The following is a 55,395-nucleotide window of genomic DNA, read 5'->3' as shown; positions in this document are numbered from 1 at the left end:
ACGTCCACGAGGTGGCGCAGGCCGTCGCGCCGGACGCCACCGTCGTCTACGTGGACAACGACCCGATCGTCTCCGCGCACGCCCGCGCGCTGCTCCCGGCCGGCGCCACGACCGCGATCATCGAGGCGGACCTGCGCGACCCGGACGCGATCCTGGACGACCCCAAGTTCCGCGCGCTCGTGGACTTCTCGCGTCCGGTGGCGGTGCTGATGGTCGCGATCCTGCACCACCTGCCGAACGAGGCGGACCCGGCCGGGATCGTCGGCCGCTTCCTCGGCCCGGCCGCGCCCGGCAGCCTGCTCGCGATCTCCCACCTCGGCGCCGACCTCGCGCCGGAGAAGGCCGTCGGCGTCTCGACGGCGGCGGCGCAGGGCGGCATCACGCTGCTGCCCCGCGACCGCGCGGACATCCTGCGCTTCTTCACCGGCCTGGACCTGCTCGACCCCGGCCTGGTCCCGCTCCCGCTCTGGCGCCCGGACGGCCCCGACGCGGGCGACGTCACGAAGGTCTGGTCCTACGGCGGCCTGGCCCGCAAGCCCTGACCGCGCCCGGCGCGATCCGTGGACGTCCGGCCCGCGCGGGATCAGGTCCGTCGCCGTCCTGTCCGGAGGTCACGTTCGTGGTGTGAACGTCACCGGGAGGGCGTGCAGGCCGCGGACGACGAAGCTCGGCTGCCGGGGCAGGTCCGCGACGGGCGCGGCGAGCGCCAGGTCGGGCAGGCGCAGCAGCGTCGCGAGCCCGATCGCGCCCTCCAGCCGGGCCAGGCGCGCGCCGGTGCAGTAGTGGACGCCCCGGCCGAACCCGAGATGGGGCGCGTCGTCGCGGGTGATGCGGAACGCGTCCGGGTCGGGGTAGCGGGCGGGGTCGCGGTGCGCGGCGGCGAGCGAGATCACGACCGGCTCCCCGGCCGGGACGACCGTGCCGCCGATCTCCACGTCCTCGGTCGCGAACCGCCACGCCGCGACCTCCATCGGGCCGTCGTAGCGCAGGACCTCCTCGATCGCCGCGTCCACGAGCGACGGGTCGGCGCGGACGAGGTCGAGCTGGTCGGGGTGGGTGAGCAACGCGATGAGCGCGTTGCCGAGCAGCGCCACGCTGCCCTCGTGCCCCGCGATCACGAGCAGGAAGATCATCGACAGCAGCTCGGCCTCGTCGGCGTCGCTGCGGGCGAGCGCGCTGATCAGGTCGTCGCCGGGGGTGCGGCGCTTGGCGTGCAGCAGGTCGCGCAGGTAGTCGCCGGGCGCGGGCGCGGGCGCGCCGGGGACGGCGTTGGACGTCCACTGCCGGAACAGCCCCAGGTCACCGGCCGGAACGCCGAGGATCTCGCCGATCACCGCCGCCGCGAGCGGATAGGCGAACTCGCCGACGACGTCGGCCGTGCCGCGCGCGGCGAACGCGTCCACCAGCGCGTCGGCGATCTCCTGGACGCGCGGGCGCAGCGCGTCCACCCGCCGGGTCGAGAACGCGCCGGAGATCAGGCCGCGCAGCCGGGTGTGCTCGGGCGGTTCCCGGGTCAGCAGGTGGACGTCGAGCGCGGCCTCGTCCTCCAGCCGCCGGCCGCGGTCCGCGGCGCGCCAGGCCGCCACGGCGACGCGGGGGTCGCGGCTCAGCCGGGGGTCGGCCAGCGCGGCGCGCGCGTCGTCGTACCGGGAGATCCACCAGCAGGACAGGCCGTCCCGGATCCGCACCCGGTGGACGGGGGCCTCCGCGCGGAGGCGGTGATAGGCGGGATAGGGATCGACGTCGAAGTCCGGACCGAGCAATTCCCGTTTCAGGTGCCGCACGATCCGCATCCTATGACGCGCGAGCCGGATTCGAACCGGCGATCTCGGGCTTATGAGACCCGCGGGGACGGCCGAACTCCCCTATCGCGCGCTCGGCATTTCCGCCGGTACCCCAACCAGGAGTCGAACCTGGATCCCCGGTTCCGTAGACCGGTACTCTGTCCATTGAGCTATTAGGGCGACGGGCGCGGGTACGCCCTGCTCGCGCCGCCCGGAATTGCTCCGGGCCGCGCAGGAAGAGGATGCGTCACGCGACGTTCCCGAGGCAACGCATTTTCCGGGGCGCCCGAGCCTTTGCCGTTTGCTGGCGGCCGTCGGAACATGACGCGAACCCCGTCCGGGCAGAAGCCGGAAGATCATCGCCTAGAAGGGGGTTCCCCATGCTCAGCGCGCTGCGCAAGTCAGGTCTGTCCTCGCAGATGATGTACACGGCCGGGTTCGGTTCCATCGGCGTGTCCGTGATTTCGTGGCTGGTGTCCCGCGCCCGGCAGGACGTCAACCGCGCCGACCACTGGGGCCTGTTCGTCGGCCAGTGGGCGCCCACGTTCTTCGCGCTCGGCGCCGCGCTGCGCCTGGAGGAGCAGTGGGGCGACGAGGCGCCGTACCGCAAGTCGTCCGAGGCGGCCGAGCAGCTGCGGGAGACCATGCCCGTCGGCTGACCGCGTCCGGCACGCACGCCCGCGGGCGTGCGTGCCGGTGGGTTGCTCACTTCCGGCGGGAGAGCAGCAGCGCCGGGACCAGCGCGGCCAGGATCAGCCCGGCCGCCGGTAGATAGGTGCGCTGGAACGCGTCCGCCAGCGCGGGCGCCAGCGCCGCGTGCGCGTCGGCGCTCAGCCGGTGGACGGCCTGGAGCCCGCCCGCGACCGGGAGTCGCGCCGCGAGGACGACCGACGACACCGCCGTCCCGGCCGCGCCCATCGTCGTGATGACGAGGTTGACCAGCGTGCTGCCGCTCGGCGTCTGCTCGCGCGCCAGGTCGCGGGTCGCGACGGTGACCAGGGGCATCATCGTCCCGCCGCCGCCCGCCCCCATCAGCAGCATCGTCGCGCACAGCGCCCAGTAGGGCGCGTCGGCGCTGAGCTGGAGCGTGAACAGACCGAAGCCGGTGAACGCCACGAGGATCGAGCACGGCAGGTACCGGCCGGGCGGGACGCGGTCGATGATCCGTCCCGCGACCTGCATCGTCAGCCCGGACGCGAGCGCGAACGGGATCCCGAGCAGCCCGGCCCGCGTCGCGCTCTCCCCCCGGACGACCTGCAGATACAGCGGCAGCAGCAGCATCGAGCCGAAGTAGCCCGCGGAGAACAGCGTCAGCGTCCCGGTGGCGGCGGCGAACGACCGGTGGCGCAGCAGCCGCAGGTCGACGAGCGGATGCGGCGTCCGCAGCGCCCGCCGGACGAACCCGGCGACCAGCGCCGCGCCCGCGAGCAGCGGGACGAGCACCTTCGCCGCCGCGAACCCGCCCTCCTCGCCCGCCGCCGTCACGCCGTAGATCAGCGCGGCGAGGCCGGGCGACAGCAGGAGCAGGCCGGGGACGTCCAGCGGACGGCGCTCCTCCCGGACGTCGGCGGGGAAGATCCGTCCGGCCAGCGCGAGGACGGCCAGCCCGATCGGCGCGTTGAGGAAGAACATCCAGCGCCAGGACACGTCGTCCACGAGGTAGCCGCCGAGCACCGGCCCGCCGAGCGGCCCGACGAGGATCGCGAGCCCGAGCAGGCTCATCAGCCGGCCGAGCCGGTCGGGCCCGGCGGCGCGCAGCAGGATCGTCATGCCGACCGGCATGATCAGCCCGCCGCCGAGGCCCTGGAGCACGCGGAACGCGATCAGGGACTGGATGTTCCACGCGGAACCGGCGAGCAGCGAGCCCAGCGTGAACGCGACGATGGCGAGGAGATAGAGGCGTTTGGCCCCGAAACGTCCGGCCGCCCAGGCCGAGACGGGGACGACCGCGCCGAGCGCCAGCGAGTACCCCGTCGCGACCCACTGGAGCGTGGCGAGCGGCGCGTCGAACGTGACGGACAGATGGTTCAGCGCGACGTTCACGACGGTCTGGTCCAGGGCGACCATGACGGAGCCCAGCACCAGCACGAGCGCGATCGTCACCGGGTTGCGCGTCGCGGCGCGCGCCGGAGCGGTGGTGGCGGTGGTCACGGCGCTCACCCCGCGTACGGACGGACGGTCCGGGCGTCGCGCAGGGCCGTCCCCCACCAGGTCAGCCGGTCGAGCAGCACGGACGCGGCGACGTCGGCCCCCGGCGGACCGGTCAGCGCGCCGGTGCCGTCAACGTGGCCCCAGGGGTTGTGGAAACTGACGGTGTCGCGGATCCCGACGGCGTGCAGCTCGGCGAACACGGCCCGCAGGTGCTCCACGGCCCGCAGTCCGCCCGACACGCCCCCGTACGACACGAAACCGACCGGCTTGGCCTGCCACTGCTCGTAGTGGGAGTCGATCAGGTTCTTCAACGTGCCGGGGTAGCTGTGGTTGTACTCGGGCGTGACGACGACGAACGCGTCGGACTCGGCCAGCGTCGCGGTCGCCTCGGCGGCGCTCGGATGCGTCGCGGGCGCGCCGAGCGTCGCGGGCAGCCGGGTCTCGGCGGTGTCGACCACGTGGACGGCCAGTTCGGCGCGCTCGCGCGCCTTCGCCTCGAACCATTGGGCGATCGTCGGGCCGAAGCGGCCCTCGCGGCTGCTGCCGACGATGATCGAAAGGTTGAGCGGTCGGTCGGTCATGGGAACTCCAAGATCGTGCGGTCATCGCGGCCGGTTCCCCGGCCGCTGCGACCCACGATGAGACCTCAACTAATCTTGAGGTCAAGCTCCTGTGACGCCCGACACGACGAAGCCCCGCTCCCGGTGCGGGAACGGGGCGTCCGGTTCGTCCCAGTTACTGGGGGCTGCGCAGGTACTTGACGCAGGCGAGCGTCGCGGCGCGCAGCTTGTTCTGGTCGGCCGTCGGGGGAGCCGTCTGGCGCGGCGAGACGTTGATGCCGTGCCGCTTCATGCAGGCCGTGAACTGCGAGACCGCCTTCGGGGTCGGGATCGAGGGCAGGCCGCTCGGCGTCCCGCCCGCGCGCGGCGTGCCGGTGGGCCGGCCGTCCGGCGCCCCGCCGGTGCCGGGAGCGGCGCCGTCCGGCGTCCCGGTGGACCCGCCCGGCGACGGCGCGCCCGACACGGGGGGCAGGGACGCCCCGGCCGAGGGCTTGCCGTCCTTGTCGTCGCCGCCACACGCGGTGAGCCCGAGCGCCAGCGCCGAGACCAGCGCCAGCGCGGCGATCCGGCCGCGGTCGATTCTCATCGGTGATCCTCTCCGGGGGTGGTCGGCCCACGCTATGCGCTCCTTCGGGCGGTGCGCCAGACGTGCGCGGAGCAGAAGATCGGTGGTCGTTTTCGCGGTGGGGAACAATCCCGGGGGCCGTACCTGTTACAACTGGTGTCGATGCGTTCGGTGTCCCCGGGCCTCACCTACCGCCTTCGCGGAATACCGCGGGCGGCGCGATCCGCGTCCGTCCGGCAGGAGCCGCGTTGAGCTTTTCGCCGAGAGGCGACCCGGCGCATCGGCGGCGGACCCCGTCCGGGCCTCGGCTCGGACGGGGTTCGACCTATTTTGGGGGCATGAGTCTTGCCGCCCGTCTGGAGGAACTCGGCCGTCCGCTGGTCGAGGAGCAACTGCGCCACCCCACCGTCGCCGGGATCGCCCGGGGCGCGATCTGGACGCGGCGGTCTTCCGCTCCTGGCTCGAACAGGACTACCTGTTCCTGCTGGACTACGTGCGCGTGTTCTCCCGGCTCGCCTGGCGGGCGCCGTCCGCGCACCTCGGCGACCTGGTGGACCTCGCGCACGCGACGTTCCACGACGAACTGGCCCTGCACCGCTCGCTGTCCGGCGCGTTCGGCGCCGACTTGGACGGCGCGCGCCCCGGACCCGCCTGCGCCGCCTACACGACGTTCCTGCTGGACGCCGCCGCCGACTACGGCGACGGGCTGGCCGCGCTGTATCCGTGCATGTGGGGATATTCCCGGCTCGGTGCGCTGCTGGCCGCTCACCCGCCGGCGGAGCCGCGCTTCCGCCGCTGGGTCGACACCTACGCCGATCCGGCGTTCGCCGCGCTGGCCCGGCGGATCGGGCAGATGATCGACGAGGCCGCGCCCGACCCCGTCCGGGCCGAGCGGCTGTTCCTGGACGGGATGCGCCACGAACTGGCCTTCTGGGACGTTCCAACCTGACCCGCCGCCGGGTAGGGGGCGTCCGTGATCACCCGGATGGGCCTGCCGGAGTCCGCGCGCACCGACGCCGCGCGGCTCTACTGGGCGGGCTTCAGGCGCAAGCTCGCGCCCGTCGTCGGCGGCGGGCGGACGGTCGGCGTGCTCGCGGACGCGCTGGTCCCCGCCCAGGTCATGGGCGCGTGGGACGGCGACCGGCTCGTCGGCATCGCCTGCCTCCAGGACGGCCCCGAACCGCCGCTGCGCCTGGACCGCACCGGGTTCCGGCGCGAGTTCGGGCTGCTGCGCGGGGCCTGGCGGCGGCTGCTCAGCTACTTCGTGACGTCCCGGCCGCCGGGCGCGGACGAGCTGCTGCTCGACGTCCTCGCGGTGTCCCCGGACGCGCGCGGGCTCGGCGTCGGTACGACGCTGCTCAGTGCGGTCGCGGACGAAGCGCGCACCCGCGGACGGCACCGCGTGAAACTGGAGGTCGTGGATACGAATCCGCGCGCCAAGGCCCTGTACGAGCGGTTCGGGTTCCGGACCGTCGACACCGTCCGCACGCCCTACCTACGCCGCCTGCTGGGGTTCGGCGCGGTGGACACCATGCGCTACGACGTCCGCTGACTCGGCAGGGACGCGTACGGCACCAGGTCGATGAGTTCGGTGCTGACCGCGCGGGCGGTCCGGTGGAAGTCGGTGATGAGGTCGGCGTCGTCGTCGCGGCGGCTGACGACGGCCACCGCGCACGGCTCCGCGCCGACGATCGGCAGGTAGACCAGCCCGCCGATGTTCAGGGTGCGCTGGATCGACGCGGCGACGGAGAGGCAGCCGTCCGGCGCGGTCAGCGCGAAGTGCAGCGCCTCGTTGACGGTCTCCAGCCGTTCCCCGAGGAAACGCGCCGGCTCGCCGTTGCGGTGGTCGTTCATGAGCCAGAAGTTCTGGAAGTGACGCGGCATTTCCTCGGGAATGGTGGGGGCGGGCAGGTCCAGATAGGACGGGATCGTGATCTCGCCGTCGTCGGCGAAACGATGCCGCCGCGCGACCGCCAGCACGCGCGGTTCCTCGAACAAGGTCGTCGCGCGCAGGAATTCGAGGTCGACGGGCAGCCGGAGAAGAGCCACGTCGACCCGGCCGCTCCGCACGGCGGGCTCGGCGCGGTGCGGCGGGAGATCGGCCAGCGCGATCCGGACGGCCGGGTGCCGCGCCGCGAACGCCTCCAGGATCGGCGCCGTCAGCTCGGCCGCGCCGCCGGCGAACAGCCCGACCCGCAGCGTCCCCTGCTCGCCGCCCGCGGCGGCCCGCGCCAGGTCGAGGGCCCGCGCCGCCGACCGCAGCACCTCCCGGGCCGGCTGTTCGAGGGCCTCGCCGGCGGCGGTCGGGACGACGCGGCGGCTGTCGCGGACGAACAGCGGCCCGCCGACCTCGCGCTCCAGCGCCCGGATGTGCTGGCTGAGGGCGGGCTGGGTGAGGTGCAGCGACCGCGCGGCCCGAGTGAAGTTCCGTTCCCCCATGACGGCGAGAAACGAACGGAGATGCCGGAGTTCCATAATGAGGGTTCCTTATCCCAGCGATAAGACATCGCTTTCCCCGCAGCCCGGCGCGTGAACTTAGGGTGGGCGGTACGGCCATTTCCGGCCGCATCGCTCTCGCGGAAGGCGCACCGATGCCGGCACCTCTCGTCCTGAACTCGATCACGCGCGCGGACCTCATCGCCCTCTTCGCCCGGCTCGCCGCCGACCCCGCACGGGAGGCCCGCTTCCTCGACGACCCGGCCGCCGTCCTCGCCGCCGAACTCGGCTGGGACCGGGCGCAGCGGACGTCCACCGGCAACGCGCGGTTCGTCGCCGCGCTGCGGTCCCCGGGGCGGCGGGCCGACCTGCGGACCGCCGACGTCCCCGAGGCGACGACGGTCCACTCCGTCACGACGGGCTCGACCAGCCGGATCTCGTCCAGCACCGGCATCACCGCCACCTTCAGCACGCGCGGCGTGGACTGCGGCGACGGGCCGCGCATCGACCCCGCCGGGCTCCGGCTCGGTGCGCGATGACCGCCGCGAGCCTCGTCGGCGCGCGCAAGACGCTGTCGATCATGCCGACGTTCACCTGCACGGCGGCCTGCGCCGACTGCGGGACGCTCAGCAGCCCGCGCGTCCGGGAGCGCATCTCCCTCGACGTGATCCTGTCGGCGATCACGCAGGCGCACCGGCTCGGGTTCGCGAACGTCGTGTTCACCGGCGGCGAGGCGACGCTGCGGTGGCGCGACCTGCTCGCCGGGCTGTCCCACGCCCGTGCGCTCGGGCTGCCGACGCGGCTCGTCACCAACGCGCACTGGGCCGCGACGCCGGAGCGTGCGCGCGACCGGCTGCGTCTCCTCCGGGACGCGGGCCTGGACGAGATCAACTACAGCACCGGCGACGAGCACGTCCGGTTCGTCCCGGTCGAGCGGGTCGTCAACGCGTCGGTCGAAGCGGTCCGGCTCGGTCTGCCGGTCGTCGTCATGGTCGAGTTGCGGCGGGAGCGCGCGGTGACGGCCGCGACGATCCGGGAGCACCCGCTCGTCAGGGCGCTCGGCGCGGACGCCGCGCTCGTCCGGACGCACGAGAGCGCCTGGATGCCCCTGGACCCGGACGAAACGGCCGACTACCCCGCCGGGTCCACCGCCGACGCCGCCACGCTGCCCGCCCGGCGCGGCTGCGACCACGTCCTCCAGACCTACACGGTCCAGGCGGACGGACGGGTCGGCGTCTGCTGCGGCCTCGGCCTGCGGACGATCCCCGAGCTGAACACCGCGACGGCCGACGGCGGCGACTTCCTCGACCGCGCCGTCACCGCCGGCGAGGAGGACTTCCTCAAGCTGTGGCTGCACTACTTCGGGCCCGAGCGCGTGCTCGCGTGGGCGGCGGAGAAGGACCCGTCCATCGACTGGGAGGGCCGGTACGCGCATCCGTGCCAGGCGTGCGGGCGCCTCTACAAGGACGAGCGCGTACGGACGGTGATCCGCGAGCATTATGCGGAGATGGTGGCGATCGTCCTGCAGAGCGCCTGGCTGGACGACCACTACACGCCCCGGATGCTCGCGGACTGACCGGCGGGGCAGGGAAACGGAACTGTCGCAGCACCCGCTTTTCTCACTCATCGTCATTATTCGGCGACGGAGTGTGAGGTAAGTTCCGTGGCATGCGCGCCCGGGCCGTCCTCGCCCGCCGCCGTCTCCGCACGGCGGCCGGGGCGCTGCTGCTCGTCCTGGCCCTGGCGCTGCCGGGCGTCCCGTTCGTCCAGGAGGCGGACGGGCCGTCCGACGGCCCCGTCGCCACGGCCGCCGCCGGCCCGGCCACCGCCCGCGCCGAGTCCGCGCCGGACCGGCAGCGCGTCCGCCGGCCGCTCCTGCCGCGCGCCCCGTTCGACGGCGCGGCGCTCGTCCGCCGGCTGGTGGCCGGGCTCGCCACGCATCCGGCCTACGCGCTGGACCACGCCGCCCGCCGGGGCGACCGTGCGCCCGGCGCGCGGCTGCTCATCACACTCCGGGTGTCCCGGATCTAGAGCGTCCCGCGGAGTCCGCTTTCTCGCGGTTCCGACTGTCTCTTTCGGTTTTCTCTTGAAGAACAGGGATGCTCATGTCCATCCGGGACGTCCATGTCAGTACGGAGACGTGGCGGTTTCACTGCGTCACGTGCTCCCACCAGTGGGAACAGGACTTCGAGGCCCGGCACAGCGACGGGCCGGCGGGATCGTCGGTCGCGTGGAGCCTGGACGGCGTCGCCAGCCAGCCGCCGTGGGTCGACCGGACCTGCCCCGAGTGCCGGAGCGTGCAGGTCAGGGCACTGCCGCCCGACACGCCGATTCCCCGTCCCCGCTGACGGGCCGCGGCTGCGGGAGGGCCGCGCCGCCCTCCCGCAGCCGGATCACAGCGCCTTGAAGTTGCGCAGGCGCAGGCTGTTGCTCACCACGAACACCGACGAGAACGCCATCGCGCCGCCCGCGATCATCGGCGTGAGCAGGCCCGTCGCGGCCAGCGGCAGCGCGGCGACGTTGTAGGCGAACGCCCAGAACAGGTTGCCCCGGATCGTCCGCAGTGTCCGGCGGGAGAGGCGGATCGCGTCCGCCGCCGCCCGCAGGTCCCCCCGGACGAGCGTGAGGTCGGACGCCTCGATCGCCACGTCCGTCCCGGTGCCCATCGCGAGCCCGAGGTCGGCCTGGGCGAGCGCGGCGGCGTCGTTCACGCCGTCCCCGACCATCGCGACGCGGCGGCCCTCGGCCTGGAGGCGCTTCACGACGTCCACCTTGTCCTGCGGCAGGACCTCGGCGATCACCTCGTCGATGCCGACCGCGTCCGCGACGGCCCGCGCCACGGCCGCGTCGTCGCCGGTGAGCAGCACCGGCCGCAGCCCGAGGTCCCGCAGCCGCGCGACGGCCTCCGCCGACGTCGGCTTGACCTGGTCGGCGACGGTCAGGACCGCGCGCGCCGCGCCGTCCCAGCCGACCGCGACGGCCGTGCGGCCCTGCTCGCGGGCCTCGTTCATCGCCTTCTCCAGGTCCGGCGGGAGGTGCTGCGCCCACTCGGCGAGCAGCCGGGGCCGTCCGACGAGCACCGCGTGGCCGTCCACCACGCCCTGGACGCCGAGGCCGTCGAGCGCGGTGAAGTCGGCGACGTCCGCGAGCGGGCCGGTGCGCTCGGCGGCGGCGCGCGCGACGGCCCGGGCGATCGGGTGCTCGGACGCGTTCTCCAGCGCCCCCGCGAGCCGGAGCGCGTCGTGCTCGGTGACGCCGTCGGCGGTGATCACGTCGACCAGCGCCATCCGGCCCGTCGTGACCGTGCCCGTCTTGTCCAGGACGACCGTGTCGATCGCGTGCGTGGACTCCAGCGCCTCCGGGCCCTTGATCAGGATGCCGAGGCGGGCGCCCCGGCCCGTCCCGACCAGCAGCGCGGTCGGCGTCGCGAGGCCCAGCGCGCACGGGCACGCGATGATCAGGACGGCGACGGCGGCGGTGAACGCGGCGGTGGCCGAGCCGCCCGTCCCGAGCCAGAACCCGAGCGTGGCGACGGCCAGCGCGATCACGACCGGGACGAACACGCCCGAGATCCGGTCGGCGAGCCGCTGCACGCGCGCCTTGCCGGTCTGCGCCTCCTCGACCAGCCGCGCCATCTGCGCGAGCTGGGTGTCGGCGCCGACCTTCGTCGCGCGGACGAGCAGCCGCCCGCCCGCGTTGACCGTCGCGCCCGCGACCGTGTCGCCCGGCCCGACCTCGACCGGGACGGACTCGCCGGTCAGCAGCGACGCGTCCACCGCCGACGAGCCCTCCTCGACCACGCCGTCGGTCGCGATCTTCTCGCCGGGGCGGACGACGAACACGTCGCCGGCCTTGAGCGCGTCCACCGGGATGCGCTCCTCGCGGCCGTCCCGCAGGACCGCCACGTCCTTCGCGCCCAGCTCCAGCAGCGCCCGCAGCGCCGCGCCCGCCCGGCGCTTGGACCTCGCCTCGAAGTAGCGGCCGGCGAGGATGAAGGCGACGACGCCCGCCGCCGCCTCCAGGTAGAGGTTGGACGAGCCGTCCGAGCGGGACGCGCTGAACTCGAAGCCGTGCCGCATGCCCGGTTCGCCCGCGTCGCCGATGAACAGCGCCCACAGCGACCAGCCGAACGCCGCGAGCGTCCCGAGCGAGACGAGCGTGTCCATCGTGGCGGCGCCGTGGCGCAGGTTCGTCCAGGCGGCGCGGTGGAACGGCCAGCCCGCGTAGACGACGACGGGCGCGGCCAGCGTCAGCGACAGCCACTGCCAGTTCCGGAACTGCAGCGCCGGGACCATCGCCAGCACGATCACCGGGACGGCCAGCACCACCGCCGTGACGAGGCGCTGCCGGAGCGGGGCCAGCTCGTCCTTCGGCTCGTCCTCGGTCCGCGGGGGCGCGGGGGGCGCGGCGGTGTATCCGGCCTGCTCGACGGTGGCGATGAGGTCGTCCATGGACACCCCGTCGGGGTATTCGACCCGGGCCTTCTCGGTCGCGTAGTTGACCGTCGCGGTGACGCCTTCGAGCTTGTTGAGCTTTCGCTCAACCCGGTTCGCGCAGGACGCGCACGTCATCCCGCCGATCGACAGCTCCGTCGTGGACATCGGTCGCCTCCTCTCAGCGGGCCGTGACGGTGAACTCGGCGGTGCGGACCTTGCCCGCGTGCTGGAAGTCCAAGAACAGGCGGTACGTTCCGCCGCCGGGGACCTCCGCGTGGAACTCGATGTTCGGTCCCGGCCTGGTCGTTCCGTCGCCCGGCTCGCCCATCGGGTGGACGTGCAGGTAGGCGAGGTCGCCCGCGCGGATCGCCACGAGGTGCCCGTACGCCTCCAGATACGGTTCCAGGTCGGTGATGGGACGGCCGTCCTTCTCGACGGTCAGCGTCAGCGGGCTGGCCTGGCCGGGGACGAGGTCGCCGGCCAGCGTGACGCGGTAGCCGTCCACCTCGGCGACGCGCTCGGCCGGCGGCAGCGGACGTGGCCCGAAATCGCCCGGAACGTTGAGGTCGGTGCCCAGCGTGACCTGCTCCTTCGCGGTCGCGGGCCGGACGTCGGTGAAGATCCGGTAGGTGCCCGGGTCGCCCGCCGTCAGCGGGACGGACCAGACGCCTTTCGCGTCCCGCACCGGGTGCAGGTGCTGGTAGCCCGACAGGTCGCGGCGGACGACGATGAAGTGCAGGTCCTTGCCGTGCAGCGGGGTGTAGCGGGTGACGGGGGCGCCGTCCGGGCCGGTCACGGTGAACCGGAAGTCGGTGGTGCGACGGGCCGGGACGCTCGTCGTCTCGGGGCGGAGGGTGTAGCCGTCCTGCTCGGCCTGAAGCCCGCCGGGGAGGGCGTCGTGGCCTTGCTCGTGGCCGGTCTCGTGGGTCGTTTCGTGCCGCATGTGGCTTGCGCCGCCCTTCTCATCGGTCGCGCCCACGGGCCCGGTGAGGGCACCGATCCCGAGGGCGGCGGCGAAGACGGCGGCCAGCCCGGCGCCATAGGCGCCGAGCCTGGTCGCGGTGTTCATCTCACGCCTTCAGTTCGTATCCGGCCTCCTCGACGGCGGCCCGGACCTGGGCCTCGTCGAGGGGGGCCTCGCTGGTGACGGTGACGGCTCCGGACGAGAGTTCGACGTCCACGGCCGTGACGCCGGGGATCTGGCCGACCTCCTCCCGGACGGAGCTGACGCAGTGGCCGCAGGTCATTCCGGCGACGGTGTAGGTCGTGGCGCTCATCGCTCGTTCCTCCTGGTCTCTGTACCCCTGGGGGGTATGTCGTGGGCCTCATGGTGGCACAACCCGACAGGGGCGGCAACCCCTACCCCCTAGGGGTTATTTCGTGACGTCGCTCATGTTCGGGTCGTGCCGATGTCGTCGTGAGTTATCCACAGGCTGGGGACAGGTCCCCCGTTTCTGGCCCTCAACCTTTGTCGTGGTTTGTCGAGGTTATGCGGCCGTCCCGTGCCGCTCCGCTGGCGGGCTCTTGGTTATCCACAGGATCGTCCACAGGTGTCCACAGGGGTGTGGATCGCTGATACTGGACGTATGCCAGAGCTTCCCGAGGTGGAGTCGCTGGCCGCCTTCCTGCGGGAACGCGCGGTCGGCCACGCGATCGCGCGCGTTGATGTTCTCGCGATCTCCGCCCTCAAGACCTACGACCCGCCGATCACCGCGCTCGGCGGCCTGACGGTCACCGCCGTGACCCGGCACGGCAAGTTCCTCGATCTGGACGTCGACGGGCTGCACCTCGTCGTCCACCTGGCCCGCGCCGGCTGGCTGCGCTGGCGCGACGAACTCCCGGCCCGCGCGGGCCGCCCCGGCGGGCGCAACCCGCTCGCCGTGCGCGTCCACCTGGACGACGGCTCGGGCTTCGACCTCACCGAGGCCGGAACGAAGAAGGGCCTGGCGGTCTACGTCGTCCGCGACCCGTCCGAGGTCCCCGGCGTGGCGACCCTGGGCCCGGACCCCCTGGCAGAGACCTTCACCCCAGAGGCCCTGGCCGACATCCTCAAAGACCGCCGAACGCAGATCAAGGGCGTCCTGCGCGACCAGAAGATCATCGCGGGCATCGGCAACGCCTACTCCGACGAGGTCCTGCACGCGGCCAAGATGTCGCCCTTCAAGATCGCCGCCACCCTGACCGCCGACGACATCACGACCCTCCACACCGCGATCCGCACCACCCTCACCGAAGCCGTCACCCGAGCCGAGGGCGTCGCCGCCCAGGACCTCAAGGGCGAGAAGAAGTCGGGCCTGCGCGTCCACGGCCGCACCGGCGAGAAATGCCCCGTCTGCGGCGACACGATCCGCGAGGTCTCCTTCGCCGACTCGTCCCTCCAGTACTGCCCCACCTGTCAGACGGGAGGAAAACCCCTGGCCGACCGGAGAATGTCCCGCCTCCTGAAATGACACCGGCCCGGCCGCGCCCCGCCGTGTTCGGGCGGGTGAGCTGGGGGTTGCGTTGACGTTGGTGTGAAGGTTTAGCGTCATTGACATGCGCATCGGTGAGCTTGCGGAGCGTGCGGGGGTCAGTGCCCGCACGTTGCGGTACTACGAGTCGCGCGGGCTGTTGCCGGCTCGGCGGGCCGTCAACGGGTACCGCGTGTACGGCGATGAGGATCTGCGGCTGGTCGAGCAGATCCGGACGTTGCAGGACTTCGGGTTCGGGCTGGAGGAGACGCGGCCGTTCGTGGAGTGCCTGCGGGCCGGGCATCCGTCGGGGGACGCGTGTCCCGCGTCGCTGGACGTGTACCGGGCCAAGCTCGCCGAGATGGACGCGTTGATCGAGCGGCTGCGGACGGTCCGGGACGAGGTCGCCGGGCATCTGATGCGGGCTGAGGCCGAGCTGTCGGGCGGGCCGGAGCCGCGTTGCGAACTGGAGGCTGGAACATGATGGGGACTACCGGCGTCGTCGAGGTCTCGGACGGCAGTTTCGCCGAGGAGGTGCTGGGCGCCGACCGGGCCGTGCTGGTGGAGTTCACCGCCGACTGGTGCCCGCCGTGCCGGCAGCTCGCGCCCGTGCTCGCCGCCGTGGCGGACGAGTATCGCGACCGGCTCAAGGTCGTCGCGCTCGACGTGGACGCCAATCCGCGAACGACTGCCGCTTACAACGTCCACTCGATGCCCACGCTCATCGCCTTCCGCGACGGCGAGCCGGTGAAGGCGGTCGTCGGGGCGCGGTCCAAGTCGCGGCTGCTCAAGGACTTCGCCGAGGTGCTCTGAGGCTGGGGCCGCCCTGCGCCGGTCGTCGGTGCGGGGCGGTTCTAGGATTCCCGGGTGGCTCAGGTCAAGGTTTTCGGGCGGCGGGACGTCTGGGCGGGGCGGCAGCGGGAGATCTCGGATCTTCTGCAGGCGTGTCTGGTCGAGGCGTGGGGGCTGCCGGAGGACAAGCGCTTTCACCGCTTCCTCCTGTTGGACGAAGCGGACTGGATCGTTCCGGGCCGGAGTTCGCGCTACCTCGTCCTGGAGATCATTTGCTTCGAGGGGCGCGGGGACGCCGGCAAGCGCGCCCTCATCCGGTCCCTCTACGATCGCGTCGTTCCGGCGCTCGGGATCACGCCCGACGATCTGGAGCTGACGATCATCGAGACGCCCCGGCAGAACTGGGGCATCCGGGGCATGCCGGGCGACGAGCTGGCGCTCACCTACTCCGTGACCCCGCCGGACAGCGCGGGCTGAGCCGGGACGCGGACGGCCGGGCGGGACGGCCCGGACGGCCACAGCCACACCGTCCCCGGCGGCGCCTCGCCGCGCAGGTAGGCCACGATCGGGTCGCGGCGCGGACGGAACCGATGCGCGGACAAGCGGGCCACCGCCTCGTCCGCGGGGACCCAGGCCGCTTCGAGGACGATCCCGTCCGGGTCGGCGGCGCCGAGGACGCCGGTCGGCGGGCCGGTGGTGAAGGCGAACACCGTCCACTCGCCGTTCCAGCCGGGCTCCCCGCCGATCGTGTACTGGGCGACGAACGCCAGTTCGGCGGGTCCGGCGACGATCAGCCCGGTCTCCTCGCGCACCTCGCGGACCAGCGCGTCGTGGACGAGTTCGCCCGCCTCGGCCATCCCGCCGGGCAGCACCCACTGCGGGTCGCGGCCGGGATGCCGTTCGTGGACCATGAGCACGTCGTCGTCCCGCCGGACGATCGCGGACACGAGGATCGCGGACGTCATTCGCGTGGCGCTGCTCATCGGAGCAGACCGTAACATCCCGGCCGCCCTCCGCGCCCGAGGATCGGCGCGTCAGAGGGCGGCGCGGACGGCCGGGACGATCTCCTGTGCCCACCGGGCGAGTGCCATGTCGGGGTCGCCCACTGGGTGGTAGATGAAACCGGCTGCGCCGTGGTCCAGGACGGCGCCGGTCAGTTCTTCGACCCATTGGTCCACCGAGCCGCCGCGCCATCGTCCGTCGGCGTCGCGTGGCGAGCGGACGGGCGCGTCGGTGATGGTGCCGGGGAGGTTGTAGATCGTGGCGATGTCGGCGGGGGAGCGCCCGGCGGCGACGGCCGCCTCGTCCACCAGCGGCCGGGACGTGCGGTAGCGCTCGCTCAGCCAGTCCGCCGCGTGCCCCGGGATCCACCCGTCGGCGAGGCGGCCGGTGACGGCGAGCGACTTCGGCCCGACCGAGCCCGTCCAGATCGGCGGTGCCGCGACGGCCGCCGGCTGCAGCTCGGTGACCTGGTAGAACTCCCCGGAGAAGGTGACCGGTTCTCCGCCGCCCGACAGGGAGCGGATGAGCGTGATCGCCTCCGCGAACGCCCGGACGGCCGCGCCCGGCGTGAGTTTCGGGACGCCGAGCCGGGCGATGTCGTCCCAGAGGCCGCCGACGCCGAGGCCGAGCACGATCCGTCCGCCGGTCAGCGTGGACAGGGACGTGACGGTCCGCGCCAGCATCGGCGCCGGACGGCTCGGCAGGTTCGTGACGTTCACCAGCCCGGTCAGCCGCCGAGTCCCGCCGAGGATCGTCCCGATCGCGGCGTACGCGTCGAGCCGGTCGCCGAAGTAGGGGTGGTCGGAGAGCGAGAAGAGGTCGAGGCCGTCGGCGTCGGCGCGGGCGGCGTGCCGCAGGGTGTCCGCCGCGTCGGCGACGGCGGCGCCGCCGCCGAAACCGAAGAGTGCCATCGTCGGGCTCCTTTTAGTTCGTAAAGCGAATTAAGGTATCGTGGCGGGCATGGACAAGCCCGCGGACGAGCACATGAACGTCGTCACGGCCCTCGTGCGCTCGTCGTTCCTGGTGGACGCCGTGTACGTCGCGTCGGCGCGCGACTACGGCCTTACCCAGCAGCAGGGGCAACTGCTGTGCGTCCTCATGGCGCAGCCGTACGGGATGGGCGAGCTGGGCGCGCTGCTCGGCCTGGCGAAGTCCAGCCTGTCGGGCCTGGTGGACCGGACGTCCGCGCGCGGGCTCGTCCGCCGCGAGCCCGACCCCCGCGACGGCCGCGCGCTGCGGGTCGCGCTGACCCGCGAGGGCCGGGCGCTGGCGGACCGGTTCTACGCCGAGACGTGCCGCCGCATCGACCGCCTCCCGTCCGGGCTGGACGAGCGCGAGCGCGCCCAGCTCGCCGACCTGCTCGGCCGCCTCGTCCGGGCGAACGAGGTGCCGGTCGTGTTCATGGAGCTGGAGGACGGAGCCCCGGCCTAGCCGTCGTCCCGCCCGAACAGCTCGACGAAGCGGCCGATCATGAGGTCGCGCCCCTTGTACTCGGCGACGGTCGCGGCCGGCAGCACCATCGGCCCGTCGCCGGACGGCGCGGGGATCTGCCCGACCCCGCCGGACGGCCCGAGCGGCACCAGCGCGAACGGGAACGGCGCGGGCCGGTGGACGGCCGTCGGCTCCTCCCCCGCGAGCCGCGCCCGGATGTTGGCCGCGACGACCTCGGCGTGCCGCATCGCGTTCCCGGCCATCTTCGCCTCGGCGACGTCGGTGAGGTCCCCGAGCGCGAACACGTGGTCGTGCCCCTCGACGTTCAGGCCGGGCGTCACACGGACGTGCCCGCCCGCCGTCCGGGGCGCGACGGCCGGGTCGAGCCAGGCGCCGTTCACGTCCACGCCGTAGCAGCGGAACCACAGGTCGGCCGTGACCTCGCCCCCGTCGGTGGTCGCGACGGTGAACGCCTTCTCCCGGCCGGGCGAAACGGGCGGGGCCTCGGCGAGCGCGACGCCGAGCCGCAGGTCCACGCCGAGGTCGTCCAACTGCCGGTGCAAGTCGGCGCGCAGCTCCGGCAGGAAGCCGGGCAGCAGCTCGGCGGCCGGATCGAGGACGGTCACCACCTTCTCCGGCCAGACCGCCTTGATCTCGCCCGCCAGCTCCAGCCCGACCGGCCCGGCGCCGGCGATCAGCACGCGTCCGGCGCGGGCCAGCTCGTCGTGCGTGGCGCGCAGCCGCGCGAGCGCCTCGGCGGCCACGTCCGTCTCCGGTTTGGCCGGATACGGGTAGCCGGACCCGGTCGCCAGAACGATGTAGTCCGCGTCGACGCGCCGCCCCGAGGCCAAGGTGACGCCGCGCGGATCCACCGCGACGGCCCGGTCGCGGACGACCGTGCCCCGTCGCAGCAGCCGGTCGTACGGAAAGAAGATGTTCGGTGCCCAATCGGGAGCGACCAGCGCGCGCAGGGCGCCGGACGCGTGGACGAACGCGTCCTTCGGGTCGATCAGAACGACGTCGGCGTCCTCGTCCAGCGCCTTGGCGACGGCGGCGCCGCCGTACCCGCCCCCGACGACCGCGACAGTTCGGCTCATGACGAACCCCTCTCATTAATTCGTAGCACGAACATATTGGTTCGTAGTACGAAGTGCAAGCCGATCGCTGAGCATCCGGAGCAGCAGGGCGAAGGAGCGGGTGCCCGTCCGGCGGGAGAGCACGGCGGTCGCGTGCAGCGCCGCCTCCCCCTGGAGCGCGGTGCGCGGCCCGGAGGTCCGGGACGGGCGCCGCCCAGTGCCCGAACCGTTGCCGCAGCTCGGCGAGGGACCGCGGCCCGGACGGCCACGGCACGTCGAACCAGACCTGGAGCAGCCCGTCCCCGGCCCCGGCGAACCCGCAGTCCCCCTGCGGCCCGACGACCAGCACCGACCGGGCGCCGACGCCGATCGGGTCCGGGACGAGCGCCTGCCAGGTCGCCCCGCCGGTGAGCGCCGCCGGACGGTCCCCGACCAGCGCGGCGCGGACGCGCGACCGCACGCCGTCCGCGCCGATGAGGACGTCGGCGGCGTGCTCGGCGCCGTCCCCGGTGGTGACGACGACCCCGGCGCCGTCCGGGCGCACGCCCGTGAACGGCGCGCCGAACCGCAGGGCCGCATCCGGCACCCCGGCGGCGAGGCGCGTCAGGAGCGCCCCGCGCGGCGCGACCGTCATCGGATGACCGAAACGGGCCATGAGGGCGTCCGCATCGACGGTATGACGCGGCGACCGCAGGCCGGGGCGACCTTGCGCGCGGCCCTGCTTCTAGAAACACTGCGCCGCCGCCAGTCCGGCCAGTCCTGCTCCCGCGATGAGCACCCGCATGGGCCACCTCCACGACACGACGTAGTACTACAGCAGGTAGTACTTACATCGGTGCCGTGCAAGGCCTCAGCGGAAGCAGTCGTCGGCCGTCACCAGATCAGCGCGCATGTTGCGCTCCATCATCCGCAGCGCCGCGTCGCCGAGGCCGGGGTCGATCGACGCCACCGCGTCGCGCGGGACCTTGATCGTCAGGTGGCGGATGTAGGCGTCCAGCGCCGTGTAGAGGACGCACTGCTCGGTGACCTGCCCGGTCAGCACGACCTCGCGGACGCCGAGCTGATGAAGGATGTACTCCAGCGGCGTCCCGAAGAACGCGCTGTGCCGGACCTTCGGCAGGAACGCGCAGTCGTCCGGCGGCACGATGGGTTTCACCAGGTCGGGCCGCTCGCCGCGCAGCGCCGTCGCCACGAGGTCGTCGCGCGTGGCGGAGTAGTCGCCGTGGTTGTCGTTGACGTAGACCACCGGCGTCCCGTCGCGGACGGCGCGCGCCACCAGGCCCGCGAGCGGATCGACCATCTCCGCGACGCTCTCCTGGAGAAGGCCGGCGTCCTCGTGCCGGTAGGGGTTCAGCATGTCGATGACGACCAGGGCGGTGCTCATGGCCGCCCCTTACCCGGACGGGACGGGTCAGTTGCGCACGACGTTCCCGAACAGCGGCGCGACGGCGTTCCAGCGGCTCACCTGGCAGCCGTCGGCCCGCCCGAACGTCGCGCTGACCGGCTTCCCGTTCCAGGTGCCCGTCACCTGGGCGGTCTGCGGGCCGCCGAAGATGTCGGTGCACATCTGGTCCGGCCGGGGCTTGGCGAACGCGCTCGCGGCGCCCGTCCGCAGCGCCGCGCAGGCCTTGGCGCCGTCGGGATGGTCGCCGCCGACGGGGTCGCAGGTGAGCGTCCAGGTGGTCGGCGCGGCGTCCTTGGACGCCCTGACCTGTACGGTCAGGGACGTGGCGGGCGACGCCGACGGCCGGACGGAGCCCGTGCCGCCGGCCCCGTCGCCCGGCGCGTGCTCGGAGCCGCACGCCGCCAGTGACAGGATCAGGGCCGCACCGGGCACGGTGCGAAGAAGCGTCCGATACCGCATGCGTGATTCGACGCGCGGGGGCTCCGCGCGGTTCCATGGGAGGCGTGATGTTTATCGGGGATGACGTCCCTGCGGTCGACGCGGCCGAGGTCCCGGCCGACGCGTACCTTCTGGACGTCCGTGAGCAGGACGAATGGGTCGCCGGGCACGCCCCCGAGGCCGTCCACATTCCCATGCGGCACCTGAGCGACCGGGCGTCGGAGATCCCCCGCGACCGCGAGATCTACGTGATCTGCCGGTCCGGCGGACGGTCCGCGCAGGTGACCGTCGCCCTGAACCAGGCGGGCTGGCTGGCCCGCAACGTCGCCGGCGGGATGCAGCGCTGGGAGCAGGCGGGCCGCCCGATGGACACCGACCTGGACGGCCCCCCGCACGTCGCCTGACGCGTCACCGGCCGCAGCCCCGGTTCAGCGCGGCCTCCCGGGCGGCGGAGCGCGGCTCGGGCCGGTCCTGCCGCACCCAGAGGAGCACCTGCCCGGGCGCCCAGGGGTCGGCGTCCGCGACGTACCACGAGCCCGGCACCTGATCGCGGGGGACGTTCCGGGCGATCCCCGGCGTCGTGTGCTGTTCCACGTGGAACAACGGCGCGGTGACGTGGCGCTTCGCCATCCGGGGCAGGGCCGCGTCGATCGTCAGGCCCCGGACGTCCAGGCAGTGCAGCGCCTCGCCGGGCGCGAACGCGTTCGCCGTCGAGTCGTACCGCTCGCCGGGACGGGCCGCGCGCCCGAACGACAGCGTCGCCGTGCCGCGGAACCCGACCGGGACGCGGAAGCCCCGCACGCACGGCCCGCCGCCGCCCGTCACGCAGCCGCCGCCGGTGAGCAGCGGGAACTCCGGCCCTTCCGAGAACACGACGGTGCCGACGATGCTCGGCGACGCGGGCACCAGCGTGAGTCGGACGTCCATGCCGCGCGCCGCGAACTCCGCCCGATAGCGCGCCGGGTCGGCCAGCGGGTCCTTGATGCGGACGTCGATGTACCGACCGTGCTCGGTGAACGTCAGGGCGGCGACCTGCCGGGCATGGATCTGCGTGCCGGTGGTGCGCGGCCCGTCGCCGCCGGGGATCGTCAGCGCCGCCGCGGCGGCCCCGGCGAGCCCCACGGCAAGCGGCACGCCGAGCTTCCACCGCAGCGACCGCCGTACAGCCTGCGGCCCGGACCGCTGCAAGGGCCGCCAGACGGACCGCCGGGCGGGGCGTGCGTGCGGGTCGGTCGCCGTGACGGCGTCGCGCAGCGCCCGCCGCGCGTCGTCGCCGACCGCCGGGTCCGTGTCGGTCGCGGCGGCGATGCTCCGGACGAGGGCGTCGAGATCGGTCGTCATGGGTTCCCCTCCATCGGGTTCGCCCGGACGCGGGCCGCGTCCGGAAGGGCGGCGCCCAGCCCGCGCCGCTCCAGTTCATGCGTCATGCGGCGGCGCGCCCGGTGCAGGCGGATGCGGACCGCGTTGCGGGAGATGCCGAGGACGACGGCGATCTCGCCCGCGTCCAGCCCCTCCCAGGCGACGAGGCCGAGCAGTTCCCGGTCGTCGGCGCGCAGCGCGCGGAACGCGGCCGTGAGCTCCGGCGGCGCTGTGTCGGCGGGCCGGGCGGTGGCCAGGTCCCGGCCGAGGCGCGCGGCGGCCCGCGCGGTCAGATCGCGGCGCCGGCGCTCGCCCCGCCGCTGGTTGGCGAGGGCGCGCCGGGCGACGCCGTACAGCCAGAACCGCGCCGGGTCGCCGGACGGGACGTCGTCGAGCCGCCGCCACGCCACCAGGAACGTCTCGGCGATGACGTCGGCCGCGTCGTGCGGATCGTCGGCGCGCCGCCGCACATAGCCGGTGACGTGGGCGAAGTGCGCGTCGTACAGCGCTCCGAACCGGGCTTCGCGGGCCGGGTCGGGCGGACGGTCCGTAGGGGGTTCGCGCAAGCCGTCGTCTCCTCTCGACGTGCGCCCGGGCAGGGGCGCGGGGGCCGGACGACCGGGGAATGTCCCGCACCGCGCGCACCATTTCAGGCGCCGGGAGTTTTGGAGCGGTACGATGCTGGTTGACCGTATTCGCGGGAGCTTGGGCCATACCAGGCTGAGAGGGCGACGAGACGGTGTCGCCGACCGCTGGAACCTGTCCGGGTAATGCCGGCGTAGGGAGCGTGCCCCCGTGTCATCCGCCGTCGAGACGCGAGCCGACGAGGTCCCGTACACGCTGGACGAACCGGCGCCGAAAGTCCTCGGCTTCTGGGACCAGAGCGCCTTCTGGGCCAACCTCGGCGTCAGCCTGTTCGCGTTCTCGGGCGCCTACACGGTGCTCGCCCCCGACGAGGCGGGCCGGCCGACCCTGCCGATCCTCGCGGGCATCGTCGCGATGGCGGTCGGCACCGCGCTCGGCGGGCTCATGCTGGGCCTGGCCGCCGCGCCCGGCGCGAAGACCGGGCAGCCCGCGATGGTGCTGCTGCGCGGGCTGTTCGGGGCGCGGCTGTCCTACGTCCCGACCGTGCTGAACATCGCGCAGCTCGTCGGCTGGGGGACGTTCGAGCTGATCGTCATCGCCGACGCCGCGCGGGCGCTGTGGGACGACGTCCCGCGCTGGGCCTTCGTGGTCGCGGCGGGCGTGCTGACGACCGCGCTGACGATCCGTCCGCTCGGCTCGGTGCGGCTGCTGCGCCGGTACGTCACGGCGGCGGTGCTCATCGCGCTCGTCTACTTCTACGTGCAGCTCCTGCGCGAGCCGCTGCCCGACCTGAACCACGGCTCCTGGGGCGGGTTCTGGACGGGCGCCGACGCGGCCCTCGCCGTCTCGATCTCCTGGGTGCCCGTCGCCGCCGACTACACCCGCCACTCGCGCACGTCCCGCGCGGCGTTCGGCGCGGCGGCCGTCGGCTACTCGGTGACGCAGATCTTCGCCTACGTGCTCGGGCTGCTGGCGCTGGCGCTCGTCGCGGGCGACTCGACCAAGGTGTTCGACCCGTTCCTCAACGTCAGCCTGGGCGTCGCGTTCTTCGCGGTGTTCGTGCTGCGCGAGGCGGACCAGTCGTTCGCGAACGTCTACTCGACGGCCGTGTCGATCCAGAACCTCGTGCCGCGCGCGGACCGCCGCGTCCTGTCCGTCGCGCTCGGCACCGGGATCACCGTGCTCGCGCTCGTGTTCGACATCGGCGACTACCAGAGCTTCCTGTCGCTGATCGGGTCGGTGTTCGTCCCGCTGCTCGGCGTGCTCGCCGCCGACTTCTTCCTCGGCGCGGGCCGGCGCGGCTGGGACACCGGACGCGCCGCCCCCGCCCGCTGGTCGATGATCGTCGCGTGGGCGGCCGGGTTCGCGGTGTACCAGCTCGTCTACCCGGGCGGCGTCGGCTGGTGGGCGCGCGGCTGGACGCACGTCCAGTCCTGGCTGCACTTCACGCCGCAGAGCTGGATGAGCGCGTCGCTGCTGTCGTTCGCCGTGGCGGGCCTCGCCGCGCTCGCGGCGGGACGCGCGCGCCGGTAGGCGATGGCGCGTTCCACCGGGTGCACCCGCGCTGACGTGGAAACCTTTCGTCGCCGGTTGCCCCGCGCTCCCACGGGACGCGGTGGCACCATGACAGGCGTGCTGCCCCACGACCCGATCGCGCGCGCCGTCATCCAGAGCGCCGCCGACGCCCTGGTGGCGGTCGACGGGCGGTCCCGCGTGACGGTCTGGAACCCGGCGGCGGAGCGGATGTTCGGCTTCACGGCCGAGGAGGTCATGGGACGGGTGCCGCCGATCGTCCCGCGCGAGCTGAGCGCCGAGCACAACGCGGTGCTGGAGCGGCTGCTCACCCGGCGCGGCCGGATCTCGATCGCGACGCGGCGGCGGCGCCGCGACGGCGAGCTCATCGACGTCCGCATCGACACGAGCCTGCTCAAGGACGACGGCGGCGCGCCGCTCGGCTGGGTCATGGTCTACCACCCGGCCGGGGAGGACGAGGCGCTCCAGCAGCACATGGCCGAGCGGGCGCGGCTGGTGCGGCGGCTCAGCGACATCGTCGCCGACCTCAACACCGAGCTGAACCTGGACGTCGTCCTGGACCGGATCACGGCCGCGCTGATCGAGCTGACCGGCGCGGACGCGGGCGGGTTCGTCCGGATCGAGGGCGACCGGCTGTGCCTGGTCAGCCTGTCCGGGCTGCCCGAGCGGATGCGCGGCACGACCGCCGACCTGGACACGAGCCTGGTCGGGGAGCTGCTGCGGTCGGAGAAGGCCGTCATGCTCGCGACCGAGAAGGAGCGGATCGAGGGGCTGATCTGGTCGGAGCTGCCCGGGCTCAGCTCGCTGGCGCTCGGGCTGTCGTTCCTCCAGGCCCGTCCGTACGGCGCGCTGTACGCGCTGTTCTCGGAGAAGAAGGTCGGGCACACCGAGCTGGAGCTGCTGGAACTGCTCGCCGGGCACGCGGGCGTCGCGGTGGGGAACGCGGTGGCGTACGCGGAGGTCGTCCGGCAGCGCGCCCACGAGCGCGCGGTGATCGACGCCAGCGCGGACGGCATCGCGGTGCTGGACCGGGACGCGGTCGTCCGGCAGTGGAACCCGGCGGCGCACGCGCTGACCGGCATCCCCGCCGCGGACGCGGTCGGCGGCCGGCTCCCGTTCGACGCGCCGCCGCCCGGCGAGGCGCGGACGTTCCTGACGCCGTCCGGGACGTGGCTGAGCGCGGTCGCGGCGGAGATCGAGGACGCGGGCGAGCTGGTCGTGGACTTCCGCGACGTCTCCGAGGCCAAGGCGCTGGAGGAGGCCAAGGACCTGTTCCTCGCCACGACGAGCCACGAGCTGCGGACGCCGATCACGGTCGTCCAGGGGTTCGCGAGCACGCTCGTGCGGCGCTGGGACGACCTGGCCGACGCCGACCGCCGCGCCGCCGTCGCGACGATCGCCGAGCGGGCGCAGTCGCTCGGCCGGCTGGTGGAGCACCTGCTGCTCGGCGCGCGGGCCGGGACGGGCGAGCTGGGCGTCACGATCGAGCCGTTCGACGTGACGCGGGTCCTCGCGGGCGTCGTCGGCGGCTTCCGGTCGCTCTCCGGGCCGGGGGAGCCGGGAGGTCGGTCGGGTGCTGGTTGGTCGGGGGAACCGGGAGGTCGGTCGGGTGCTGGTTGGTCGGGAGAAACAGAGCACCGGCTGACGCTGTCGGTGGAGCCGGGGCTGCCGCCGGTGCTGGGCGACGCGATGGCCACCGACATCGTCCTCGGGCAGATTCTGGAGAACGCGTTCAAGTACTCGCCGGGCGGCGGAGAGGTCGTGGTCGGCGCGCGCCGGACCGATTCCGGCGGCGTCGTGATCACGGTGGACGACCAGGGCATCGGCATTCCCCCGGACGATCTCGAAAGGGTGTTCGAGCGCTTTGTGCAGGGCGAGGCGGGCGACCGCCGCCGCTTCGGCGGAATCGGGCTCGGGCTCTACATCGTCCGGCAGCTCACGCGGGCGCAGGGCGGCGAGATCTCCGCGCACACCAGGCCCGGCGGGGGCACGCGGATGCGTCTGGTGCTGCGCGCGGCGCCCTGAACGAAGCGCGCCGGAACCGATGTTCTACGCTCCTGCGAGAACGGGGTTTCCCCCTTCGGCACGGCTCCCAATACATGATCTTGAAAGCGCCACCGGTTCCGTTCGACGGAAAAGCGCGGTATCGCCGCGGTGTGACGGACGAAACGCATGCGTGAGGAGTAATCCGCCGGTCGCTGGATAGACCTTGTACGGGTTCTCGTAGGAGGAGGAGTTCCGTTGACCGTCACAACCGGGGGTGAACGTCGTGCGGCCAGGCCGGTTCGCTCGTGGCGGACGGCCCGGATCCGTCCGAACGGGTTTCCGGGCCAGCGCTTCCGGGCATTTCGGTCGTATCGGAAGGTCGACGGTGAGTCCCCGGCGGGACGCCGACGGGACGGGGAGGTGAGGACGACGGGTGTCGCACTGTTTCCGCACGCGCCGACCAGCGTCGCGCTCGCCCGCCGTCGGCTGCGCTCGGAACTGATCGACGCGGGCGTCTCCGAGTCGGCCGTGGACGACGCCAACCTCATCGTGAGCGAACTCCTGAGCAACGCGCTCCGGCACGCCCGCCCGCTCCCGTCCGGCAAGATCCGGCTCTCGTGGGGCCGCCGCGGCGACGGGATGATCGAGGTCGCGGTCAGCGACGGCGGCGCGAGCACCGAGCCGCGCTGCGGGCCGAGCACGCTGTCCTCGCTCGGCGGCCGGGGCCTCGGGATCGTGGAGAGCCTGGCCGCGCGCTGGGGCGTCCGGCACGACCACGGCGCGACGACCGTCTGGGCCCTGGTGGACGCGCCCCAGGCCGGAGCGGGCGCCCGGACGGCGCCGCCGGTCGCGCACGCGGGCGTGGCCGAGTACGCCGACCTGCCCGACCTGGACGACGAGTCGTGGGACGTGCCGCCCACCCGCGCCTTCCCCGCCTGACGCCTCAGAACCGGTAGAACCGGGTCGTCCCGGATCCGCCGGCCGTGGCGAAGCTCTGCCCGTCCGGCGCGAAGACGACCGCCTGGTGGTAGTCGTCGCCGTCCCCGGGGAACGTCGCGGTCACGCGGCGCGTCGGGACGTGCAGGACCCGCACCTTCTCCTCGTCCACACCGACGAGCGTGTCGCCGTCCGGGCTGAACGCCAGCGCGCGGGCCCGAACGCCCCGGAACGTGGCGCGCAGCCGGCCGTCGGACGCGCTCCGCACCTCGACCGATCCCTCGTATCCGTTGGAGATCGCGACGGTCTCGCCGTCCCGGCTGAACGCCAGGCAGTCCTGGAAGTCGCCGCGGGACGACGCGTCGGCGGTACGGGAGCCGTCCGCCGCGTCCCACACCCGGAGTTCGCCGTACGTCAACCGGCCGCCGAGACGCTTGCCGTCCGGGGAGAAGGCCACCGCGACCGCGTTCCCGCCCGACGTCATGACCTTCTGCCGTCCGGTGACCGTGTTCCACACCCACAGCTCGTGGCGGGCGTCGCCAGGGCCGACGGCGAGTGATCGGCCGTCCGGCGCGAAGGCGAGCACCGTCACGCCCCGCGCCGGGACTTTCCGGGTGATCTGCCCGGTTCCGGTGTCCCGGAGGTGGAGATTGCCGTCCTCGCCGCCCGTGGCGAGGACGCGGCCGTCCGGGCTGAGCGCCATCGGCGCCTTGTACGTCGCGTCGTCGTCCACCTCGCGGGTCGAGACCCGCGCGGTCGCGAGGTCCCAGCGCAGCAGCGAGCCGTACCCGGCGCCGACGAGCGTCCGGCCGTCCGGGGCGTACGCGAGGGCGTACATCGTGGTCTCCGTGCTCGGGAGCGTCACGACGGTCGGGACGGTGAGCGGCGTCTTCGGGGCGTTGTTCCGCCGGCCCCCCGGCCACAGCAGCGCGGCCGGGACCGCGACCGCCGCCGCTGCCGCCGCGCCCGCCCCGCCGAACAGCACGGCCCGGCGCGGCACGCGGCGCGGGACGCCGGTCGTGAGCCCGGTGAGCACGTCAGGGACGGACGGCCGCCGCCGCGGGTCCTTCTCCAGACAGCGCCCGACGACGTCCCGCAGCCCCGGATCGGCGAGCCCGGCCAGGTCCGGCGGCGTGGCGACGATCCGCCGGACGATCGCGGGGATCGTCGGCGCGTCGAACGGCCCGCGCCCGAGCGCCGCGTAGGCGAGCACGCAGCCGAGCGAGAACACGTCGCTCGCCGGGCCGGTGGCGTCCGCGCGGACCTGCTCGGGCGACATGAACGAGAACGTCCCGACGACCGCGCCGGTCGAGGTCAGCGCCGTGGCGTCGGCGGCGCGGGCGATCCCGAAGTCGATGATGCGCGGCCCGTCGGGGCCCATGATCACGTTGCCCGGCTTGAGGTCGCGGTGGACGAGCCCGCACGCGTGGATCGCCGCCAGCCCCTCCGCCAGGCCCGCGCCCAGCTCGCGGACCGCGTCCGGCGCCAGCGGCCCCTGCCGCAGCACGACCTGCCGCAGCGACGGGCCCGGAATGTACGCGGTGACCAGCCACGGCGACGCGGCGTCCGGGTCGGCGTCCACGACCTGCGCGGTGTGGAACCCGCCGACGCGCCGCGCGGCCTCGATCTCGCGCGCGAACCGCCGCCGGAACTCCGGATCGGCCGCGTACTCGGCGCGGACGATCTTCACCGCGACCGCGCGACCGCTCGGCGAGACCCCGCGGAACACCTCGCCCATGCCCCCGGCGCCGAGCCGCCCCTCCAGCCGGTAGGGGCCGACCTGACGCGGGTCGTCGGGACGCAGCGGTTGCACGTCAGACCTTCCAGAGCGTGACGGAGCCGTCGGGCTTGGTGGAGCCGACGCCGGCCAGCGTCCGGCCGTCGGGGGTGAGGACGATCCGCTCGACGGCCTGGCCGCTGCCGACGAGCGTGCCGGTGAGCGCGCCCGTCGCGGCGTCCCACATCCGGACGGTCCGGTCCGAGCACGCGCCGAACAGGATCTTCCCGTCGGGGGAGAACCGCACGTCCCGCGCGATGGCGGCCCCGGTCTTCAGGATCCGCGTCGTGCGGGCGGTGGCCGGGTCCCAGAAGCGGACGGTCGCGTCCGCCGAGCAGCTCGCGAGCATCCTGCCGTCCGGGCTGAACGCCACGCCGAGGACGTTCTTCTTGTGCCCGGTGAGCTGGTGGAGCCTGCGGAGCGTCCGGCCGTCGTAGAGCTGGACGGTGTTGCCCGGCGGCTTGTCGTAGTAGCCGTCCACCGCGACCGCGACGACCGCGCCGTTCGGGCTGAACGCGACCGCGTTCACGCCGCTGTTGCCGAGGCCGGCCGACGCGATCGCGCGGCCGGTGCGGGGATCGAACAGGTGGGCGCCGGGGTTGACGCCCGCGATCACCGAGCCGTCCGGGCTGTAGGCGACGGCGTTCAGGCCGAACTCGCCGCCCGTCCGGACGTTCACCCTGATCGCGCCGGTCGCGACGTCCCAGACGAGCAGGGCTCCGGCGTTGCTGGCGGAGCTGGCGAGGGACGCGCCGTCCGGGCTGAACGCGAGCGCGCTCACCCAGCCCGCCCGCTGGATCGTGCGCAGGACGCGGCCGGACGCGAGGTCCCACAGCGTGATGAAGCTGTCGGTCCCGCCGGCGGCCACGGTCCGGCCGTCGGGGGAGAGGGCGATCTCGCTGAGGTTCTTCAGGCCGCTGCCGGTGAGTGAGCCGCTGGGCGAGATCAGCCCGGTCGGGTTCGGGGCGGGCGGCGGCGTGGCGGGTTCGCCGTCGTCCCGGGTCAGCAGGACGGCCGCCGGAGCGCCGACCGCGAGCGCCGCGACGGCGGCCCCGGCGCCGATCAGCAGCGCGCGCCGCCGCGCCGGGGCGGGCGCGGGCACGCTGCGCGTCACGTTCATGGTGGCGTTCGCGAACGTGGCGTCGCCGGGCGGCAGGAAGGACGGCGCGGGCGCCACGATGCTCTGCGGCGCGTGCACCAGCGTGTCCACGGTCGGCCGTCGCGCCGGGTCCTTGGCCAGGCACGCCGCGACGAGGTTGCGCAGGTCGGCGGGGAGCGCGGACAGGTCGGGCTCCTCGTGCAGGACGCGGTGGACGATCGCCGGGATGGACGTCGCGTCGAACGGCCCGTGCCCGAGCGCCGCGTAGGCGAGGACGCAGCCGAGCGAGAACACGTCGGCGGGCGGCCCGGCGGGCTCGCCGGACACCTGCTCGGGCGCCATGTACGCGTAGGTGCCGACGACGACGTTGTGCGAGGTCAGGACCGTCGCGTCGGTTGCGCGAGCGATCCCGAAGTCGATGATGCGCGGCCCGTCCGCCGCCATGATCACGTTGCCCGGCTTGAGGTCGCGGTGGACGAGCCCGCACGCGTGGATCGCCGCCAGCCCCTCCGCGAGCCCGGCCGCGAGCGCCCGGACGGCGGTGGCGTCGAACGGCCCCTGCGCCCCGACGACCTCCCGCAGCGACGGCCCGGGGATGTACGCGGTGACGAGCCACGGGGACGTCGCGGCCGGGTCGGCGTCCACGACCTGCGCGGTGTGGAACCCGCCGACGCGCCGCGCCGCCTCGACCTCGCGGGCGAACCGCTGCCGGAACCGCTCGTCCTCGGCGTACTCGGCGCGGACGACCTTGACCGCGACGCGCCGCGCGCCGGGCGACACCCCGAGGAATACCTGGCCCATGCCGCCCGCGCCGAGCCGCGCCTCCAGGCGGTAGGGGCCGATCTGGCGGGGATCGCCGGGATGCAGAGATTCCAAGGTGCCACCGTCGTCGGTCCGGAAAACGTTCCAGCTTTCTAGCAGACGAACGTGTTCTTCAAACACCGCGCCGGGCCCGTGTGACGCACGGCACGCACCCCCGGCGGAACGGACGTGCCGGACGCCTTGTAAGGTCCTCTCCAAGCTCGGGCGCTGTCGTGCCCCCGTCGGCACCGCCCGAGCGCCAAACCTCGCGACGCCCCAGGTCCCCGGCCTGGGGCGGTCGCGTTTCAGGCGGTCGGCGCGCCCGGCGGCGGGTCGCGCAGGATCGGGCAGGACATGCAGCGCGGCCCGCCGCGTCCGCTGCCCAGCTCGCTCCCGCTGATCCGGATGACCTCGATGCCCGCGTGCTCCAGCTGCGCGTTCGTCTCCACGTTGCGCTCGTAGGCGACGGCGAGGCGGGGCGCGACGGCGAGCGTGTTGTTGCCGTCGTCCCACTGCTCGCGCTCGGCCGTCACCGGGTCCAGCCCGGTGTCGATCAGCCGGAGCCGCGCCACGCCCATCGCCTCGGCGGCGGCCGTCAGGAACGGACGCGGCTCGCCCGTGCGCGGCTCCCCGTCCACCGACGTGACGGTGTACGCGGTGAGCGAGTCCGCGACCGGCGGGTACATGACGACGGCGTCCACGTCGACCATCGTGCAGATGGTGTCGAGGTGCATGGTCGCGCGCTGCTGCGCGATCGGGACGGCGAGGACCGTCCGCGCGAGCCCCGCCCCGAACACCTGGCGGGCCAGCCGCTCGGCCCCGGCGGGCGTCGTGCGCTCCCCGACTCCGACCGCGATCACGCCGGGCGCGAGCAGCAGGACGTCGCCGCCCTCCAGGTGCTCCAGCGACGGGTCGTACACGCGCTCCACGCCCGCGAACCGGGGGTGGTGCCGGTAGATGAGGTCCGTCAGCGCGGACTCGCGGCGGCGCGCGGGCATCGCCAGGCTCGTCACCGCGACCCGCTCGCCGAGCCACGTGCTGCTGTCGCGGGTGAACAGCAGGCTCGGGAGCGGGTCCACGATGAAGTCGGCCGGGTCCATCAGCCGGTAGACGAGCCCGTGGCCCGCCTTCAGCTCCTCGTGCGCGAGGCCCGCGATGAGGACGGACGCCAGGTCCTCGGGGTCCTGCCCGCACAGGTGGTCGCGGACGATCGCCCGCAGCCGGTCGCCCCACCGCCGGTCGTCGGTGACCCGCGCGATGGCCTGCTCGCGGGCGTGCTCGAACTCCAGGACGTCCTGGAGCAGCTCGGTCAGGTAGAGGACCTCGACGTCCCGGTCGCGCAGCGCCTGCGCGAACGCGTCGTGCTCCTCCTGCGCCCGGCCCACCCACGGGATCGCGTCGAACAGGAGCTTGTCGCTGTTGCGCGGGGTGAGCCGCTTCAGCTCGGCGCCGGGCCGGTGCAGCAGGACGGTCCGCAGCCGCCCGACCTCGCTCGTGACCCGGTGCTCGCTTGTCTCCGTCACCCTTCGCAGTCTAAGTGGGCAGGATTTCCTGACTTCAGGCGGAGGACCCTCCGTCGACCAGGAGGTCGGTTCCGACCACGTACGAGGCCTCGTCCGAGGCCAGCCACAGGACGGCGGCGGCGACCTCGTCGGCGTCCGCGACGCGGCCGATGGGCAGCGACGCCTTCATGCGGTCGGCGCGGTCGGCCTCGGTCTCGCCGGGACGCAGCGACATCGGCGAGTCGATCGGGCCCGGGCTGACGGCGTTGATCCGGATGCCGTCGCCGGTGTGCTCGCGCGCGGCGTTCATCGTCAGGACGCTCACGGCCGCCTTGGACGCGGCGTACGCGCTCGCGCCCGGCAGCCGCCCGTGGACGCCGATCCGCGACGACGTGTTGACGATCGCCCCGCCGCCGGTCGCGCGCATCGCGGCGATCTCGTGCTTCATCGACAGGAAGACGCCCTTGAGGTTGACGTCGACCACGTCCGACCACGCCCGCTCGTCCTGGTCGGCGACCGGGGCGAGGGCGCCGAACACCCCGGCGTTGTTGAACGCGACGTCGAGCCGTCCGTGCCGCTCGACCGCCGCGCCGACCATCGCGGCGACGCTCGCCGCGTCGGTGACGTCCACGGTGACGCTCGACGCCGTGCCGCCGGCCGCCTCGACGGCCGCGACGGTCCGGTCCAGTTCGGCGCGGTCGCGTCCGGCGGCGACCACGTTCGCGCCCGCGCGGCCGAACGCCACCGCCGTCGCGCGACCGAGCACGCCGGAAGCGCCCGTAATCAGCACGGTTCTGCCAGTAAATACAGGAGACATGGAAACGATCCTTGTTAGTTGACTGAACGTTCCTGAATCGCGCCCATGGCGTGCTCCACGGCGTCCCAGAGCCGGCGCGGGTCCGGGTCGGCGCGGCCGACGACCCGCAGCCCCTGGAGCACGACGAGCAGGAACCGGGCGAGCGACCGGGGATCGCTCCCGGCGGGGATCTCGCCCTGCTCGCGGGCGCGGACGAGGGCGGCGGCGAGCGCGGTCTCCAGGCCGTCCCAGGACGCCGCGACGCGGCGCGCCGCCGCCGGGTCCCGGGGCGCCGTCTCGATCGCCGCGTTGACGATCATGCAGCCGCGCGAGGAGGCCAGATCCGCGGTGACGTAGGCGTCCAGCACGCCCCGGATCGCGGGCAGCGCCGGGCCGGGGCGGGCGAGCGCCTCCACCGCGTCCGACCGCTCCTGGTAGCGCTGGAGCGCCGCGAGGTACAGGTCGCGCTTGCCGCCGAACGTCGCGTACAGGCTCGCCCGGCCGATCCCGAGCCGCGCCACGAGGTCCGCCATCGACGTCGCCTCGTAGCCGCGCTCCCAGAACAGCTCCAGGGCCCTCTGGAGCGCGACGTCCGGATCGAACTCCTTCGTTCTCGCCACGGTCCCGACCGTAACGTCATCTGGAACGAACGGTCAAGAAAATGGACGGTCAGAACGAATCGTGAAAATGGCCGAAACCGGGGAAAGCGCTGTGACGCAGGGAATGTCACGATGCGAGGATGGCCGATCACGCATACGCACTGCCCCTCCACCTCACGGCCGCCACCCTGCTGCGGATCTCGGCCGAGGGACTCGCGACCGCGCTGGTTCTGACCGTCCAGGCCCGGACCGGCGACGCCGCCACCGCCGGCTTCCTCCAGACCGCGATGACTCTTCCGTACGTGCTGAGCGGCCCGGTCATCGGGCACGCGCTCGACCGGACGCGCCGCCCCGGCCGGTTCGTCGCCGCCGTCGCGGCCGGCTACGCGGTCGCGATGGCGGCCCTGCTCACGATCGCGGGCCACGCGCCGCTGTACGCCGCGTTAGGGGTCGCGCTCGTGATCGGGCTGACCGAGCCGGTCGTCGTGGCCGTGACCGGGCTGCTGCCGCGCTTCGTCCCGGCCCACCGGCTGCCCCGCGCGTACGGGCTGGAGGCCGCGAGCTACAACGTCGCGGCGATCACCGGCCCGGCGCTCGCCGCGACGATCGCGACCGCGACCGCCGCCGACTTCTCCGGCCTTCCGGTCATGGCGGGCGCGCTGCTCGGCGCGCTCGCGCTCGTGTTCCTCCCCGCGCCGGGGTCGGCGGCGGTGCCCGAGCGCCCGAAACGCGCCGCGCACGCGTCGGCGCATGCCCCCGCGCCGCCGCGTCCGGTCCGTCCGGACGCCCGCGCGCCCGACCGGACGGGCGCGCTGCTCGGCGGGGCGGAGGTGCTGGTGCGCAACCGGGTCCTGCGCGGGCTGACGCTCGCGACGACGTTCGCCAGCGTCGGCCTCGGCGGGATCGCGGTCACGACCGTCCTGCTCGGGCGGCGGCTCGGCGGGGACGAGGCGTCCGGCGGGCGGCTGCTCGTCGCGCTGGCCGCCGGGTCGCTGCTCGGCTCGCTGCTGTCCAGCCGCCTGCTCACCGCCCGCTTCGCCGAGCCGGTCATGCTCGGCGGGCTCGTCGCGTTCGGGACGGCGCTCGCGTCGCTCGCCGTCGTCCCCGACATCCTGTGGGCGACGGTCGCGTGCGCGGCGGCGGGCCTGTTCGAGGGACCGGCGTTCGCGGCGACGCTCATGCTGCGCCAGCGCGAGGCGCCGCCGGGACGGCTCGGCCAGGTCAACACGACGGCGGGCAGCCTGAAGATCGGCGCGTCGGCGATCGGCGCGGCGCTGACCGGGGCGCTCGCCGAACGCGTCGGGCCGTTCGTCCTGATCGCGGGCATCGGCGCGTTCCCGCTGATCGGCGTGGTCACCGGACTGCTGGTGTTGCGCGGACAGTCGTTCGGCCGCCGCTACGAACCCACGCTGGAAGGTGAGGCGTGACGGATCGCCGGGAGCAGCAGCGGCGTGGCGAGCATGAGAAGACCGGCGGCGGCGATGGCCGTCCGGACGCCCGCGACGTCGGCCAGCACGCCCCACAGTCCGGTCAGCGCCGCGATGACGGCGCTGCTCGTGACCGTCCACGCCGCCAGCGTGCGCGCGACGCGGTCCTGGCCGGTGCAGTCGAGCCGGTAGGTCGCGAGCACCGGGTTGAACACGCCGATGCACGTGACCAGGCAGAACTGGAGGACGAGCACGAGCACGAGCCCCGCCGCGCCCGGCCGGACGAACGCCAGCCCGACCGGCCAGCACGCTCGCAGCGTCCCGGCCGCGAGCAATACCGCGTGCTGGCCGTACCGCCCGACGAGCGGACGGGCCAGCCGCGCCCCCACCAGCCCGCCCGCGCACGGCAGCCCGAACGCGAGCGTGTACTCCCAGGGCGAGAAGCCGAGGCGGCCGAGCATGAGCACGGCCAGCAGCGGCTCCGTCGCCATGATCAGCCCGGACACCAGGACCGTGTTGAGGAACAGCGGACGCAGGACCGGGTGGCCGAGGATGTGCCGCCAGCCGTCCAGCACGCCGTCCGCGCCCCGGCGCCGCGCGACGGGCTCGGGCTCCCCGCCGCCCGCCGCGCCGAGGCACGCGGCCGACACCAGGTAGCTGGCCGCGTCCGCCACGACGGTCGCGACCGGCCCGCACAGCGCGATCACGGCGCCGCCGAGCGACGGGCCGAGCACGGTGGACGTCCAGGTCGTGGACTCGAACCGTCCGTTCGCGGCGAGCAGGTGCTCGGGCGCGACGATCATCTTCAGATACGCGCCGCTCGCCGCCCGGAACGCGATCTTCGCGGCGGCGGCGACCACCGACACGACCAGGAGCTGGACGAACGTCAGCGCCCCGCACACGTACGCGACGGGCACCGTGGCCAGCGCCCCGAACCGCACGAGATCCATCGCGACCATCACCGGCCGCTTGCGCCGGAACTCCACCCACGGGCCGAGCGGGACGGCCAGCGCCGCGCCCACCGCCGTCCCGGCCGCCGACAGCAGCGCGATCTCGGTCGCCCCGGCGTGCAGCACGCGGATCGCGAGGAACGCGAACGCGCCGAAGCCGAGCCCCGTGCCGTACGAACTCACGGCGTACGCCGCCCACAACCACCCGAAACGCCGTCCCACGCGAGCCATCCAAGCGAGGGCCGAACGGCCCGGGCAAACAACCGGAACACCCCTCGCCGCACAACTCACGGTTGTGCGGCACGATGACCGGCATGGACCTCGCCGCCGTGCGCACCTTCCTCGCCGTCGCGGACTGCGGACGGTTCCAGGACGCCGCCGCCGAGCTGTCCCTCACCCAGCAGGCCGTCTCCAAGCGCGTCGCCGCCCTCGAACGCTCCTTGGACGCGCGGTTGTTCACCCGGACGTCGCGCGGCGCTCTGCTCACGATCGACGGCCAGGCGTTCCTGCCGCACGCGCGCGAGCTGATCCGGGCGGCGGACCGGGCCGCCGCGTCCGTCCGGCCCGGCCGCCGGGCGCTGCGCGTGGACGTCATCGGCCGCCGCCTCGCCCCCGCCGACCTGCTGCGCGACTTCCACCGGACGCGCCCCGACCTCGACCTCGACGTCGTGACCCTCTTCGACGCGGACGCCGCCGTCGACGCCGTCCGCGCGGGGACGATCGACGCGTCCTTCCGGGCCGTCGCGCGCCGCCCGCCCGACGACGTCGCGGCCGAACGCGTCCACGACGAACCGATCCAGCTCGTCACCGGCCCGGGCCACGCACTGGCCGCCGCCCGCGCGATCCGCCCCGAAGCCCTGAAAGGCCACCGGATCTGGATGCCCGGCCTGGTCCCCGGCACCGAGTGGGCGACCTACTACGACGACCTGGCCGCCGCCTTCGACCTCACCATCGAGGTCACCGGCCCCGACTTCGGCACCGAACCGCTCCTGGACACGATCGCCGACTCCCGCACGCTGGCGACGTTCGTCGGCGAACGGACGCGCCTCGTCTGGCCCGCCGACCACGGCCTGCGCCGCATCCCCCTGCGCGACCCGACCCCCGTCTACCCGCACGCCCTGATCCACCGCCGCGACAACCCCCACCCGGCCCTCGCCGCACTCCGCACCCACCTCGGCGCACCCCCGGACGTCCCCGGCACCTGGACCCCGCCCTGGGCCTGAAAAACCCTTCGACACCCGAACGTCCGGTTCGTACTGTGGACGTCATTCCACGCGGCCGGCACCCGGACGCTCGCGGGCCAAGGCCCGCTGAGCGCGGTGCCGGCCGCTTCCCCGTTCCGTCGCGCGCGACTGCGACCGCCGTTGTCACTCATGTACATCTGATACATTTATTACATGATCGAGCCGGTGATCGAATCCATGGCGGATGTCCGTGCGCACCTCGCCGACGTCATCGATCGCGCCCGCCGGGAGGACACCCCGACGATCATCACGCGGCGGGGCAGGCAGGAAGCCGTCGTGATCGACGTCCAGGAGTACCGGCGCCTGCGCGAGCTGGCGGAGAGCGCCGAGGAGGCGTGGCTCAACAAGCTGGCCGACGAAGCCGAGACCGAGGGCACGGAGGGGTCGGTCTCCCTTGAGGAGATGGCCGCCCTGCTGCGCACCGACCAGAGCTGACTTCGGCATGGGGTACGTCACGCGCTTCACGCCGCACGCCCAGCGGACAATGCTCAAGGTCCCGCGTCCGGACGCCCTGCGCATCCTGCACCGCCTCGCCGACCTCCAGAAGGCGATGGACGCGGGGGACACGGCGCACTTCGACATCAAGGCCCTGCAGGGACACAGCGCCCGCTGGCGACTCAGGGTCGGCGACTACCGCGTCGTCTACACGGTCGAGGACGGCCAGTTGATCGTGTGGGTCCTGGCCGTCGGCAACCGCCGCGACATTTACCGCGACGTTCCCTAGCGCGCGGCCGGGCGGGGATCTGCGCTGTTTCCGGCGTGGACGGGGCGGGTGCGGGCGAATCGCTGGCGGGAGACGATCTTGTGTGGTGAGATTTCGGGGCAACCACCGCTGAAACACCCCATGGAGTGACGTGTGCGTGGCCCCCGCGCCCTGATTCCCCTGCTCGCCGTCTGCGGCGCCGGTGCCGTCGTCGCGTTCGCCGGCGCCGGTGCCTCCATCGAGAAGGGGGACGCTCCCGCGCTCGCCGACGGCGCGCAGCAGGCGCCGAAGGCCGCGACGATCACCGCGATGACCTGGAACGTCTGCGGCGACGCGGTGCCGGGCTGCCCGCTCGGGGGGCGGCCCGCCGAGCTCGTCCGGGCGGTCGGGCACGAGGCGCGTGCCAACACCGTCGGGGGACGGCACGTGAAGGCCGACGTCCTGCTGCTCCAGGAGGTCTGCTCCGCGCAGGTCGCCGCGCTCGGCGCGGCGCCGGTGTTCCACGGCTGGTCGTGGCAGTTCAGCCCGGACGCCAAGGACGCCACGTGCGCGAACGGGCAGGGACGGCCCGGGGTCGCGATCGGCAGCCGCGTCGCGCTCGGCGACGTCCGCAGGCTGCGGCTCCCGGCCCCGCGCGGGCACGAGCGGACGGCCGTCTGCGCGACCGCGCCGGCCTGGGGGACGCGCCTGTGCTCCGCCCGGTTCAGCGCGACCGGCGAGGACCCGCGCGGCGAGTGGCGGCGCAGGCAGGCCGCGCGGCTCGCCGAGGCGGCGGGCCCCGGACGGGTCGTGTTCGGCGGCGACCTGACCGACGTCCCGGCCGGACGCGCGCTGGACGGCCTCTACCGCGACTACGCCGAGTGCGACCAGGGACCGAACGCCCGCGACGGCGCGGCGACGCTCCAGAACTGGTCCGGTGCGGCGGTGTCCAAGACCGACTACCTGTTCACGAACCGGACGGCGGCCACGTCCTGCGGCGTGGCGCGGACGCCGAACCGGGCGTCCGACCACCGCGCGCTGACCGCCGTGATCCGGTTCTCGTGAGTCAGTGGACGGACCGCGTCTGGTCCGTCCAGTAGGGGGCCCGCAGCTCGCGCTTGAGGATCTTGCCGGTCGGGTTGCGGGGGATCGCGTCCCGCCGCTCGACCGACGACGGGCACTTGAAGTGCGCCAGCCGCTCCCGGCAGTACGCGATGAGGTCGGCCTCGGGCACGTCGGCGGCGAGGACGACGAGGGCCTTCGGCGTCTCGCCCCACCGCTCGTCCGGCACGCCGATCACCGCGCAGTCGGTCACCGCCGGGTGGCTCATCAGGACGTTCTCCACCTCGGCCGGGTAGATGTTCTCGCCGCCCGAGATGATCATGTCCTTGACGCGGTCGTGGATGTAGACGTAGCCGTCCGCGTCCAGGTAGCCGACGTCGCCGGTGCGGAAGAAGCCGTCCGGCAGCAGCGCGGCGGCGGTCGCGTCGGGCAGGTCCCAGTAGCCGGACAGGTTCATCCCGCCCCGGCACAGGATCTCGCCGACCTCGCCGGTCGGGACGTCCGCGAGCGTCGCCGGGTCCACGACGCGGATCTCCGCGCATGCGTACGGCAGGCCCGCGCTGCGCAGCCGTTCGGGGTGCGGGCCGTCGAGGTCGTGGTCCTCGGGTGGCAGGTAGGTGATCGCGCCCGTCGTCTCCGTCAGGCCGTAGACCTGCATGAACGCGGTGCCGGGCAGCAGCCGCATCGCGCCGCGCAGGACGTCCTCGCTGATCGGCGAGGCGCCGTAGAGGACGAGTTTCAGGCTGCTCAGGTCCGCCGTCGCGACCTCCGGGACGAGCTGGAGGAACTGGAGCAGCACCGGCACGAGGAACACGTGCGTCACGCGGTGCCGTTCGACGTCGCGGGCGATCCGCGCCGGATCGGGCTCGCGGGTGATGACGCCGGTCATCCCGTTGTAGATCGTCGCGACCGCGAGGATGTTCCCGGCGATGTGGTACATCGGCATCGCCGTCATGAGCACGTCGTCCTCGGACGTCTCCCAGAGCGTCGCGGCGAGCGGCAGGACGGTCCCGTAGTTGGCGTGGGTGAGCATCACGCCCTTCGGCCGGCCGGTCGTCCCGGACGAGTAGAGCTGCGCGAACACGTCGTCGGCCGCGGGCACGTGCTCCGGCGGCGCGGCGCCGTCGTGCGCCTCGACCCAGGCGGTGTAGTCGGTGCGGCCCTCGCCGCCGACGACCAGGCAGAGCGACGTGTGCTCCAGCCGGCCCGCGACCGCGTCGAGCACCGGCACGAACTCCGGCCCGACGACGAAGACCTTCGCCCGCGCGTTGCCGACGATGTAGGCGACCTCGTCCGGCGCGAGCCGGTAGTTGACCGGCACCTGCACCGCGCCGATCCGCGCCGCCGCGAACAGCAGCTCGACGTACTCCAGCGAGTTCTTGTCCAGCATCGCGACCCGGTCGCCGGGCCCGACCCCGGCCGCGGCGAGCGCCGCCGCGGCCCGGTCCACGCGGCGGTCGAACTCCGCGTAGGTGACGCTCGTGTCGCCCGCGTGGTACGCGACGCGGTCGGGGTGCCGCCGCGCGCGTTCCCGCAGGACGTCGGTCAGGCCGGTCATGTGGTCCTTCCTTCGTGGATACCCCCGGCTTCGGCGGGGGGAGGAGACGAAGCTCTCGCGAAGCGGGGCAGGGGAAGCGGGTTCGCCGTCAGGGCGGGCCCGTGCCCGCACTCAACGACCCGCACCCCGTCACAAGCTGACGCGTTAGCGTGTGAGTCGTGAAGGCCAGCCATGTGAAGCGGGCGTTCAGATACCGCTTCTATCCGACCGAGGCGCAGGCAGCCGAGCTGTCGCGGACGTTCGGATGCGTGCGGAAGGTCTACAACCTGGCTCTCGCGGCGCGCACGGAAGCGTGGACGCGGCAGGAGCGGGTGAACTACAACCAGACGTCGGCGATGCTGACGGCGTGGAAGAAGACCGAGGGGCTCGCCTACCTCAATGAGGTGTCCTCGGTGCCGCTCCAGCAGGCGCTGCGGCACCTCCAGACGGCGTTCACCAACTTCTTCGGCAAGCGTGCGAAATACCCGCGGTTCAAGTCGCGGAAGAAGTCGCGCAAGTCGGCCGAGTACACGACCAGTGCCTTCCGGTACCGCGACGGGCGGCTGACGCTGGCGAAGATGGCCGGACCACTCGACATTGTGTGGTCGCGTCCGCTTCCTGAGGGTGCGGCCCCGTCCAGCGTGACGGTGTCGCAGGACGCGGCCGGCCGCTGGTTCGTGTCCCTGCTGTGTGAGGACCCCTCCGTCCAGCCGCTGCCCGCCACCGACACGGCCGTGGGGATCGACGTCGGACTTGACCACCTGCTGACCCTGTCGACCGGGGAGAAGGTCTCCAATCCTCGGCACGAGCGGCGTGACCGCGCCCGTCTGGCCGCAGCCCAGCGGCGGCTGGCCCGCAAGGCCAAGGGCGATGGAGTCAACCGGGCCAAGGCCCGCCGCAAGGTCGCCGGGATCTACGCCCGCATCACTGATCGCAGGCGTGACCACCTGCACAAGCTCACCACTCGGCTCGTTCGTGAAAACCAAACGATCGTGATCGAGGACCTGGCCGTCCGGAACATGGTGAAGAACAGCAGCCTGGCCCGCGCCATCAGTGACGCGGCCTGGTCGGAATTCCGGAGCATGCTGGAGTACAAAGCCGAGTGGTTCGGCCGCGACGTGATCGCGATCGACCGCTGGTTCCCCTCCTCCAAGCTGTGCTCGAACTGCGGCACCGTGGCTGACACGATGCCGCTGAACGTCCGTGAATGGACGTGCGGCTGCGGAACGACCCACGACAGGGACGTGAACGCGGCGAACAACATCCTGGCCGTCGGGCTGACGGCGTCTGTCTGTGGAGCTGGTGTCAGACCTCAACGGAGAACTCCGAGCGGGCAGCCGGCGATGAAGCAGAAAACCTCACGGCGCGAGCCGTAAGAATCTCCCTCCTCCAGAAGGGAGAGGAGCCAAGGGGAGCCCCTCTCGTTCCGCATCATCGGGGGAACCGGTGCCCGGACGCAAGTGATTCCTTACATCGCTACCGGCCCTTCGAGGACTTCGCCACCAGCGTGACGACCAGGTAGATCACCGCGGCGACCATGCCGACGATGACGAACAGCTTCAGCAGCGAGAACAGCCAGCCGAGCATGGTGAAGACCAGCCAGATGGCGAGGATCACGCCGAGGATCGTGAGGAGAGTGCGTCCCATGGCGTCAACGGTATGCGGCGGTCAGGGGGACGTCATCACACTACGGGAGGACTCCGGCCCCCGACCCGAGACTGACCCCGACCCCGAGAGCACACCCGGGTTCACCCCCTGTGACCAGCGCCTCAGCACGTGATCTCGCTCATGGCCCGGCCCGTCCCGGTCGCCGCGAGACGGCCGCTGACCTGCGAAAACAGGGGCGTTTGTGCGCTGCGTCACGGACGGCCGGATTTTCCTTACCCGGAGTAATGTCCGCCGCGGGTTATTGGACGGCGCGTCCTACCGGGACGCGTATGACCCACGGGAGGAAAACGGTGCGCTCTCGGGCGGCTCATGCCCTGGCGCTCGCCGTCGTGACGGGTGCGTGCGGACTGGCTGCGGCCGGTCCCGCGACGGCCCGCGCGGCGGCGCGCCCCTACGACTTCGACGGCGACGGACGGCGCGATCTCGCGATCGGCAGCCCGGCCGGAACCGTGGGAAACACGAAGAAGGCCGGATTCGTCACCGTCGTGTACGGGTCGACGACCGGCGTGAACCCGCGCCGCAGGCAGCTCGTCACGCAGGCGAGCGCGAGCGTCCCGGGCGCCCCGGAGGCCGGGGACCGGTTCGGCGCGTCCCTGACCTCGGCGGACTTCGACCGCGACGGCTACGCCGACCTCGCCGTCGGCGCGCCCGGTGAGAACGGCCGCGCGGCCGACACCGGGACGGTGACGGTCCTGTGGGGCTCGCCGTCCGGCCTGCGCGGCGCGGCGGCCTACGGCGAGGGCGGCGCGGCCGGGAAGGGCCACCGGTTCGGCGAGACGCTGACCGTCGGCGACCTCCAGGGCGACGGGACGCCGGAGCTGTTCGTCACGGCGCCCGGCACGAGCACTTTCACCTGGCTGTCGTTCCGGGGACGCAAGGTGACCGTCCGGCCGGGAGCGCGGTCCGGCTACGGTTTGGACCGTTCCTGGATCGCGGCGGGCGACGTCACCGGCGACGGCCGCGCCGACGTCGTCTACGGCTGGTACGACCACGACGACCCCGAGGTGGGCCACCGGCGCGGTTTCACCCTGTTCACCGCGAACGGCCGGGGCGGGCTCGACCGCGGACGCACGGTCTACACGACCGTCCACGCGCTCGCCGTGGCCGACTTCGACGGCGACGGCCGCGCGGACGTCGCGGTCGGCGACACCTACGACCGCCCCTGGACGGGCGGCGCCGTGACCGTCCACCGGGGCACGCCCTTCGGCCTCGGCGGGACGTACACGCTGCACCGCGACACGTCCGGCGTCCCCGGCCGCGCGGTCATGGAGGACAACTTCGGCGCGGCGCTCGCGGCGGGCGACGCCGACGGCGACGGCCGCGCCGACCTGGCCGTCGGCGCGCCGAAGACCGACCACGGCGGCGCCTTCGACGCGGGCTCGGCCTACCTGCTCCACGGCTCGCCGTCCGGCCTGACCGGACGCGGCGCGCAGGAGATCACGAGAAGCACGAAGGGCGTCCCCGGCGCCGTCCGCGCCTACGAGCACCTGGGCGCCCAGGTGGCGCTGCTCGACCACGACGGCGACGGCCGCGCGGACCTCACGGTCGGCGTCCCGGACGCCGACGGCGGCAACGGCACGCTCATCACCCTGGGCAAGACCGTAACGACCATCACCGCAACGACCCTCGGCGTCAGATCCCGCACCGCCGCCCTCGGCACCCTCCTCGGCGGCTAGCCGCCCGCGCAAGGCGCGCTCGCGAGGACGAGCCGCCAGGCGAGTCCCCGCGAGCGTGGACTTAACCGCTCAACGCCTCATCCAGGACGCGCAGGGTGGGGCAGGGCCAGCGGGACATGCAGGAGCGGCAGCGCAGGATCGGCCGGGACGGGTCGCTGCTGATGCCGCCGCCGTCCTGCGGCCGGTGCAGGTCGGCGAGGCGCAGCGCCGTCCGCGTCAGGGCGAGCAGGTCGTCGCGCGCCGCGCCGAGGAACGCCAGGTCCTCGTGGGTGAGCCGGGCGCGGACGGCCACGTGCCCGGACCGGTTGACCAGCGGGGCGAGCAGCGGCGCGGCGTCGCGCCACGGCGCCGCCTTCAGCGAGCGGGCGCGGACGGCCTCCAGTCGTCCGCGCAGCCGCGCGTCCCAGCGCTCGGGCTCGGTCATGGGCGTCCTCCTTCGCGTCCGCCGGCTCCCAGCGTCCCGCACGCGGCGGTGCGACGCGGCGGCGAATCGCCGGGCGACCTGCCGGGACGCGCCCGGGCCCGGCCGTACGGGCGGGGTTCCGCGATGACGCTCTGGATCGAGGCGCGTTCGGTCGGTAGTGTGCCGGGGGTGGAGCTAAACGTCTCAACTTCGTCTCAAGGGGGTCACACCGTCGTTACGGCGACGGGTGAACTCGACCTCTACACCGCACCGCGCCTCCAGGCCGCGCTCGCCGACCTGCCCGACGACGCCGCCGACCGCATCACCGTGGACCTCAGCGGCGTGGAGTTCTGCGACTCGACCGGCATGAACGTCCTGCTGGCGGCGATGCAGCGGGTCCGGGACGGCGGCGGGTCGTTCGCGCTCGCCGCGCCGCGCACCGCCGTCCGCCGCATCCTCCAGGTCACCGGCCTCGACACGGTCTTCACCGTGGTCGACGCGGCGCCCGTGCCCGGCGTGGGCTGACCGCCGCCGCCCGCCGCACTACGATCGCCGGTATGCAGGACGCAGCGGTGATCATTCCCGCGAAGGACGAGGCGGACCGGATCGGCGCGACGGTCAAGGCCGCCGCGGAACTGCCCGGCACGGACCTCGTCATCGTCGTGGACGACGGCTCCCGGGACGGCACGGCGCGCGCGGCCGAGGACGCCGGCGCCCGCGTCGTCCGGCACAGCCGCAACCGGGGCAAGGGAGCGGCGATGGAGACCGGCGCGGAGGCCGTCCGCCTGCTCGACGACGGCGACCCGCGCCACCTGCTGTTCCTCGACGCCGACCTCGGCGACACGGCCCGGGACGCGGCGCCGCTCGTCGCCCCCGTCCGCGCGGGCACCGCCGACATGACGATCGCGGCGTTCAGCAGCACGGTGAAGCTCGGCGGCCACGGCTTCGTCGTCCGGCTCTCCCGCGACGGCATCCGCCGCGCCACCGGCTGGACCGCGACCCAGCCGCTCAACGGCCAGCGCTGCCTGACCCGCGCCGCGTTCGAGGCGGCCCGGCCGCTCGCCGCCGGGTTCGGCGTCGAGACCGCGCTGACGATCGACCTGCTCCGCAAGGGCTTCCGCGTCGAGGAGGTCGAGGTCCCGCTCGCGCACCGCGCCACCGGCACCGACTGGCGCGCCCAGCTCCACCGCGCCCGGCAGTTCCGCGACGTCGCGCGCGCCCTCGCCGCCCGCGAGCCCGCGCTGGACGCGCTGCGGCGCCGCGCGGGCGCGTGACCCTGGCCCGTCCCCGCACGGACGGCGCGACGACCACGCGGCGGCGCGCCGCGACGGGCGGGCTCGTGCTCGGCGGGACGGGTCTGGCCTGCGTCGTCGTCGTCGCTTTCCTCGGCCCGTCGGCGTTCGAGCCCGCGCTGCCCGGCGGCGGCCCTCCGTTCGCGCTGGCCGCGCATCCGTCGCCGTATCTCGTGGTCGCGCTGGTCGTCGCCGGGCTGACGGCGGGCGCGGCGGGGCTGGCGCTGTGCCTGCGGGCGGCGGGCGAGATCCCGGTGCGTCCGCTGCTGGTCGCGGGGCTGCTCACGGCGGCGGTGCTCGCGTTCCTCCCGCCCGTCGGCTCGTCCGACCACCTCAACTACGCCGGGTACGGGCGGATGGCGGTCACCGGCCACGACCCGTACGCCACGACCGCCGACGATGTGCCCGGCGACCCGGTGGCGGGCGCGGCGGAAGAGTGGCGGCGGACGCCGTCGGTCTACGGACCCGTCGCGACGGCCGGGCAGGCATTTGCGTCCTGGATCGGTGGCGACTCGCTGCGGCGCACGGTGTTCGTCCTGTCCGCGATGAACGTGCTGGCGTTCGCACTGACGGCACTGCTCCTGCACCGCATGGCCCGCGACGACAAGGCCCGCACCCGCGCCGCACTGCTGTGGACGGCCAACCCGCTGGTGCTCTACCAGCTCGTCGCGGGCGCGCACAACGACGTGTGGGCGATCGCCCCGATGGTGGCCGCGCTCGCGGTGTTCGCCCGTCCGGGCCGCGCCCGCACCGTGCTGACCGGCGTGCTCGTCGCGGTCGGCGCGGCGGTGAAGCTGCCCGCCGCGCTGGTCGGCGGCGGCCCGGCGTGGCTGCTGCTGCGCCATCGCAGGGCGGGCCTCGTCGCGCTGTTCGGCGGGGCGGGCGTGACGGCCGCCGTCCTGTTCGCGCTCGCCGGGCCGCACGTGTTCGACCAGACCGGACGCGCCGGCGGCATGATCTCGCTGGCCACGCCGTGGCATCTCGTCCGCCCGCTGCTCGGCCGGGACGTGATCAAGTACCTGGCCGCCGCGACCGGGATCGCCCTCGCGCTGCTGCTGTACCGGGGGCTGCCGACGTCAAAGGACGTCCCGCGCGACGACCCCCGCCGCGTCGCCGCCGCCCTGCTGCTCGGCTGGCTGTTCACCGCGCCGTACGTCCTGCCCTGGTACGACGGCTACGGCTGGGCGCTGCTGGCGCTGCTGCCGCTGTCCCGGTTCGACGCGGCGCTGCTCGTCCACACGCTCGCGCTGAGCGTGGCCTACCTGCCCGCGCGCAAGCCCGAGCTGATCGGCCTGCCGGACGGCCTGACCTGGCTGTTCACCACGCTGCGCCCGGACGTCATCCCGTGCGTGCTGACGATCGCGGCGCTGACGGTCGCGGCTCTGTGCGCGCGCCGGTCTCCAGGGACCGAATCGCCGCAGCGATCGTCAGCGGCACCGTGAGCAGCAGCGTCACGGTCAGGATGATGACGCCGGAGTCGTTGACGAGCGTCCCGATGATCCCGACGCTGAGCACCGCGATCAGCGCCGGGCCCATCGTCGTCGTGTCCCGGTAGGCGACGAGCAGCGGCCTCGCCCGCCACCGCGCCGGATCGGCCAGAGCGAAGTACAGGAACACGAGGACGACCGCGAGCAGCGCCGTGAGCGGCCAGAACCCGAGGCTGCGCGTCATCGCCTCGAACTTGCGCTGGACGACCTCGCCGCCGTTCCCCGCGACCAGGTCGTTCCAGAACTTCCCGAGATGCGTGGGATTGGCGCTGTGGGCGTTCCACCACGAGATCAGCAGGACCAGCGCCACGGCCGCCGCGCCGAACCCGGCGAGCCACCACCAGCGCAGCCGCCGCCCGGCGGCCAGCAGGGCGAGCATCGCGAACACCGGCACCATCGCGAGGACACCGCCGAAGTCGCTGCCCCACACCGGCAGCCCATCGACCGCGACCGCACCGACGCCGACGGCACCGATCACGAGCGCGGCCGTCCAGGGCTGCCCGGCGCGGACGCGGTACTCCGCCAGCCACGCCGCCGTCAACACCGCCGCCGCCGCGAACAGGGCGAACGCCTGGTTCCCGAACCCGTAGAACCGGCCCGCGACGAGCGCGGTGTACCCGAGGAACGTGTTCATCTGGAGGTGCGAGCCGGTCATGACGTCCAGCGCGAGCACCCCGGCCGTCACCGCCGCGATGATCAGGCTCGGGACGAGCTTGGACCGCCGCCACGGCCCGCCGAGCGCCGCGCCCGTCAGCAGCGCCCCCAGCACGAGGACCGTCGTCACCAGCACGGCCGCCGGATGCGACGACCGCCACCACGGGACGATCCCGGCGAGGAACGCCGACACCGGCAGCGCCCCGCCGAGCAGCGCCACGACCCGCGCCGCGCCGAGCACGCGCCGCCGCCGCGCGGTCCCCGGTCGGCGCCGCAGCAGCAGCCACGCGCCGCCGAGCAGCACGATCTGCGCGACCACGACGGTCGAGATGAACGAGCCCTGCACGCTGCGGATGGCCTGCGCGGCGACGTCCTGGTTCCCCAGCCCGTCGATCTTCGACGCCGTGGCCTCGTCGGACGTCTGCGACCGCCACGCCGAGCCGACCGCCTCGTCCGACTGCGGGAGGCCGAGCAGCTTCAGGGCGGTCGCGGTGACGTCCGTCAGCGTCACCAGGCCCGGCCGGTGCGTCGCCGACGACGTCAGCAGCCCGCGCGGGAACGCCGTCGGCCCGCCCGGCGTGGTCGCGCCGATCGCGATCCGCAGATGCGGCGGCACGCCGATGTCCGACAGGCCCGCGACCAGCACGTTCGTCCCGGGCGGCAGCGCGGCCAGCACCGCCGCGACGCGCTGGTCCGCCGTGCTGACGGCCCGCGCCCGGACGGCCTCGGCCACCGCCTCCTGCTCGCCCTTGGCGTCCACCCCGGCGGCCTGGTAGGCGCGGAACAGGTCGTCGATCTCGACGGCGGACAGGCGGCAGCGCGTCCAGTCCTCCGGCCGCGCGCGGTCCGGGGCGGAGACGTAGTGGTCGACGCGGCCCGTACCGTCCGCGAGCCCATAAACCGCGCCCGCACCGACCGCGAACGTACAGTCGCCCGCGCGGTGGACGGCGTCGCCGAGCAGCCCGACGCGCGAGTGGTAGGTCGTCGCGGCGTTGTCGGCGCGGATCGCGGGCCAGTCGGCGGCGGTCGCCCCGCCGGACGGCGTCGCCGCCGGGGTCGCGGGCAGCAGGCAGTCGCCCGGCTCCAGCCGCGACCGCTGACCTGCCGAGACCGTCAGCCAGCCGTCCGTCGGGCAGGTGCCAGGCCGCGTCGTCCGCACCGAGAGCGCCGCCGCGCCGCCCTGGCCCGCCAGTTTCCACAGGGTGGGCGTGCGGGTCGCGGTGACGTCGCTCCACATCATCCCGGGAACGCCGATGACGACCGTCCGGGACGGCGGCGCCGCCTCGGCGGGCGCGGCGAGAAGCCCCGTCCCGGCGAGCAGCGCGGCGACCGCGACCAGCGCCCTGACCACCGCAGAGCACGGCCTTCCGGTTCCCGCCCCGTACTGCGCCATGAGGTCAGGTTAGTGGGCGAGTTGGTCCAGGATGGACGCATGCGTGCAGGCAGCAGGACCCCGCCGTGGATCGTCGGCCTCGGCGTTCTCGTCGCGGTCGCGGCCGTCGCGCCCCTCGTGGTGAAGTGGCTGAACAACCCGCCCGACCAGCGGATGGTGGACCTGGAGGTCTACCGGGAGGGCGGCGCGGCGATCCTGCGCGGCGCCCCGCTCTACGACGTCCTGACCCAGCCGCCGCAGCTCCTGCCGTTCACCTATCCGCCCTTCGCGGCCGTGCTCGCGGTGCCGTTCACGCTGCTGCCGTGGAAGGCCGCGCAGTGGACGTGGACGGCCCTGATGTACGCGGCGCTGACCGTCGCCGTCCTTTATGCCTTCCGCGACCTGATCCGCCGCGCGGGCCGCTGGGCGCCGGTCGCGGCGGGCGCGCTCGTCGGCGCGACGGCCTGGCTGTGGCCCGCGTCCGACCAGATGCGCTTCGGGCAGGTCGGGTTCCTGCTGATGGCGCTGTCCCTCGCCGACTGCTGCGCGCGCTCGGCCCGCTGGCCGCGCGGCGTCCTCGTCGGCCTGGCGATGGCGATCAAGCTGGTGCCGGGCGTGTTCTTCATCTGGTTCTGGATCACCGGCCGCCGCGAGGCCGCCCGGACCGCCGTGCTCACCGCGCTCGCCGCCTGGGGCGGGGCGTTCGCGCTGCTGCCCGCCGACTCGCGCGACTACTGGTTCGGCGCGTTCCTCCAGGGCGGGGACCGGACGGGCGCCGTCGGCGGCACCACCAACCAGGCCCTCAACGGGATGCTCGCGCACGTCCTGCCGGAGAGCCCGTGGCGGTCGCTGCTGTGGCTCGTCCTCGCGGTGGCCGTGGCGCTGCTCGGGCTGCGGCTGGCGCGGCGGGCGACCATTGCGGGCGACGCGCTCGGACGTCCGGGGCCGTTCGGCGGCACCGACCTGACGCGCGCCGCCGCCGCCGGACCGTCCGCCTACACCCTGCTGCTCGCCGGGGTCGCGATCACCGGGCTGCTGTCGGTGCTGCTGTCGCCCGTCGGCTGGATGCACCACCTCGTCTGGATCATCGCGGTGCTCGGCGCGCTGGCCGGAGACGGCCGCGACGTCCGCCGCTGCCTGCTCGCGCTCGGCGTCTGGCTGTACTACCTGACGCCGCTGCCGTGGCGCGGCGCCGCGCTGTCCGGACGCGAGCACGCGCTGCCCGTCCGGATCGTCGGCCGGATCCTCCAGGACGCCTTCGGACTCGCCGCACTCGCCCTGATCGTCGTACTCGGCGTCTGGTTGGTGAACCGTGTGCGAACGTCCGGGGATCATGGGGAACGTACGCACGGCGACGCGCGGGTGGGTACCCTCACTCCGTGATGCTTGTCGCCGTGGCCGTGGTAGGGCTGGTCGCCGGAGTGGCCGGAGTCTCCGTCGGCGTGGTGGCCTACCGGCGGGCGAACCAGGTCGTGGACGAGTGCGCGGCCGTCCTGCGCCGCCAGCTCCAGCTCGCCGGCACCACCAGCGTGGACCCGAAGGCCCTGCGCGACCTGGCGATCGTCCACTACGACGCGCTGAAGGAGATGTCCGGGCACCGCTCGTTCTCCCTGGCGCTGATCAACGCGGGCGGCGACGGCGTGATCATCTCCTCGATCATCGGGCGCACCGAGACCCGGACGTACGCCAAGCCCGTCCGCGACGGCCATCCGGTGGACGGCCTGTCCCCCGAGGAGAACCAGGCGCTGCGCGCGGCGCGGCTCGGCAAGGGCCCGATCGTCACCATGGACGACCCGCTGCCCGACTTCGGCATCTCCCCCAGCAAGGCGGGCTGACTCACGCCCGTAACAGGCGGGATAAGCTGGTCACGTCAGCATCACGCGCTTCTCGCGGGGGACGGTCCACGTGCGTTACGCCTATCTCGGTCCGCAGGGGACGTTCACCGAAGCCGCCCTGCTGCGGTTCCCGGGCACGGCCGACGCCGACCACCTGCCGCTCGCGACCGTCCCCGCCGTCCTGGACGCGCTGCGCCGCGACGAGGCCGACGGCGCGGTCGTCGCGCTGGAGAACTCCGTCGAGGGCTCGGTCCCCACGACTTTGGACGAGCTGGCCACCGGTGAACCGCTCCAGATCGTCGGCGAGGTCAACCTGCCGGTGTCGTTCGCGCTGCTGGTGCGGCCCGGCACCCGCCTCGGGGACGTGAAGACCGTCGCGTCGCACCCGATCGCGCAGCCGCAGTGCCGCCGCTGGCTCGCCGAGCACGTCCCGGACGCCGAGTGGCGCGCGGCGACGTCCAACGCCGAGGCCGCCCAGCACGTCGCCGACGGCCACTACGACGCGGCGCTCGCGGGCTCCTTCGCCGCCGCCCGCTACAACCTGGACGTGCTCGCCGAGGACATCCACGACGTCGCCGACGCGGTGACCCGCTTCGTCGCGCTGCGCCGCCCCGGCCCGCCGCCCGCCCCGACCGGCGCGGACCGCACCACCGTCGCCGCGTTCATCGGCGCCGACCACCCCGGCGCGCTGCTGGAGATCCTCACCGAGTTCTCCGTGCGCGGGATCAACCTGACGCTGATCCAGTCCCGTCCGACGGGCGCGCGCCTCGGCTCCTACCTGTTCTGGATGGACTTCGAGGGCCACGTCCAGGACGCCCGCGTCGGCGAGGCCCTGATGGGCCTGCGCCGGATCTGCGCGGACGTCCGCTTCATCGGCTCCTACCCGCGCGCGGACGCCGTCCGTCCCGACATCCGCCGCGGCACCCACGACGCCGACTTCGCCGCCGCCGCGTCCTGGCTCGCCTCCCTCCGCACCGGCACCCGTTGATCAACTTGTGATCTGACGCGAGTCATCCTCACATTCCTGCCCGGCGTCTCCTTCTACGGCCGCGCCCATGCGGCCCGTCCCAGGAGGTCGCGTTCGTGCGGAAACCCGCCGTTCTGTCGCTCGCCGTCGGCGCGCTGCTCGCGCTGCCCGTCGCCGTCCCGCCCGCCTACGCGGCGCCGCCCACGTCCGCGAGCATCCAGACGACGTTCGACCAGCTCGACCCGCAGCGGCTGCTCACCGTGGCGGTCCAGGTGGCGTCGCCGGACGGGGTGAAGGAAGTCCGGGGGCTCCTGAACGACCGCAGCCAGAACGGCTACTACGACACCGTTCCGTTCACGCGGACGGCGGGCACCGCCGAGGACGGCACCTGGACGCTGACCTACCACCTCGACGCCGAGCAGCACCCCGGATCCGGCGCCGTCATCGTCGAGATGGTGAGCGGGACGGGCGAGATCTCCCGGCGGGTCGCTCCGTTCACGAACTGCTACCGGACGCAGTTCACCGAGATGGCGGCCGATCCGGGCGTCATGGACTACGACACGCCCGTCGTCCACGCCTCGGGACGGCTGCTGCTCCAGCGGTCGCGCGACGTGGCCCCCGAGCCCGTCCCGGCGGGCACGGCGATCATGGGATTGACGAAGCCCGTGGCGACCGACGGCGACGGACGCTTCGCGGTCGACCTCAACCGGGTTCCGTCCGCGTCGGCGTCCGTCCCGTCGTCGAACGAGCGGCTGTGCGGTTCGTCCGCCTGGGTGCCGTACCGGACGGTGCGGCAGGAGATCCTCCTGGAGGCCCGGCAGACGAGCCCGTCGCCGACGCCCGCCGGGGGCGAGATCACGATCGAGGGCACGGTGCGCCGACGGTCGGCGAGCGGGCTCGTCCCGGACGGGGGCCAGAAGGTCGCGGTCGGCATGATCGTGTCCGGCGGCAACAAGTACTACAACGCCGAATCCGCCGCGGACGGGACGTTCCGGGTCACGTTCCCGGTGGCCAAGGGCGGATCGTGGAACGCGTGGTCGCCGGAGACGGACTTCACCGAGGCGAGCAACGTGGTGCGGGGCGAGCCGGACCAGCGGACCGGCACGCCGGTCTTCTCCGGCATCAAGGCCGGCAGCCCGGTCGAGCGGAACGGGCTCGTCGGGATCACCGGACGGCTGACGCGCTCCGAGAACGGCACCCCCGCGCCCATCGGCCGGACGACCCTGGACATCGAGTTCTCGCCGGACGGCAAGACCGGCTGGACCAAGGTCTCCGACAGCGGCTGGGTCTCCGACGACGGCGAGGTCTCCTCGTTCGAGTACGCGACGCGCGACGGGTACTGGCGCCTGCGCTACCGCGGCGACACCACCACGAAGCCCGGCTACAGCCCGGCCGTCTACGTGGACGTCCGCACGGACACCTACTTCTACGACTTCAACGCCGCGCCGGAGCCCGTCCGCAAGGGCGGCACGCTGACCGTCAGCGGCAAGCTGTACCGCCGGCCGGGCGACGACTGGACGCCCTTCCCCTCCGGAGCGAAGGTCGCCATCCAGTTCCGGGCGGACGGCGCCACGACCTGGACCACGATGGGCACCACCACGACCGGCAAGAACGGCGTGTTCCGCAAGCAGTTCACCGCGTCCAAGAAGGGCGCCTGGCGCGCGACCTACGCGGGCGACGCCACGTACATGCCGCGGACGAGCGACGCCGACAACGTCGAGGTCGGCATCAGGACGCTGTTCACGTCGGCGTTCAACGCCTCGCCCGAGCCGGTCCGCGCGGGCGCGTCGCTGAAGGTGGCCGGGAAGCTCGTCCGGTTCATCAACAACAACTGGGTCCACGCGGGGTCGGGCGCGGTGATCCAGATCCAGTTCAAGGCGTCCGGTTCGTCCACCTGGACCACGCTCGGCACCACCAAGACCACGTCCGCCGGCACGTTCGCCCGCACGTTCAAGGCCGTCAAGGACGGCACCTGGCGCGCCGTCTACACCGGAAACTCCACCTACCTCCCGTCCACCGGCCCGACCGACTACGTCGACGTCCGCTGAGGTGCCTCCCATGCGCAAGCCGTCCGTCCTGTCCCTGGCCGCGAGCGCCCTGGTCGCCGCGCCCCTCGCGGCCGTCCCGCCCGCCTTCGCCGAGGCCGTCTGCTACAGCACGCTGATCGAGGCGGCGTCGACCCCGGCCCGCCTCGACCTCGACCACCCCGCCGCCCATATCACCGGCCGTCTGCTGGCCCGCAGGTCCAGCACCGAGGATCCGGTTCCCGTGCCCGGCGCCACCCTGAACGTGACCCCGAACGGAACGGTCACGACGGCCGAGGACGGGACGTTCGCGACGGATGTCCGCGACAAGTCCTGGACCGCGCTGTCCTTCCCCGGCGACGGCCAGTACTGCAAGGCGGCGACCAAGACCGTCGACCACCCGATCGATCAGAGCGAGGTGACGCTGACGGCGAAGCGGGAGCCCGCGTCGGACCCGCTCCAGGTCGGCGACGCGGTCACGGTGGCGGGCACGCTGACGCACGGGACGACCCCCGCGAGCGGCGTGAAGGTCGTGCTCGAAGCGGCCGGGAAGGACCAGCCGAAGACCTACGCGACCACGACGGGCGCCGACGGCGCGTACTCCATCACGTACGTCCCCGAGCGGGGCGGCTCGTGGTCCGTCCACGCGGAGAGTTCGCTCTACACGAAGGAGACGCCCAAGGTCTGGGGGTACGTGCGCGTCCAGGACGCCGTTCCGCTGTTCTCCGGCTTCACCGTGACCCCGAACCCCGCCGCGTACAGCCTCCCGGTGCGGATCCGGGCGAAGCTGGAGCGCCTCGACATCGACGGAAGCCGGAGGATCATTGGGCCTACATGGGTGGACGTCGAGTACTCCGCAGACGGCAAGGCCGGCTGGACGAAGGTCGCCCGCGCGTGGGTGAACGCGCAGGGCGAGATCGACTCCCTCGACCTCGATGCGACGAAGGACGGCTACCTGCGGCTCAGCTTCCCCGGTGAGGAACTGTCCCTGACCAGGCCGGGGACGAGCGAGGCCCGCTACCTCGACGTCCGCACGGGCACCGACTTCACCCAGTTCAACGCCGCCCCCGAACCCGTGCGGACGGGCGGCACGCTCACCGTGAGCGGCATCCTGCTGCGGCTCGCGGGCAAGGCCTGGACGCCCGTCGGCTCGGGGAACAAGGTCACGATCCAGTTCCGGGCGGACGGCGCCACGACCTGGACCACGATGGGCACGACGACGACCGACAGGAACGGCGCGTTCCGCAAGCAGTTCACCGCGTCCAAGAAGGGCACCTGGCGCGCGACGTACGCGGGCAACGCCACGTACACGCCCGCCACCAGCACGGGCGACGAGGTCGTGGTCGGCACGCGGACGGCGTTCGCGTCCGGCTTCAACGCCTCGCCCGAGCCGGTCCGCAAGGGCGCGTCGCTGAAGGTGGCCGGCAAGCTCAACCGCTATGTCGGCGACCGGTGGGTGCACGCGGGGTCGGGCGCGGTGATCCAGATCCAGTTCAAGGCGTCCGGCTCGTCCACCTGGACCACGCTGGGCACCACCAAGACCACGTCCGCCGGCACGTTCGCCCGCACGTTCAAGGCCGTCAAGGACGGCACCTGGCGCGCCGTCTACACCGGCA

General features: G+C 73.6%; 56 protein-coding genes, 2 tRNA genes, 1 pseudogene and 1 riboswitch (1 of these 60 only partly in view). Of the genes and pseudogenes, 32 read left to right on the top strand and 27 right to left on the bottom strand.

The features are described from left to right. Positions 1-542: the 3' portion of an SAM-dependent methyltransferase gene (locus GQ466_RS15255; protein WP_161103493.1), read on the top strand. 256 nt of this gene lie to the left of the window's left edge; the window shows 542 of its 798 coding nt (coding positions 257-798); the start codon falls outside the window, past its left edge; its stop codon occupies positions 540-542. Between the two features lie 69 nt (positions 543-611). On the opposite strand, the gene GQ466_RS15250 is transcribed toward GQ466_RS15255, so the two are convergent. From GQ466_RS15250 to GQ466_RS15240, 3 genes are all read right to left on the bottom strand, one after another. Continuing rightward, a complete protein-coding gene (locus GQ466_RS15250) occupies positions 612-1,784 on the bottom strand; it encodes a cytochrome P450 family protein (RefSeq protein ID WP_202420442.1) in 1,173 nt (390 codons plus the stop codon). Positions 1,785-1,799: 15 nt separating this feature from the next. Continuing rightward, a tRNA-Met gene (locus GQ466_RS15245) sits at positions 1,800-1,875 on the bottom strand. 17 nt (positions 1,876-1,892) lie between these two features. Beyond that, positions 1,893-1,964, bottom strand: a tRNA-Arg gene (locus GQ466_RS15240). 200 nt (positions 1,965-2,164) lie between these two features. Between GQ466_RS15240 and GQ466_RS15235 the strand changes: the two genes are divergently transcribed. After that, positions 2,165-2,443, top strand: coding sequence for a hypothetical protein (locus GQ466_RS15235; RefSeq protein WP_161103491.1), 279 nt, complete (start codon positions 2,165-2,167; stop codon positions 2,441-2,443). A gap of 46 nt (positions 2,444-2,489) precedes the next feature. Here the strand turns inward: GQ466_RS15235 and GQ466_RS15230 are convergent, their stop codons facing one another. The 3 genes from GQ466_RS15230 to GQ466_RS15220 form a co-directional block, all read right to left on the bottom strand. Beyond that, positions 2,490-3,935 (bottom strand): DHA2 family efflux MFS transporter permease subunit, encoded by a 1,446-nt coding sequence (locus tag GQ466_RS15230; RefSeq protein WP_161103490.1) that lies wholly within the window; start codon positions 3,933-3,935, stop codon positions 2,490-2,492. Positions 3,936-3,940: 5 nt separating this feature from the next. Then, positions 3,941-4,516, bottom strand: a complete 576-nt coding sequence (locus GQ466_RS15225; RefSeq protein WP_161103489.1) for an NADPH-dependent FMN reductase — start codon at positions 4,514-4,516, stop codon at positions 3,941-3,943. 154 nt (positions 4,517-4,670) lie between these two features. After that, on the bottom strand, positions 4,671-5,081 hold the full coding sequence (locus tag GQ466_RS15220) for a hypothetical protein (protein WP_161103488.1): 411 nt from the start codon (positions 5,079-5,081) through the stop codon (positions 4,671-4,673). A 317-nt stretch (positions 5,082-5,398) separates the two neighbouring features. Here GQ466_RS15220 and GQ466_RS15215 point away from each other — a divergent pair. Together GQ466_RS15215 and GQ466_RS15210 are read left to right on the top strand one after the other, a co-directional pair. Further along, positions 5,399-6,009 (top strand): annotated as a pseudogene (locus GQ466_RS15215) (TenA family protein). A gap of 24 nt (positions 6,010-6,033) precedes the next feature. Then, positions 6,034-6,612, top strand: a complete 579-nt coding sequence (locus GQ466_RS15210) for a GNAT family N-acetyltransferase (RefSeq protein WP_161103487.1) — start codon at positions 6,034-6,036, stop codon at positions 6,610-6,612. On the opposite strand, the gene GQ466_RS15205 is transcribed toward GQ466_RS15210, so the two are convergent. Continuing rightward, positions 6,597-7,535, bottom strand: a complete 939-nt coding sequence (locus tag GQ466_RS15205) for a LysR family transcriptional regulator (RefSeq protein ID WP_272917986.1) — start codon at positions 7,533-7,535, stop codon at positions 6,597-6,599. The two genes, GQ466_RS15210 and GQ466_RS15205, sit on opposite strands and share 16 nt — an antisense overlap. 116 nt (positions 7,536-7,651) lie before the next feature. On the opposite strand from GQ466_RS15205, the gene GQ466_RS15200 reads away from it, so the two are divergent. The 4 genes from GQ466_RS15200 to GQ466_RS15185 all read left to right on the top strand — a co-directional run bounded on the left by GQ466_RS15200 (position 7,652) and on the right by GQ466_RS15185 (position 9,844). Beyond that, positions 7,652-8,035: a hypothetical protein gene (locus GQ466_RS15200; RefSeq protein ID WP_161103485.1), complete on the top strand. Its 384-nt coding sequence runs from the start codon at positions 7,652-7,654 to the stop codon at positions 8,033-8,035. Next, on the top strand, positions 8,032-9,072 hold the full coding sequence (locus tag GQ466_RS15195) for a radical SAM protein (protein ID WP_161103484.1): 1,041 nt from the start codon (positions 8,032-8,034) through the stop codon (positions 9,070-9,072). The genes GQ466_RS15200 and GQ466_RS15195 overlap by 4 nt, the downstream gene beginning before the upstream one ends. 92 nt (positions 9,073-9,164) lie before the next feature. Next, positions 9,165-9,527: a hypothetical protein gene (locus GQ466_RS15190; protein ID WP_161103483.1), complete on the top strand. Its 363-nt coding sequence runs from the start codon at positions 9,165-9,167 to the stop codon at positions 9,525-9,527. 74 nt (positions 9,528-9,601) lie between these two features. Continuing rightward, complete coding sequence (locus GQ466_RS15185) at positions 9,602-9,844, top strand: hypothetical protein (protein ID WP_237417878.1); 243 nt, start codon at positions 9,602-9,604, stop codon at positions 9,842-9,844. Positions 9,845-9,889: 45 nt separating this feature from the next. Here the strand turns inward: GQ466_RS15185 and GQ466_RS15180 are convergent, their stop codons facing one another. From GQ466_RS15180 to GQ466_RS15170, 3 genes are read right to left on the bottom strand one after another with little or no spacing between them, the layout of a single operon-like run. Further along, positions 9,890-12,097, bottom strand: coding sequence for a heavy metal translocating P-type ATPase (locus GQ466_RS15180; RefSeq protein ID WP_161103481.1), 2,208 nt, complete (start codon positions 12,095-12,097; stop codon positions 9,890-9,892). 13 nt (positions 12,098-12,110) lie between these two features. Beyond that, entirely contained in the window at positions 12,111-13,001 is an 891-nt protein-coding gene (locus GQ466_RS15175; protein WP_161103480.1) for a hypothetical protein, read from the bottom strand. A 1-nt stretch (position 13,002) separates the two neighbouring features. Further along, positions 13,003-13,209, bottom strand: coding sequence for a heavy-metal-associated domain-containing protein (locus GQ466_RS15170; RefSeq protein ID WP_161103479.1), 207 nt, complete (start codon positions 13,207-13,209; stop codon positions 13,003-13,005). Between the two features lie 309 nt (positions 13,210-13,518). Between GQ466_RS15170 and GQ466_RS15165 the strand changes: the two genes are divergently transcribed. The 4 genes from GQ466_RS15165 (at position 13,519) to GQ466_RS15150 (ending at position 15,651) form a co-directional block, all read left to right on the top strand. Further along, on the top strand, positions 13,519-14,382 hold the full coding sequence (locus GQ466_RS15165) for an Fpg/Nei family DNA glycosylase (RefSeq protein ID WP_161103478.1): 864 nt from the start codon (positions 13,519-13,521) through the stop codon (positions 14,380-14,382). Between the two features lie 85 nt (positions 14,383-14,467). Beyond that, positions 14,468-14,866 (top strand): MerR family transcriptional regulator, encoded by a 399-nt coding sequence (locus GQ466_RS15160; protein ID WP_161103477.1) that lies wholly within the window; start codon positions 14,468-14,470, stop codon positions 14,864-14,866. Next, complete coding sequence (gene trxA / locus GQ466_RS15155; protein WP_161103476.1) at positions 14,863-15,195, top strand: thioredoxin; 333 nt, start codon at positions 14,863-14,865, stop codon at positions 15,193-15,195. Before GQ466_RS15160 ends, trxA begins: the two co-directional genes overlap by 4 nt. Positions 15,196-15,249: 54 nt before the next feature. Continuing rightward, positions 15,250-15,651 carry a tautomerase family protein gene (locus GQ466_RS15150; protein WP_161103475.1) on the top strand — a complete coding sequence of 134 codons (402 nt, stop codon included), beginning with the start codon at positions 15,250-15,252 and terminating at the stop codon, positions 15,649-15,651. On the opposite strand, the gene GQ466_RS15145 is transcribed toward GQ466_RS15150, so the two are convergent. After that, entirely contained in the window at positions 15,618-16,157 is a 540-nt protein-coding gene (locus tag GQ466_RS15145; RefSeq protein WP_161103474.1) for an NUDIX hydrolase, read from the bottom strand. The two genes, GQ466_RS15150 and GQ466_RS15145, sit on opposite strands and share 34 nt — an antisense overlap. Before the next feature lie 51 nt (positions 16,158-16,208). Continuing rightward, positions 16,209-17,087 carry an LLM class flavin-dependent oxidoreductase gene (locus GQ466_RS15140; protein ID WP_161103473.1) on the bottom strand — a complete coding sequence of 293 codons (879 nt, stop codon included), beginning with the start codon at positions 17,085-17,087 and terminating at the stop codon, positions 16,209-16,211. A gap of 49 nt (positions 17,088-17,136) precedes the next feature. Between GQ466_RS15140 and GQ466_RS15135 the strand changes: the two genes are divergently transcribed. Continuing rightward, positions 17,137-17,607 (top strand): MarR family winged helix-turn-helix transcriptional regulator, encoded by a 471-nt coding sequence (locus GQ466_RS15135; RefSeq protein WP_202420441.1) that lies wholly within the window; start codon positions 17,137-17,139, stop codon positions 17,605-17,607. On the opposite strand, the gene GQ466_RS15130 is transcribed toward GQ466_RS15135, so the two are convergent. The 3 genes from GQ466_RS15130 to GQ466_RS15120 all read right to left on the bottom strand — a co-directional run bounded on the left by GQ466_RS15130 (position 17,604) and on the right by GQ466_RS15120 (position 20,520). Next, the gene (locus tag GQ466_RS15130; RefSeq protein ID WP_161103472.1) at positions 17,604-18,704 is read right to left on the bottom strand and encodes an NAD(P)/FAD-dependent oxidoreductase; all 1,101 of its coding nucleotides are present in this window, start codon (positions 18,702-18,704) and stop codon (positions 17,604-17,606) included. The two genes, GQ466_RS15135 and GQ466_RS15130, sit on opposite strands and share 4 nt — an antisense overlap. Positions 18,705-19,533: 829 nt before the next feature. Then, positions 19,534-20,067: a cysteine hydrolase family protein gene (locus GQ466_RS15125; RefSeq protein WP_161103471.1), complete on the bottom strand. Its 534-nt coding sequence runs from the start codon at positions 20,065-20,067 to the stop codon at positions 19,534-19,536. Between the two features lie 27 nt (positions 20,068-20,094). Beyond that, on the bottom strand, positions 20,095-20,520 hold the full coding sequence (locus GQ466_RS15120) for an SSI family serine proteinase inhibitor (RefSeq protein ID WP_337193479.1): 426 nt from the start codon (positions 20,518-20,520) through the stop codon (positions 20,095-20,097). A 74-nt stretch (positions 20,521-20,594) separates the two neighbouring features. Here GQ466_RS15120 and GQ466_RS15115 point away from each other — a divergent pair, with 74 nt between their 5' ends. Continuing rightward, the gene (locus tag GQ466_RS15115; RefSeq protein ID WP_161103469.1) at positions 20,595-20,930 is read left to right on the top strand and encodes a rhodanese-like domain-containing protein; all 336 of its coding nucleotides are present in this window, start codon (positions 20,595-20,597) and stop codon (positions 20,928-20,930) included. 4 nt (positions 20,931-20,934) lie between these two features. On the opposite strand, the gene GQ466_RS15110 is transcribed toward GQ466_RS15115, so the two are convergent. Both GQ466_RS15110 and GQ466_RS15105 read right to left on the bottom strand, forming a co-directional pair. Continuing rightward, complete coding sequence (locus GQ466_RS15110; RefSeq protein WP_161103468.1) at positions 20,935-21,867, bottom strand: hypothetical protein; 933 nt, start codon at positions 21,865-21,867, stop codon at positions 20,935-20,937. Beyond that, positions 21,864-22,451 (bottom strand): RNA polymerase sigma factor, encoded by a 588-nt coding sequence (locus GQ466_RS15105; protein WP_161103467.1) that lies wholly within the window; start codon positions 22,449-22,451, stop codon positions 21,864-21,866. Before GQ466_RS15105 ends, GQ466_RS15110 begins: the two co-directional genes overlap by 4 nt. Before the next feature lie 121 nt (positions 22,452-22,572). Then, positions 22,573-22,687, top strand: a riboswitch (TPP riboswitch). Between GQ466_RS15105 and GQ466_RS15100 the strand changes: the two genes are divergently transcribed. The 3 genes from GQ466_RS15100 to GQ466_RS15090 all read left to right on the top strand — a co-directional run bounded on the left by GQ466_RS15100 (position 22,681) and on the right by GQ466_RS15090 (position 26,928). Then, positions 22,681-24,003: a cytosine permease gene (locus GQ466_RS15100; RefSeq protein ID WP_161103466.1), complete on the top strand. Its 1,323-nt coding sequence runs from the start codon at positions 22,681-22,683 to the stop codon at positions 24,001-24,003. Its footprint overlaps the riboswitch before it by 7 nt. A 90-nt stretch (positions 24,004-24,093) precedes the next feature. Continuing rightward, positions 24,094-26,028, top strand: coding sequence for a PAS domain S-box protein (locus tag GQ466_RS15095; RefSeq protein WP_161103465.1), 1,935 nt, complete (start codon positions 24,094-24,096; stop codon positions 26,026-26,028). 381 nt (positions 26,029-26,409) lie between these two features. Further along, entirely contained in the window at positions 26,410-26,928 is a 519-nt protein-coding gene (locus GQ466_RS15090) for an ATP-binding protein (RefSeq protein WP_337193478.1), read from the top strand. A 4-nt stretch (positions 26,929-26,932) separates the two neighbouring features. Here GQ466_RS15090 and GQ466_RS15085 read toward each other — a convergent pair whose 3' ends face one another. From GQ466_RS15085 to GQ466_RS15065, 5 genes are all read right to left on the bottom strand, one after another. After that, complete coding sequence (locus GQ466_RS15085; protein WP_161103464.1) at positions 26,933-28,738, bottom strand: protein kinase domain-containing protein; 1,806 nt, start codon at positions 28,736-28,738, stop codon at positions 26,933-26,935. Between the two features lies 1 nt (position 28,739). Continuing rightward, the gene (locus GQ466_RS15080) at positions 28,740-30,677 is read right to left on the bottom strand and encodes a WD40 repeat domain-containing serine/threonine protein kinase (RefSeq protein ID WP_161103463.1); all 1,938 of its coding nucleotides are present in this window, start codon (positions 30,675-30,677) and stop codon (positions 28,740-28,742) included. Positions 30,678-30,907: 230 nt separating this feature from the next. Further along, on the bottom strand, positions 30,908-32,125 hold the full coding sequence (locus GQ466_RS15075; RefSeq protein ID WP_161103462.1) for an arginine deiminase: 1,218 nt from the start codon (positions 32,123-32,125) through the stop codon (positions 30,908-30,910). 34 nt (positions 32,126-32,159) lie between these two features. Further along, entirely contained in the window at positions 32,160-32,921 is a 762-nt protein-coding gene (locus GQ466_RS15070) for an SDR family NAD(P)-dependent oxidoreductase (protein ID WP_161103461.1), read from the bottom strand. Between the two features lie 14 nt (positions 32,922-32,935). Continuing rightward, on the bottom strand, positions 32,936-33,520 hold the full coding sequence (locus tag GQ466_RS15065) for a TetR family transcriptional regulator (RefSeq protein ID WP_161103460.1): 585 nt from the start codon (positions 33,518-33,520) through the stop codon (positions 32,936-32,938). A 119-nt stretch (positions 33,521-33,639) separates the two neighbouring features. On the opposite strand from GQ466_RS15065, the gene GQ466_RS15060 reads away from it, so the two are divergent. Beyond that, a complete protein-coding gene (locus tag GQ466_RS15060; RefSeq protein WP_161103459.1) occupies positions 33,640-34,926 on the top strand; it encodes an MFS transporter in 1,287 nt (428 codons plus the stop codon). Here GQ466_RS15060 and GQ466_RS15055 read toward each other — a convergent pair. Continuing rightward, positions 34,896-36,107, bottom strand: coding sequence for an MFS transporter (locus GQ466_RS15055; RefSeq protein WP_161103458.1), 1,212 nt, complete (start codon positions 36,105-36,107; stop codon positions 34,896-34,898). The two genes, GQ466_RS15060 and GQ466_RS15055, sit on opposite strands and share 31 nt — an antisense overlap. 83 nt (positions 36,108-36,190) lie before the next feature. On the opposite strand from GQ466_RS15055, the gene GQ466_RS15050 reads away from it, so the two are divergent. The 4 genes from GQ466_RS15050 (at position 36,191) to GQ466_RS15035 (ending at position 38,867) form a co-directional block, all read left to right on the top strand. Next, positions 36,191-37,099: a LysR family transcriptional regulator gene (locus GQ466_RS15050; protein WP_161103457.1), complete on the top strand. Its 909-nt coding sequence runs from the start codon at positions 36,191-36,193 to the stop codon at positions 37,097-37,099. 174 nt (positions 37,100-37,273) lie between these two features. After that, positions 37,274-37,555: a type II toxin-antitoxin system Phd/YefM family antitoxin gene (locus GQ466_RS15045; RefSeq protein ID WP_237417877.1), complete on the top strand. Its 282-nt coding sequence runs from the start codon at positions 37,274-37,276 to the stop codon at positions 37,553-37,555. 7 nt (positions 37,556-37,562) lie between these two features. Then, on the top strand, positions 37,563-37,844 hold the full coding sequence (locus GQ466_RS15040; RefSeq protein WP_161103456.1) for a type II toxin-antitoxin system RelE family toxin: 282 nt from the start codon (positions 37,563-37,565) through the stop codon (positions 37,842-37,844). A gap of 132 nt (positions 37,845-37,976) precedes the next feature. Continuing rightward, positions 37,977-38,867 carry an endonuclease/exonuclease/phosphatase family protein gene (locus tag GQ466_RS15035; protein ID WP_161103455.1) on the top strand — a complete coding sequence of 297 codons (891 nt, stop codon included), beginning with the start codon at positions 37,977-37,979 and terminating at the stop codon, positions 38,865-38,867. 1 nt (position 38,868) lies between these two features. On the opposite strand, the gene GQ466_RS15030 is transcribed toward GQ466_RS15035, so the two are convergent. After that, the gene (locus tag GQ466_RS15030) at positions 38,869-40,422 is read right to left on the bottom strand and encodes a long-chain-fatty-acid--CoA ligase (protein WP_161103454.1); all 1,554 of its coding nucleotides are present in this window, start codon (positions 40,420-40,422) and stop codon (positions 38,869-38,871) included. Between the two features lie 158 nt (positions 40,423-40,580). Here GQ466_RS15030 and GQ466_RS15025 point away from each other — a divergent pair, with 158 nt between their 5' ends. Next, the gene (locus GQ466_RS15025; RefSeq protein ID WP_161103453.1) at positions 40,581-41,777 is read left to right on the top strand and encodes an RNA-guided endonuclease InsQ/TnpB family protein; all 1,197 of its coding nucleotides are present in this window, start codon (positions 40,581-40,583) and stop codon (positions 41,775-41,777) included. Positions 41,778-41,877: 100 nt separating this feature from the next. Here the strand turns inward: GQ466_RS15025 and GQ466_RS30735 are convergent, their stop codons facing one another. After that, a complete protein-coding gene (locus GQ466_RS30735) occupies positions 41,878-42,048 on the bottom strand; it encodes a hypothetical protein (protein ID WP_202420439.1) in 171 nt (56 codons plus the stop codon). Positions 42,049-42,359: 311 nt separating this feature from the next. Between GQ466_RS30735 and GQ466_RS15020 the strand changes: the two genes are divergently transcribed. Continuing rightward, positions 42,360-43,745 (top strand): FG-GAP-like repeat-containing protein, encoded by a 1,386-nt coding sequence (locus GQ466_RS15020; protein WP_161103452.1) that lies wholly within the window; start codon positions 42,360-42,362, stop codon positions 43,743-43,745. Between the two features lie 61 nt (positions 43,746-43,806). On the opposite strand, the gene GQ466_RS15015 is transcribed toward GQ466_RS15020, so the two are convergent. After that, positions 43,807-44,169: a hypothetical protein gene (locus tag GQ466_RS15015; protein WP_161103451.1), complete on the bottom strand. Its 363-nt coding sequence runs from the start codon at positions 44,167-44,169 to the stop codon at positions 43,807-43,809. Positions 44,170-44,337: 168 nt separating this feature from the next. Between GQ466_RS15015 and GQ466_RS15010 the strand changes: the two genes are divergently transcribed. From GQ466_RS15010 to mptB, 3 genes are read left to right on the top strand one after another with little or no spacing between them, the layout of a single operon-like run. After that, positions 44,338-44,673, top strand: coding sequence for an STAS domain-containing protein (locus tag GQ466_RS15010; RefSeq protein ID WP_337193511.1), 336 nt, complete (start codon positions 44,338-44,340; stop codon positions 44,671-44,673). A gap of 32 nt (positions 44,674-44,705) precedes the next feature. Next, the gene (locus GQ466_RS15005) at positions 44,706-45,422 is read left to right on the top strand and encodes a glycosyltransferase family 2 protein (protein ID WP_161103449.1); all 717 of its coding nucleotides are present in this window, start codon (positions 44,706-44,708) and stop codon (positions 45,420-45,422) included. Beyond that, positions 45,419-46,882, top strand: a complete 1,464-nt coding sequence (mptB, locus tag GQ466_RS15000; RefSeq protein WP_161103448.1) for a polyprenol phosphomannose-dependent alpha 1,6 mannosyltransferase MptB — start codon at positions 45,419-45,421, stop codon at positions 46,880-46,882. The genes GQ466_RS15005 and mptB overlap by 4 nt, the downstream gene beginning before the upstream one ends. Here mptB and GQ466_RS14995 read toward each other — a convergent pair. After that, positions 46,779-48,974 (bottom strand): DUF2339 domain-containing protein, encoded by a 2,196-nt coding sequence (locus GQ466_RS14995; protein ID WP_202420437.1) that lies wholly within the window; start codon positions 48,972-48,974, stop codon positions 46,779-46,781. The genes mptB and GQ466_RS14995 overlap by 104 nt on opposite strands. A 39-nt stretch (positions 48,975-49,013) precedes the next feature. Between GQ466_RS14995 and GQ466_RS14990 the strand changes: the two genes are divergently transcribed. The 5 genes from GQ466_RS14990 to GQ466_RS14970 all read left to right on the top strand — a co-directional run. Further along, on the top strand, positions 49,014-50,336 hold the full coding sequence (locus GQ466_RS14990) for a glycosyltransferase 87 family protein (RefSeq protein WP_161103447.1): 1,323 nt from the start codon (positions 49,014-49,016) through the stop codon (positions 50,334-50,336). Continuing rightward, positions 50,336-50,788: a DUF4446 family protein gene (locus tag GQ466_RS14985; protein ID WP_161103916.1), complete on the top strand. Its 453-nt coding sequence runs from the start codon at positions 50,336-50,338 to the stop codon at positions 50,786-50,788. The genes GQ466_RS14990 and GQ466_RS14985 overlap by 1 nt, the downstream gene beginning before the upstream one ends. Positions 50,789-50,858: 70 nt before the next feature. Beyond that, entirely contained in the window at positions 50,859-51,776 is a 918-nt protein-coding gene (gene pheA / locus GQ466_RS14980; protein WP_161103446.1) for a prephenate dehydratase, read from the top strand. A gap of 95 nt (positions 51,777-51,871) precedes the next feature. Next, positions 51,872-53,803, top strand: a complete 1,932-nt coding sequence (locus GQ466_RS14975; RefSeq protein ID WP_161103445.1) for a hypothetical protein — start codon at positions 51,872-51,874, stop codon at positions 53,801-53,803. 10 nt (positions 53,804-53,813) lie between these two features. After that, the coding region (locus GQ466_RS14970; protein ID WP_161103444.1) for a hypothetical protein at positions 53,814-55,395 on the top strand (1,582 nt) is incomplete at its 3' end.

It is taken from the genome of Actinomadura rayongensis (assembly GCF_009831215.1).
In the GTDB taxonomy this organism is placed as follows: Bacteria; Actinomycetota; Actinomycetes; order Streptosporangiales; family Streptosporangiaceae; genus Spirillospora; species Spirillospora rayongensis.
This window is presented reverse-complemented; position numbering and strand designations above follow the sequence as displayed.

Bases quoted from the DNA above. Each gene is read 5' to 3' on its own strand.
- GQ466_RS15235 (WP_161103491.1), top strand. From the start codon at position 2,165: ATGCTCAGCGCGCTGCGCAAGTCAGGTCTGTCCTCGCAGATGATGTAC.
- GQ466_RS15225 (WP_161103489.1), bottom strand. From the start codon at position 4,516: ATGACCGACCGACCGCTCAACCTTTCGATCATCGTCGGCAGCAGCCGC.
- GQ466_RS15220 (WP_161103488.1), bottom strand. From the start codon at position 5,081: ATGAGAATCGACCGCGGCCGGATCGCCGCGCTGGCGCTGGTCTCGGCG.
- GQ466_RS15205 (WP_272917986.1), bottom strand. From the start codon at position 7,535: ATGGAACTCCGGCATCTCCGTTCGTTTCTCGCCGTCATGGGGGAACGG.
- GQ466_RS15200 (WP_161103485.1), top strand. From the start codon at position 7,652: ATGCCGGCACCTCTCGTCCTGAACTCGATCACGCGCGCGGACCTCATC.
- GQ466_RS15195 (WP_161103484.1), top strand. From the start codon at position 8,032: ATGACCGCCGCGAGCCTCGTCGGCGCGCGCAAGACGCTGTCGATCATG.
- GQ466_RS15190 (WP_161103483.1), top strand. From the start codon at position 9,165: ATGCGCGCCCGGGCCGTCCTCGCCCGCCGCCGTCTCCGCACGGCGGCC.
- GQ466_RS15185 (WP_237417878.1), top strand. From the start codon at position 9,602: ATGTCCATCCGGGACGTCCATGTCAGTACGGAGACGTGGCGGTTTCAC.
- GQ466_RS15180 (WP_161103481.1), bottom strand. From the start codon at position 12,097: ATGTCCACGACGGAGCTGTCGATCGGCGGGATGACGTGCGCGTCCTGC.
- GQ466_RS15175 (WP_161103480.1), bottom strand. From the start codon at position 13,001: ATGAACACCGCGACCAGGCTCGGCGCCTATGGCGCCGGGCTGGCCGCC.
- GQ466_RS15170 (WP_161103479.1), bottom strand. From the start codon at position 13,209: ATGAGCGCCACGACCTACACCGTCGCCGGAATGACCTGCGGCCACTGC.
- GQ466_RS15165 (WP_161103478.1), top strand. From the start codon at position 13,519: ATGCCAGAGCTTCCCGAGGTGGAGTCGCTGGCCGCCTTCCTGCGGGAA.
- GQ466_RS15160 (WP_161103477.1), top strand. From the start codon at position 14,468: ATGCGCATCGGTGAGCTTGCGGAGCGTGCGGGGGTCAGTGCCCGCACG.
- trxA (WP_161103476.1), top strand. From the start codon at position 14,863: ATGATGGGGACTACCGGCGTCGTCGAGGTCTCGGACGGCAGTTTCGCC.
- GQ466_RS15145 (WP_161103474.1), bottom strand. From the start codon at position 16,157: ATGAGCAGCGCCACGCGAATGACGTCCGCGATCCTCGTGTCCGCGATC.
- GQ466_RS15140 (WP_161103473.1), bottom strand. From the start codon at position 17,087: ATGGCACTCTTCGGTTTCGGCGGCGGCGCCGCCGTCGCCGACGCGGCG.
- GQ466_RS15135 (WP_202420441.1), top strand. From the start codon at position 17,137: ATGGACAAGCCCGCGGACGAGCACATGAACGTCGTCACGGCCCTCGTG.
- GQ466_RS15130 (WP_161103472.1), bottom strand. From the start codon at position 18,704: ATGAGCCGAACTGTCGCGGTCGTCGGGGGCGGGTACGGCGGCGCCGCC.
- GQ466_RS15125 (WP_161103471.1), bottom strand. From the start codon at position 20,067: ATGAGCACCGCCCTGGTCGTCATCGACATGCTGAACCCCTACCGGCAC.
- GQ466_RS15115 (WP_161103469.1), top strand. From the start codon at position 20,595: ATGTTTATCGGGGATGACGTCCCTGCGGTCGACGCGGCCGAGGTCCCG.
- GQ466_RS15110 (WP_161103468.1), bottom strand. From the start codon at position 21,867: ATGACGACCGATCTCGACGCCCTCGTCCGGAGCATCGCCGCCGCGACC.
- GQ466_RS15095 (WP_161103465.1), top strand. From the start codon at position 24,094: ATGACAGGCGTGCTGCCCCACGACCCGATCGCGCGCGCCGTCATCCAG.
- GQ466_RS15070 (WP_161103461.1), bottom strand. From the start codon at position 32,921: ATGTCTCCTGTATTTACTGGCAGAACCGTGCTGATTACGGGCGCTTCC.
- GQ466_RS15060 (WP_161103459.1), top strand. From the start codon at position 33,640: ATGGCCGATCACGCATACGCACTGCCCCTCCACCTCACGGCCGCCACC.
- GQ466_RS15055 (WP_161103458.1), bottom strand. From the start codon at position 36,107: ATGGCTCGCGTGGGACGGCGTTTCGGGTGGTTGTGGGCGGCGTACGCC.
- GQ466_RS15050 (WP_161103457.1), top strand. From the start codon at position 36,191: ATGGACCTCGCCGCCGTGCGCACCTTCCTCGCCGTCGCGGACTGCGGA.
- GQ466_RS15045 (WP_237417877.1), top strand. From the start codon at position 37,274: ATGATCGAGCCGGTGATCGAATCCATGGCGGATGTCCGTGCGCACCTC.
- GQ466_RS15040 (WP_161103456.1), top strand. From the start codon at position 37,563: ATGGGGTACGTCACGCGCTTCACGCCGCACGCCCAGCGGACAATGCTC.
- GQ466_RS15030 (WP_161103454.1), bottom strand. From the start codon at position 40,422: ATGACCGGCCTGACCGACGTCCTGCGGGAACGCGCGCGGCGGCACCCC.
- GQ466_RS30735 (WP_202420439.1), bottom strand. From the start codon at position 42,048: ATGGGACGCACTCTCCTCACGATCCTCGGCGTGATCCTCGCCATCTGG.
- GQ466_RS15015 (WP_161103451.1), bottom strand. From the start codon at position 44,169: ATGACCGAGCCCGAGCGCTGGGACGCGCGGCTGCGCGGACGACTGGAG.
- GQ466_RS15005 (WP_161103449.1), top strand. From the start codon at position 44,706: ATGCAGGACGCAGCGGTGATCATTCCCGCGAAGGACGAGGCGGACCGG.
- GQ466_RS14995 (WP_202420437.1), bottom strand. From the start codon at position 48,974: ATGGCGCAGTACGGGGCGGGAACCGGAAGGCCGTGCTCTGCGGTGGTC.
- GQ466_RS14990 (WP_161103447.1), top strand. From the start codon at position 49,014: ATGCGTGCAGGCAGCAGGACCCCGCCGTGGATCGTCGGCCTCGGCGTT.
- GQ466_RS14985 (WP_161103916.1), top strand. From the start codon at position 50,336: ATGCTTGTCGCCGTGGCCGTGGTAGGGCTGGTCGCCGGAGTGGCCGGA.